The organism is Deltaproteobacteria bacterium PRO3 (genome assembly GCA_030263375.1).
Classification (GTDB): Bacteria; UBA10199; UBA10199; order DSSB01; family DSSB01; genus DSSB01.
On record SZOV01000010.1, the window covers coordinates 1 to 54,546 of the forward strand.

Below are 54,546 nucleotides of genomic sequence, written 5' to 3' on the forward strand. Positions count from 1 at the left end.
CTTGCTCGCCGAGGAAGGCAATCTCCCCGCCGCGGCCGCGGCGAAGGCGGCCCCGCTCTACCCGATCCTCGAGACCCTGCGCTACTTCGAGGGAATGACCCCCGAGGCGGCGGCCTTGTTTTTTAAGCTGGTTCAAACGGAGAACGCCGCGGCCCTGGACGCCCTGGAGCGCCTGGAGCGGGGCGAGGAGCCCCTGCTCGCCGCGGCCATCCCGCGGCTGCTCGGCGATCCCGATCCCTGGCGCGAGACGGTGAAGCGGGAGTTCTGGCCCTATTTGAACGACATGAGCCCCGACTTCCTGCGCCGCGCGCTGCTCGCGCGCTCGACGGCCCCGAACGCCCGCCACTACCTGAAAGACCTGGAGGCCGCGCCGGAGGCCCTGCCCGAGCCGCTGCTCGTGGCGGAATCGGAGATCTGGGCCAAATACTTGGGCTGGCTGCGGGACGGCAACGTGGAAGATTTGAATTTCCTCGGCGACTATTCGCCGGCCGTCGCGCTGCGCCTCGCGCGCGAGTCGGAGTCTCGTCCCGCCGCCCACGCGGCGCTCTTGGCCTTGGCCGCCGCGGGCCAGCCCCAGGCCCTCGCCGCGTTGCCGGAGGCGCCGTGGAGCGGGGTGTTGGAGGACGTCGGCGACGCCTATCTCTATCCGGCGTCGAAGCCTATCGACGGCTTGATCCGGCTGCGCCTGGTCGAGGTCCGAGGCCGGCGCATGGGTTTCGAGGTGGTCTCCTCGCGCAGCGAGGCGGCGCCGGAGCTCCTGTCTTTCCGGCTGGAGGCGGGCACCCTCGATTCGCTGCGACTCGGCAAGGAGTTCTACGTCCTGGAGCGGCGCCGCGCGAGGGAAAGCGAGGACGAGGGGATCGATCCCTCCTCCTTCTCGATGCCCTTCATGATCTTCGGCCCCGACGCGCCCCTGACGCGCGGCCTGCGTTGGCTGCGGCGCAAGATTTTCCTGGAGACAGACGAGGGCGCGCCCAAGGCCTTGCCCGAATCGAAGTCCTTGGCTCCGCGCGAAGAGACTATCGGCCGCTGGCGCGGCTTGGGTGAGGGGCTCGCGGTCCTGCTCGGCCCGAAACAGGCGCCCGCCCGCGCCTGGCGGGGCGCGCTCTACGCCTTGACGCGGGGCTTGACGCACTACCCGCGCGATCAGGCGGAGGATCTTTTCGGCCTCGCGGAGCTGGCCGAGGGCTTGCGGCCCAAGATCCTGGCCGACCACCTGCGCGAGCTCGGCGAGGCGCGCGGGATTCCGGCGCTCGATGCCGCGGATGTCGCGGCGCTGCGGGTCCGCGCCGAGGCCGCCGGCCTGGATTTTTTGACGCAGGTCTGCCGCGGCCTGCTGCGCGGGGCGCCGCCGGAACGCCTCGAGGCCTGGTTCGACCATCTCGACTTGGCGCCCATGGACCAGGTGCGCCTGATCCGCGAACACCGCCTGGCCGGCGGCGCGCGTCGCCTTTGGGACCTCTTGGCCCATCCGGAGCTGCGACTGGAAGAGCGCTTCGAGGTCTCCATGGCCCTTGTCGCCTTGGGCGAGGTCCAGGTTCGCGACGAGTTGCTCGCCTTGGGCCTGCGGCCCGAGATCTGCGCCCACGACGCGGCCCGCGTCGAGCTGCTCGATGCTTTGGAAACCCTCGCCGCTTGGGACCGCATCGCGCGCCTGCAGGAGGCCTGGGGCGAAATGGGGCTTCGGCCGATCCAGTCGGGTTATCGCGAGCTGCGGCTGGGCGGTCCCCTGGCCGGGCGCGGGGCGAGCCTGACCGGCAGCCTGCGCGACGCGGCGGACCGTCCGATCTTTCCGTCCGAGCTTCCGATGCATCTCGTCACCGAGGCGGGGCCCCAGGCCCGCGCCCGTTTTGGCGAGTGGCGGGTGACCGGTTACGGGAAGCAGCAAGGCCGCAGTTATTTGGTCCTTGAGCGCCTGACCGCGCCCAGCGCGCCCCGAACGGGCGATCCCGCCTTGCCGCCGCGGCTGTTCTTTTTCAGCTCCGCTCCCCTGCGCTTGCGCCGCGAGGCGGAGCCGCTGAGCTTCGAGGCGGAGGGCGAGTCCATCGCGCTGGGCGCGCGCGTCGGCTTCCTGCCCGGCGTCTCCGGCGGCAGCGGGGCTTCCGAGTCCACCTCTTCATTAACGCTGAGGGACCTGGGACGAGGACTGGACTACCGACTGAGACCCCATTCGGATCGTGAGGCCATGGTGGATGACATGTTGGCCCGACTGATCCGGACGGAATGGGTGAGCGGGGATCTGCGCCGCGCCGAGGAGCTGCGCTTGACCTTCGAGGTCCATGCGACGCTCGCCGATTGGGTTCGGGCCAAATCGGGGCATGGGCCCCAGGCCCGCCGGCTGATCTTTTCTCTCAGCCTCGCCGAGGCGCGGGCCTTGGGTTTCGATGTCCGGGAGGGCGGCCGCTATGTCTGGGTGCCGCAGTGGGATTGGCGGCTCAAGCCGGTGTCGCGTCCGGAATCGCCGAGCGGGCCTGACCCCTTGCCGGCGCCTCGGTGGGTGACGCTCGCTCCGAGGGACTACCTCTTGGATTTTCAAGGGCTGCGGGGCGAATGGCTCTTGGGTCGAGCCCCCGAGGCGCTGGGCAGCGAGCGCCTGCAGGAGGATCGCGCGATGTCCCGCCGTCACGCAAGGATCGGGCGGGACGCCGCGGGTCGGATGTGGGTGGAAAATATTTCGAGCGGCAACACCCTGACCAGAGTCTCGGCGCGGGGCGCCCTGCAGGATGTGCCGGCCGGGGAGCGCCGGGAGCTTCGGCCAGGAGACAAACTGATGCTGGGGCAGAGCGTCTTTCGCCTCTTGGAGGGGGGCGAGAAAACGAGCGAGCTGCCGCGAGCAGCGGAGCCGGAGGCCGAGGTGAAGGAAACCGCCGTCGATCGTCCCGACGCGATCGCGGGAGAGATCCTGGCCTCGGAAGCAGGCGAGACGATTTCTTCGCCCCCCGCACCGCTGAGCGGTCCGATCCCCCTCTTTACTCCCGAGGCCCCGGAGGGGCAGGTCCGCGTCCTGGGCCGTGGCCCGGCGCCGGCCGGAATGGAGGCGGAATTTCTCTCTCTTGCCGATCCGGTCGTCCGGCGTCGCCACCTCATCTTGAGGAAGCGCGCCGGCGGTAGGCTGGAGGTGGAGGCCCTGCCTCCCTCCGCCCCGAGGACCCCCTCCGAGGCGAGGCACGGCTTCTATGTGGAACATCAGGGGCGTTGGATGAAGCTGCCCCCCGAGCTTCCCTTCCTCCTCCACCCCGGGCAAAGGATCGCCCTGGGGGCCTTGGCCTTCCAACCCCTGGACCTGAGTCAGGCCCTCGTCCTCCGGCTTGGGGAGGCGGGGGACGCCCTGTGGGTGGAGCCCTAAGTCCACTCGAGGCACTTCATAAAATTTCCGATTTTCGCCCCCCGCTGCGGCTGCCCTCCGGGATTGAAAAATAAAAACAAATAAATTCAATAATTTGCAATTTTACCTCCTGCGTTAGGGTCTGGCAAGAAACTGGCAATCTAGAAAAGACGCCATTGCGGCTTTTAAGGAGGGTCGGCACATGACGTCTATTTCTCAAAATTCGAAAAATTTCGGAGTTCAGTCCAAGAACCATCCGTTCGGGAATTATTATTCCCAACTTAATACAAAAAATCAGGCCGTGGGCGCGGGGAACGCTGAGCTCGTCGCTTGGTACGAGGAGGCCACGGCCTACTATAATGCCGTGCTCTCCGGTCAAGAGACCCAGCCCGACCCGGCAGCCTGGCAGAGTTTTGTGGACCAGATGCAATGGGCCGCCGGCCAGCTTGGCTACGGCGCCCCCCAGGCCTGGGATCCGATGGCCGCCGGTCAAGGTTCGTTACCCGCGGCCGAGACTGCCGCCGACCCCTTCGGCGGCCAGCCCGGGGCCATGGACAACCTGGTCTACACCCAGGAGACGACCCAGATCGGCTTCATCGGCGAGGAGCGCCCGATGGACATCTGGAGCACCGACATCACCTTGGACGTCGCCTCGACCTCGGTCGACGTCACCGTGGAAGAGACCCAGGACACCCGCTTCCAGCCGCCCGAGACCGTCCTCAAGGTCGTCATGACCGATCAGGCCACCGGCAAGACCAGCGTCTATTTCCTTCACGACCCGGAGGAGATCGAGAGTTTGAAAATCAACACCCCGGGCGCCAAGCACGTCAACGACCTGAGCGGTCGCGCGGAGGTCGGCGAGTTCGTCGAGGGCGCGACGGGCCAGGGCGGCGGCATCCCCGAGGGCGCCGAGATCGACGGCGACACCGCGACCTACGACGGCGTCGCGGGGCAGACGCTGGACTTCGAGCCTCCCTTCGGCGGCATCAGGAACCACGTCGTCTATTCCAACGCGAATATCTCCGTGAAGAATTCGGACGAGGTCCTGGTCGAGCGCCTGAGCGACGGAGGCTACCGCGTGACCGTCACCGACTTGGACGGCGAGAAGACGGTGTTCACCGTCCCCGAGGGCTTCTACCTCAACATCAACGCCCACGCGCCGAACGTGACCTTCAAGGACGGCGGCCGCGGGACGATCGGCGGCCTCGCCGCGCCGGGCGGCGGCGCCCCGAAGCGCACGAGCGGCTCCAATTCCGGCAGCGACGGCGTGCCCGCGGGCTGGGAGAACATCGGCCTGAACGGGACCACCGCGGAGGACACCGAGGCGGTGGACAGCGCCGACTGGCCCCCGCAGTTGATCGACCTGCTCGATGCGATGGGTGTCGCTCCGGAGGACTACGGTTCCCTGAATATTCCCGATTCGCTCTTGAGCGAGATCAAGTCTGGCGTGAAGCCGCCCTCGCAGGCCCTCTTGGACGCGCTGAAGAATTCCGACGAGACCTTGAAGCAGGCCTGGGACAGGGCGAAGTCGAATCCCGAGGACGCGCACGCCTGGCAGCAGGTGAAGCAGCGCCTCGCGACCTTGCTGGGCGCCCTCTACGGTTCGGGCGTCGATGCCGAAGGGACCTTCCCCGAGGGCATGGAGGCCGACGAGGCCTTGACGGCGCGGACCCTCTTCCTCGACGGCTTCGCCTACGAGATCGGCGAAGGCTTCCGCTTGAAGCCGGTCGAAGGCGAAGAGATTCCCGTGGCGCCGGAAGATCAAGATTCCTATGACAACGCCGAGCGTTTGGCCGATCTCCTGGATAAATCGAACGACGAAAAGATGACGGCCGAGGAGATCGTGACGTGGGCGGAAGAAAAGGGGGTTGATTTGTCCAATCTCGCATTCCCGCCCTCCCCGGAGATTTGGGAACTGCTCTACGAAAGAGACGGAGACCTCTCGGAAAAACTGCAAAACTGGAAAAACAACCCCAGTTGGGAAACCACCGCCGCTTTGCGCGATTACATGGTGGAAGTTTTCAAACGCTTGTATCCGGAATTGAATGTCAGCGGCGATGATAGGACCGGAGGCGGCGATAATAACCGGAAATACGCCAACGACATCACCGTCAACGGCCAAACCTTTCACATCTTCCCCGACGACTGGATCAGCCATGGGCCTCAGGAAATTTACACCGAGTTGTGGTCCATCCTGTCGGAGAAGTGGGATAACCTTGAAGACTGAGGCCCTTTTGTCCCACTGAGATTCTTACGGGAGCAGCGTCATGACCCCTCTTCGGTTTAAAGACAGCGCGAGACGATCCGAACCGGATCGCGAGGATCTCTCCAAGTGCGCCGCCTTCTTCGAGAGTTTTCCCGTCAAGGATCTCGAGGCCTATCCAAAAAAATTGCGCCGGGACTGCGGCGACGCCTACTTCAATGTGGACGACCTGAAGCGCTTCGAGCTGCGCATCGCCAACGGCGTCGGCAGCGCCAGGGTCCGGCGCGGCGCGCAGCTGATGGGACGGCAGGCGACTTACCAGCTCGCCTCGTTTTTCCTCCCCTACCTGCGGGATCCGCCGCCGGGTTTGAATTTCCTGCTGGATACCCTGCGCGAATTAGGGGGGGACGAGAAGGTCCGGGTCGTTTTCGAAAAGCGCGTCGGCGACGATCATGCCGGATTTTTCCGGCGGGGCCGCCGCCCGGAAATCCACGTCGTGGACACCCTTTCGCCCATGAATACCGACTCGACCGGCATCCGAGGCATGGACCTCGGGACGCTCTACCACGAGCTGGGCCACTCCCTGATGTACCAGCTCTACGGCGGGAAACTCCCGCCCTACCGCGGGCACGAAGGGCACGACGATCGGGCCCGGAGACACTGGGAGTCCGAGACCAATCCCGGCGCCGCCTGGTCGGAGGGCTTTGCGGGGGCCGTCTCCAACTTGGATTTTCGTTCCTCGCACCAGTTGGGCTCGTCCGCCGACTTGCCCGATGCCTGGTTCGAAAAGAGTTTCGCGGCGCGACTCTCCAACGAGTACGTCATCGCCGCGGTCCTCACCGATTACGTCAAAAGCGAGGTCCCCTACAAAGACACGAAGATGACGACGGTGGTCCTGAACGACGCCTCTTACTGCCGACTGAACAAGATCTTCGCGGCGATGCGCGCCTCGGGGTTGCAGGAGGATTTCGGCGTCTTCGTGGGGGATTTTTTAAGGCGTTATCCCGAGGAGGGATCTCGCTTGAATCGGCTTCTTCGGAAGTATGGCCTGGAAGAGCTTGCCGGCGATGTCTAGACCGACACCCAGACCCCGTTATGGGGTTCATCCGAGGCGGTTAGAAAACCGCGGCTACCGTAGACGACAGGAAGCGATGCTCGATTAGAGTTCGGTGTTGTTTTCTTCCTTGGTTTTCGCAGCCGAGGCCGCGGCGTCGTCGATGGCGCGCAGCGCGTCCGCCATGCCCAGCGTCATCTCGGCGAAGGGCAAATTAACGTCGCTCCAATCGTTGGTATACCAATGAGTATCCGTGTCGTAACGCGCGTATCCCGATCCGGTGAAGCGAGTTCCCTTGGTCTCTAAACCGCCCGATTCAATCTGGGTCTTTCCGTAATTGATTTCTTCCTTCAGATAACTAAGGACTTCGGGCATGTACTCGCCGAGAAAATCAAGCTTTTGCGGATCCTGGGCCTGGATTTCCTTCACCACGCGGCCCAAGACCCAGGCCTGCGAGGCCTTGGGCAAGGAACCAATCGCCGTTTTGATGGCGTTGATCTGGTCCTCCGCGCTGAGGTTAGTGTCATAAAGAATCTCCACGACTTGTCCGGGGACCTGGCTGTTTTCGAGGCCGGTTTTACCCTGCATTGCCAGATCCAAGTTTTGAATTTCACGGCCGCCGTTGATCATTCCTGTGGTGGGGGCGCCTTCCTCGCTGAAGATATTTACGGCATTGCCGATCACGGGGAAGGCATGGAGGAGACCCCGCTGATCGCCACTCCAATAGTTTTTATCGGTGCTGACCTCGCCGTTGACGATGAAAGCGATGTCCGACGCCTTGGCCGCCCCACGGGCGCTTTCGGCTGCAATGGCCTCGGCCTTATCCACATGTTCCTTGACCAGCTTGGTAACGGTCTCGAGCTCGACTTCAACATTCAGGGTCGGATCTTCTTCAAGTTCTTTACGAACCGACGCGATCTTTTGCTTGGCTTTGTCGCGTTGCGCGTCACTTAAAAAGGCGTCCTTGGCGAGATCCTGTTCCAATTGTTTGAGGAAGGCTTCCGCCTTTTCTCGAGCCTCCTGGGCAGCCTTGGCCTCGGCGATCCCTTCCTGGCCTCCCACGGCCTCCAAAACTTGCATGAATTCCTCGGCCGCACGGGTTTCTTGTTTGGCGTTCTCATTCTGGAGGGCTTGCTTGAGTATGGCAACGCATTGCTCCGAGGATAGCTCGCTGTCGACGGGCTTCACCTTACCGCTCTCGATGTCTTGCATGAGATCGGAGATCTGCTGGCTGGTGACGTCGGCGGCGTCGGCGAAGGCGTCGCCCGTGGGAATCTCGGTCGAACCGATCGAAAATTCCTCCTCCATGCCGAATTCGTATTCTCCTTCAAATTCTGAATAGGGGGACTCCGTATGGGGAGATTCGGCCGGGGCGCTGTTGCCATACCTGTCCGCGTATGGAGAATTTTCATCGTACCTGCGGGGATCGCTCCCGGGAGCGGGAGGGGGGCTGCTTTGCGTGTCTTTAATGGAAGCCATAGGTTTTCCTTAATAATTAGAATTTTATCCGAAGTGAGGGCAATCCGGGAACCTGGAAATTAATTCAACGAGGCCGCGCGTTTGCGAGCTTGCTGCCATACCGGGCCGCGGGTGTAGGCGACCACGCGACGGATATGCTCCTCGTTCACCTCCGGATCTTTAAGAATCAGGCACTCGATCTTACCCATAACCTCTTCCGCCTTCCTCAGGGCCAGCTTCGCAGCCTGGGTATTTTGGCTTTGGATGGTTAGGTTCAATTGTTGTTGGACTTTAGTAAAGAGTTCTTGGATCGATTCGGGTCTTGATTCCATAGCGTCCTCCCTTCGGACTTTAGATAAAGCAAGGGGAGTGCCAGTGGGACCGGCTCAGGATTTTACATTATAACCTAATGTTTTTATTTATATTTTCTTGGAAGTTTGTTTTAAGTCGGCACCAAATAAAAATGACAATTATGTTTAATAATTAAAAAATATTTACATTTTTATTATAAACATTTGAAATTCCTTAAATAAAATGTTCTATAATTTGTGGAATATTATTAATTTTTTATGACATAAATTACTTCTCATTATTTTGCGGCTATTCTAAAAGAAGCTGGTCGCTGATCCTTCCCACAGTCCAGGTCTTTGGCCCCATTGATTTTGAAAAATAGATATTTTTTTGAATTTTACATGAGAGTTTTTCGTTCAAAAACAGGTTTCTAGACGGCTAACCACTTAATAAAACTTATATTTTCCGGTTGGCCGACCTTTTGCTTTACCCATGGGGAATCAACCTTAGGAGGCCCCATGAAACTTCGCCAAGCCCGCCTTACTTCCTTCTTAAATGCGCTCATCCTGCTGGGAGTCGTCGCCTGCGGCGGCGCCGGAGGCAGCGGCGACCCGGGCGCCCCCCTGGACCTAGAGTCCCTCGCCATCGCCAACTGTCCGCAGCAAGCCTTGCAACCCGGAGACAAGATCGCCCTCGCGGTGGAGGGAAACCCGGCCGCCGGCAAGGCCGTCGCCGTGAACCCCGACGCCTTCCAAAGCGATCGCCCGCGCCTCGCCTCGGTGGACGCCCAGGGGAACTTGGTCGCCCTCTATCCCGGCGAGGCCCGGGTGACCGCGACGGCCGGGGGTCTGACCAGCGAGGCCTGTCTCGTGAAAATCCTGCCGCCGGAACATCAAGGCTCGGTCCGGCGCCTGACCGACAACGCCGACGAGGATCATTGGGGAATGAATAATTCTTGGCCGATGACCTCCCGGGGCAAGGTCCTGTGGCAGCGCATCGACGGCAATCTTGACACTGAGGTCCTCCTGCACGACCGTCGCGACCCGGCCGGCGACGACACGAGCGTCGACCTGGTCGATTTCCTCTCGGGGGACGTCGACTTCATGGCCCTCGGCTCCGCGGCGGCGGAGGGCGAGGTGCTGCTCAGCTACCGGGTCGGCCTCCAGGACACCCACGTCAGCGCGAACGGCCGCGCGCCGCAGGACCTCGGCGACCGCCAGCAGGAGGAGGGGAGCATCGCCGACGGCTGCTACTTCTTCCGCGAGGGCGGCGGCGCCAACGACATCCAACGATTCACCGCCGCGGGCCTGACCGAGATCCTGAGCGCGGGCGAGACCTACACGCCGATCGGCAGCGGCTGCGAGGCGGTCTACGAGCGGCGCGGCGCCGCGGACAGCGAGCTGGTCCACTTCGACGGGCAGACCCACTTGCCGATCGCCGCCGGGCTGCCCGCCTTCCCCGACTTCGACTTCCGCCGCCAGCGCGCGGTCTACGCCTCGGGCGGCGACGTCACACTGGTCGACCTGACACAGGATCCGCCGGCGGTCATCCCGCTGACCTCCGACGGTCCGGCGCGGCTCGACCGCAACCCGCGCACCGACGGCGAGAGCGTCGTTTGGCACCAGATCGATGGCGCCGAGCACCACGTCTGGATGTACGACATCGCGAGCGGGACGCGCCGCAAGCTTAGCGCGACCGTCGCCCCCAAGAAGTTCGATTCGCTCCAAATCGACCTGAGGCAGGTCCTGTGGGTGGAAGGCACCGAGCTCTGGTTTCACGCCGGAAGCGGCGACGCCGCGGACAGCGCGGTGGTGGACCTGAAGGGCGTTCCGCTCGACCCCGGTTATCACCCTTACCTGAAAGACGGCCTCGTCGCCTACGTCGGCAACGACGGCGACACCGAGGTCTTGATCGTGGAATAAAGCGCGCTCAAGTTAGGTAATGTAGGAAGAGGGTCGCGAGGCCGAGGAAACAGAAGAAGCCGGTGACATCGGTGAAGGTGGTCACGATGACCCCGCTCGCAAGGGCGGGGTCGACCCGCGCCCACTTGAGGAGGAGCGGGATCGAGGTCCCCGCCAGGGCGGCCATGAACATGTTGCAGATCATCGCCAAGCCCAGCACCACCCCGAGCATGGGATTGCCCTTGTAGAGATAGGCGAGCAGCGCCATCAGCCCGCCGAGCACGATGCCGTTGGTCAGCCCCCCGATCAGCTCCTTGAGCAGGACGCGTTTGGCGTTGGAGAAGGTCAGCTCGCCCAAGGCGATGCCGCGGGTGATGACGGTGAGCGATTGGGTGCCGGCGTTGCCGCCCATCCCGGCGACGATGGGCATGAAGACGGCCAGGGCGACGACCTTCTGGATGGTGCCCTGGAAGAAGCTCACCACCGTCGCGGCCGCGATCGCGGTGACCAGGTTGAAGCTGAGCCAGGGCAGGCGCAGGCGGATCGAGCGCAGCGGGGTGTCGTCGACGTGCTCTTCCTTGTCGACGCCGGCCAGGCGGTACATGTCCTCGCTGGCTTCTTCCTGGATGACGTCGACGATGTCGTCGACCAGGATGCGACCGAGCAGCTTGCCCTGCTGGTCGACGACCGGCAGGCTGATGAAATCGTACTTGCGGAACAGCTCGGCGACCTGCTCTTGGTCCATGTCGACCAAGGCGCTGATCACGTCGCGCGCCATCACCTCCGAGACCTTCTTGCCGGCCTCCTCCAAGATCAGGGTGCGCAGCGGGACCATGCCGATCAAGAGCCCCTGCTCGTTGACGACGTAGAGGTTGATGATGTCGCCGACCTTCGAATATTTCTCGCGGATCAGGTGGATCGCCTGGCCCAGCGTCGCGTCGGGGCTGACCGCGACCAGCTCGGTCTGCATCAGGCCGCCCGCCGTGTCGGGCGGGTAGCTCATCAGCTGGCGGACCTCGTCGGATTCCTTCTGAGGCAGCGAGTCGAGGATCTCCTCGGCCTCCTCCTTGGGCAGGTCCTCGAGGATGTCGGTGACGTCGTCGCTGTCCATGTGCAGGACGATCTTGGTCAGCGTGGTCTCGGGGATGGCGTCGAGGACCTCGGGCTTGTGGTATTCCTCGATCAGCGGTAGGACTTCCGCCGCCCGCTCCTCGCTGAGCAGGGCCATGATGCGGCCGCGGTCCTGCTCGTCGAGGCGCTCGACGATGTCGGCGATGTCGGCGGGGTGCAGCTCGCCCAAGAACTGGCGGATCTCGTCGTCGGTCGACTGCTTGAGGAATTCTTCGAATTCGCCGAATTCCTTGTCGATCAGTTGTAGAAAAAACGAACGTGGGATCATGGCGACTTCAATGCCTTTAGTTGAACGACGTCCATCTTGTCTTTTTCGCGTAAAGAATCCGCTTTCAGCGCGATGAGGGCCTCTCGGGACAGGTAGGGAATTAGGCGGCCTTCCAATTCGATGGTTTTGATTTGGGACTCGAAGTCTTCGAAACGCCTGCCGGACATCAACACGAAGATGTCGATCGGAAATTCTTCGATAACCCGGACGGCGCCTTCTTCTTCGGAAAAGTCGGCATCTTGCAGCTCCGCACCGTAGCCTTCGCCGTAGCTCGAAAGGAATTGCAGCAGTTTGCGAATGTTCTCCGGATTGCGTTTCACCAGGACGTCGACATCCTCGGTGGCCCGCACATACCCGTTGAAAGCGCAGGCGATACCGCCGACGGTGACGAACGTTACGCCTGCGTCAACGAGCCCGACCAACAATTCTTCGAATGGGTTTGAGGTTTTTTTCACGCGGCACGGGATTTGAAATTTTTTTCATCAATTCATTCAAGGCCGTCAACCGCCGCAGCACTTGGGAAGGGTTGGATTTGCCGACCTGTTTTCGGACTTCTGGTTTCATGACGCAGCTAGGATACCGCCAAGCATCGAACGAATTCAACGGTGCTAGTCAGATTTTATTTCTTCAGCCGCAGCCGCACGCTCTGCGCGTGGCCGCTCAGGCCTTCCATCTCCGCCAGGCGGACGATCGCGTCGCCGTACTTGTTGAGGGCCTTTGCGTCGAAGCTGATCACGCTGCTGGTCTTGAGGAAGTCCTGCACGCCCAGGGGCGAGCTGAAACGCGCGCTGCCCGCGGTCGGAAGCACGTGGCTGGGGCCGGCGATGTAGTCGCCGCAGGCCTCGGGGGTATGATAGCCCAGGAAGATGGCGCCCGCGTTGCGGATGGCGCTCAGGCCGGGCTTGGGGTCCTTGATCGCGAGCTGGAGGTGCTCGGGGGCGATCTCGTTGGCGAGCTCGGCCGCTTCGGCGAAATTTTTGGCGACGATGATGAAGGCCTTGTTCTTGATCGAGGCCTCGGCGATCTTGCGGCGGTTGAGCGCGCGCAGCTGGCGCCGGATCTCGCCTTCGACGCGGTGGGCGTAGTTGGAATTGAAGGTGATGAGGATGGCCGAGGCGTTCTCGTCGTGCTCGGCCTGGCTGAGCAGGTCGGCCGCGATCCAGGCGGGGTCGGCGTTCTCGTCGGCGATGATCAGGATCTCGGAGGGACCCGCGATCATGTCGATGTCGACCAGGCCGTAGACCTGGCGCTTGGCCTGGGCGACGTAGGCGTTGCCGGGGCCGACGATCTTGTCGACCCGCTTGATCATCCCCGTGCCGTAGGCCATGGCGGCGACGGCCTGGGCCCCGCCGATCTTGTAGACCGTGTCGACGCCGGCCAAGTCGGCCGCGACCAGGACGGCCGGGTGGCCGTTGCCCTCGACGAAGGGTGTGACCATGATGACGGTCTCGACCCCCGCGACCTTGGCGGGGATGGCGTTCATCAAGACGGAAGAGGGGTAGGCGGCCTTGCCGCCCGGGACGTAGACCCCGACGCGGGAGAGAGGCGAGACGCGTTGCCCGACCGAGATGCCCTCGGCGTTGATCTCGAAACCGGTGAACTTTTGCTTTTCGTGATAGGCCTTGATGCGCTGGGCGGCCAGCTGCAGGGCCTCGAGGTCGGCCTTGGGCACGGCCTTGTAGGCCTTTTTGATGTCGGCCTTCGGGACGGCGAACTTGGTCGGCTCGAGGTCGAAGCGGTCGTGCTTCAGCGTATATTTTTGTACAGCTTTATCGCCCCGGAGCTTGACCTCTTCGAGGATGGAATCGACCTCGCGCTCGACCTCCTTGGTCAAGTCCTCGCCGCGTTTCAGGATTTTTTCGAATTCGTAGCGGAAATTCCGGTCCGAAGAGCGAAGGGTTTTCATACGAGGTCAGTACTTTACCTTGACTCGCTTGACTCTTGCACCCAATTTCCGAAATTTTTTTTCAATTTTCTCGTAGCCTCTATCAATATGATAAACCCGAGTGATCTCGGTGATCCCCTGGGCCGCAAGCCCGGCGATGACCAGGGAGGCGCTGGCCCGGAGGTCGGTGGCCATGATGGGGGCGCCGGAGAGGTTTTTCACCCCGCGGACCACGGCGGAGTTTCCTTCCAATTTGATCTCGGCCCCCATGCGGATCAGCTCGCCGACGTGCATGAAGCGGTTCTCGAAGATGTTCTCGCGGATGACGCTGGAGCCCTCGGCGATGGTCATGAGCGCCATGAACTGGGCCTGCAGGTCGGTGGCGAAGCCGGGGTAGGGCGCCGTCGAGATGTCGACGGGCTTGAGTTTTTTGGGGGCGCTGATCGCGATGCCGTCTTTCTTCACTTCGACCTTGGCCCCGGTCTCCTGCAGCTTGAGCGAGAGGGCCTCGACGTACTCGTAAGGGATGCCTTGCAGTAGGACTTGGCTGCCTGGCAGGCAGGCTGCGATCAGGAAGGTGCCGGCCTCGATGCGGTCGGGCATGACGGAATAGACCCCGCCCTGCAGCTGCTCGACGCCCTCGACGGTGATGGTGGAGGTGCCGGCGCCGTGGACCTTGGCGCCCATGGCGTTGAGGAAGTTGGCTAAATCGATGACTTCGGGCTCGCGGGCGGCGTTTTCTAAGACCGTCGTCCCCTCGGCGAGGGTGGCGGCCATCATGAGATTTTCGGTGCCGGTGACGGTGACGGTGTCGAAGTGGATGGTGGCGCCATGCAGGCGCTTGGCCTCGGCCTCGACGTAGCCGTGCTCGACCTTGATCTTGGCGCCCATCGCCTCGAGGCCCTTGAGGTGCAGGTGGATGGGGCGCGCCCCGATGGCGCAGCCGCCGGGGAGGCTGACCTTGGCCCTGCCCAGCCGCGCGACCAGGGGCCCCAGGACGAGGACGCTGGCGCGCATGGTCTTGACCAGCTCGTAGGCGGCGACGTGGCGGCTGTAGCCGTTGGCATGGACCTTCATCTTCGAGCCCCAGAGCTGGATCTTGAGGCCCAGGTCCTTCAGCAGCTTGCCCATGGTCTGGACGTCGGCCAGCCGCGGCAGGTTGCGGATCTCGCTCTTGCCCTTGGTCAGCAGGGTGGCGGCGAGGATGGGCAGCGCGGCGTTTTTTGAGCCGGAGACCTTGATCTTGCCGCGCAAGGGGCGGCCGCCTTCGATGACGATTTTGTCCATATTTTATTGGGGCGAACCTTGTGTTTCCCCCGAAGCAAGCTTGACAACAAAATATCCGCGTTTTGCGGAGGCCGTAGGGGCCGTTCGCGAACGGCCCCTACGGATTCCGCATCCATCACGAATTTGGAATTTTTCCCGGCGGGCGAACACGCCGCCCCTACAATTTTGCGGTCGTTGTATAGACTCTTGCCTTGGATTGCAAGGGGCCCGGCCCCATTTACCGGGGTTTCTCCGCCAGCACGATCGCTGCCTGAAAGCTGTCCTCCAGGGGAAAGACCGCCTTCCCGACTTCCCGGTACAGGCTTAGGTTTTCCTGGCTCATGTATTTGAGGAAGATCGGGTCGGCCAGCCAGCCGGAATGCATCGCGAAGTGGTAGAAATGGTCGAAATCCTCGAAGCGGACCTGCTTCTGAAAGACCTCCCCGCGCGCGACCGCGAAGCCGGCCTCCCGCAGGTCCGCCTCCAGCTCGCTCAAGTCCTCGGGGATGAAGAACTGGGCCTTGATCTCCTCGGCCGAGAGGAACTGCTTGCCCAGCTCGTGGAGCGCCGCGAAGCAGTCGTGGGTGCTGCTGGCCACCGAGAGCAGCCCGCCGGGCTTGAGGCAGCGGAAGGCCTCGGCCATGACGCGCTTGCGGTCGATGTAGTTGAGGACGAAGTGCACCGTGACGAGGTCCATGGTCGCCGCCGCGACGTGCTTGCCGAAGTGATTGGCGTCCTCGTGAATGATCTTCACCTCGCGCCCGCGCTCGGCGAACTTGCGGCGGGCGACGCCGATCATCTTCTCGGAGAGCTCGACGCCGTGGCAGGTCGCCTGCGGAAAGGCGCCGACCAGCTTGAGCAGCCACTCGCCGGTCCCCATGCCTAAATCTAGGATGCTCGGGGCCGCCGCCGGCGCCTTGGCACGAATCTGCCCCAAGGCCTGCTCGCGGGCGTCTTGGTAGATTTGGAAGAGGTCCTCGTCGAAGTGATCGGCGACGAGCTGGTCGTAGATTTGGGCGATGTCCATGCAGGGCCTTTTCCGGGAAGGCCGCAATCTAGCACCAGGCCTCGCTTCAGGGCAAATGTCTTCCGATCTCGAGGAAGCGCTCGCGGCCCGAGAGGTCGGGGAGGATGCGGGCCTCGAGGTCGGTACAGAAACGGCGCGCCATTTCCAACAAGGCCGGCCCCTGTGTCATGCCGATCTCCAAGAGGGCCAGGCCCTCCGCCGCGAGGCGGGCGGGGAGCTGGGGCAGGATCGCCGCGTAGGCCTCGGTTCCGGCTGGGCCAGGGACCAGGGCGAGCTTGGGCTCGCGCTCGCGGACCTCGGGCTCGAGGGTCGCCCATTCGGACTCGGCGACGTAAGGGGGGTTGGCGGTGATCAGGTCGAAGGGACCTGCGAGGGCCTCGGGCCAGGGCTGAAACAAGTCGTGCCGCAGCCACGCGGCGCGCTCGGCGACGCCCAGCGAGGCGGCGTTGCGCTGCGCCAGAGCGAGGGCCTCTTCGGAGAGGTCGAAGGCTAGGGCGCGGGCCCCGGGGAGATTTTTCAAGAGGGCCACGGGGATACAGCCCGAGCCGGTGGCGACGTCGAGGATTTTGGGCTCGGCGGGATGGGTGCGTCGCAGGTGATCGAGGCCGCGCTCGACCAATTCCTCGGTCTCGGGGCGCGGGATCAGGACGACCGGCGAGACCTCGAAGCGCAGGGAGTAAAATTCACGCTCCCCCAGGATGTAGGCGAGCGGCTCGCGGGCGGCGCGGCGTTGGACCAGCTCTTTGAAGGCGGCGAGCTCGGCCTCGGTCAGGGGCCGGTCGAATTGGACGTAGAGCTGGACACGGGAGAGCCCCAGGGCGCGGCCGAGCAGGAGCTCGGCGTTGAGTCGGGGGGCGTCGACGGATTTTTTTTGGAAGTAGTCCGTCGACCAGGCAAGAATTTTTGCAATGGACCAGTCCATGTAGGGGCGAACCTCGTGTTCGCCCCGGGGGTCGGCGAGGATCGCGACGCCGGCGATTCTACAAACGCTGTAGGGGCCGTTCGCGAACGGCCCCTACAGGGTTTGCAAGAATCAAGACGCGTCAAAATCGCCGGCAAGTTCGGACGAACACCAGGTCCGCCCCTATCACATCAAAATCTCGCACAATACTTATTTGTCAAGTCGACGACGTAGCCCGTCTCTTGGTCGGAGTAAACCCGCGTCTGCTCCGCCATCGCCGTCTGCGCCTCGGTACAGGCCTTCTTCCCTTCGGCCTTCTGCGAGCCGCTGGGCTCGGCCTTGATGCGCCAGCCCGCGTAGGGTCGCGTCCCGGGCAGCGAGGTCTTCTCCAACAGGCCGGCGAAGGCCATCAAGAGGCGCGCCTTGGCGACGTTCTCCTGCCCGGCCGTGCGCAGCGAGGCCGCCGAGGCGCTGAAGTTCTCGACTTTCGCCGCGCCGCTGATCGGATCGCTGTACTCGATCTGCAGGCCGTAGCTCTCCTCGGCGCCGCCCTGGCCGAGCAGGTCCAAGAGGAAGAGCTGCGAGGTGTTCGCGAAGTAGTGGATCGGCTGCACCTTCGCCTTCTCGGTGGAGACCTCTTCGCCGTAGAAGACGTCCAGCTTCACGTTTTTCGGAAAGCTCGCCTTGAAATGCACGTCGCGCGCCACCGTATCGAGCAGGCTGACGAAGTCGGTGCCGAAGACCCGCGGCAGGGCCTCGCGCAGGCCGATGAAGAGGTAGGCGCCCTTGCCCTTGTCGGTGAGCGTGTCGAGCAGCTCGTCGTTGAAATCGAGGCCGACGCCGATGCCGGAGAGGGCGATGCGCTTGGTGTCGTAGTACTTCCCGATCGAGGCCATCAGGTCCGCCGAGAGCTCGCCGGTATTGGCGATGGCGTCGGTGATCAGGATGACGCGGTTGATCTTCTCGGGGTCGTGGAAGCGCTCGGCGAGCTTGTAGCCCTCGACCAGGCCGTCGTGCAGGTTGGTCGAGCCGCGCGGCTGGAGCTCGGCGACCGTGCGGTCGTAGCCTTCCATCCCGTCGCGCCCCACCACGAAGCCCTCGACCGCGTTGCAGACCTGGTGATCGAACTCCACCACGTTGAGCACATCGCCGTTCTTCAGCTGGGCCTTGAGCAGCGCCATGCCTTCTTTCAGGTATTCCATCTTGCCGTCGGAGGCCATCGAGCCGCTCTTGTCGAGGATCAACGTGAGAACCGCCGGGCGGCGCTCTTCTTTGGTCAGCTTGCGGCCCTGCACCGCCAGGGCGAGGGTCTCGCCCTTCTCGCGCGGCGCCAGCTGGGCCTTGACGCTGAAGGTCTGGCCGGGGACCATGGGGTAGGTCTGGAAGTGGAAGTAGTTGAGAAACTCGTGGGGCCGGATCTCGTTGCGGTAGATCGGCAGGAAGTTATTGATGGCGTAGAGCAGGCGCTGGGCGCTGGCCAGGCTCATCGAGTCGTCGTTGCTCAAGTAGACCTCGCTGGCGCGGCGGATCTCTTTGTCGACCTTCTTCCCGGCCTGATGGACGTCGAGGCCGTCCTTGGCGGGCTTCGCCTCGGAGAGGATGTTGGCTGAGCGCTCGGCCTTGGCGGCATCGCCTGCGGGCGGCGGGGGAGCGGCCTTCATCAAAGGCTGCTGGGCCATCGAGGTCGCCGGCGCGGAACCGGAGACGCCGCCCATCGGGGCGGGGGCGGGGCGGTGCTTGGCCCGGGCGCTTTCGTATTCCACTGGAGTCGCGCAGCTGCGGATCACCGCCGGGGGCTGAGGCGCCGCCCAGGCGGGGCGAAGGGGAATCGGCAAGGGGAGAAAGGAGAGCAGCAAGAGCGGGGTGAGGGCTGTAGGTTTGCGAAAATTTTTCAGCGACATGGGGCCTCCGTGGCAACAAATGTGCGAGAAGGGACGGCGCATGCTCCGATTAGGTTTTAAATTTGTCGAGCTTGTTTTCGGGGTGTCGGCGCGATTCGGAGCAAGGAGAGCCTCGCCGACCGAGCTTTCACGCTTCCTGGTCCTGTCTTGCGGGCCCCGAGAAGGGGCTGTTGGAAAATAAAGTCGCGCCATCCTCGGGACAGCAAGGGAGAGCAGCAGATGAAAGGTAATAACAATTTAACTTCTAAATTAAATTTAAAAATATCAATAGGTTATTAGTTTAATATCATTATGTATTTTTGTTGATATATTTATACATATAAAGCGTTTTAAATGCACAATCAAGTCCCAGCCCTTTTGGGCTATATATTAAATTTATTTAATATCATATAGTTATATAAATTAATCTTATTTGGGCCATTTGGCATTACAATTGAATCCCTAAATAATCGGCACTCCTTCCCAAGCACCCTCCGCCGAAGGGTAGCGCCGAGTTCTATCCTCGGCATCGCGTTGAGCCTAGGCTCAAGCCCCAAAGGCCGCGGCGGAATTAGCGGTGGTAAGCCCCTCGCTCCTTGGTGAGAATAGAACGGCCGATTTAAGGAAGGATTTGTGGCCATGGCCAACGGCATACCCGAACAACGCGGACTCTACGGAGCCTTCCAACAGTGGTACCGCGACGCCAAGATCCCCGCCCAAGAGGTCGACCTCGACCGCGACGGCCAGGCCAAGCCCCGGGAAGTGGTCGCCTACGTCCTCTCCCATCTCGATAAATTTTCCCCCAAGGTTCAAAAGCAAGTCGACGCCCTCCGCCAGGCCTTCCGCGGCCTGGGCTTCGCCGACGCCGAGGCCGTGCAGCTCCTGACCGGGGAATTGAAGGACGGCGCCCATCGACTGGTGGGGAAGGGAAAGGACTTTGAAAAAAAGGCCGCCGCGGCCGCGGCCGAGAACAAAGCCGAGGAGGCCGCGCGCCTCCTCGACCTGGCGGAAAAATCCTACCGCTTGGCCCTGGACCTGCGCCCGCACACGCGTCTCGCCCACCAGGCCCTCGCCGACTTGCTGTATCGCGGGGGAAAAAACGAAGCGGCCCGCGGGCACGTCGCTCAAGTCATCCTCCGCAGCGGGGAAAAAATCCCCGAACTCATGACCTGGTTACAGGGCCTCAAGGATCCCGAGATCCAGAGACAGGGCGCCGTCGCCTTTGCCGGCGAGGTCCTGCTCAAGGAATCGGAGCATAAAACTCTGGCCTCGCTCTACGAATGGGCCGGCCTGGATGCCGCCCGGCGCGGCGATTCGGACCAGGCCAAGCGCTACGAGGAAAAATGCCTGCTCGCCGACGAGCTGGCGCGGCCCTATCGCTTGGATTTCGCGCAAAAAGACAATCCGCGACTTTTTGCCCTCTACGAGGCCCTGCGTCGGGCGGGCATCCCCTCGGGGCTCATTTCGGGAAATCGCCTCGATAACCGCGTTTACCACACGATCACCGCTGCGCAGCTGTTGAACTATGTCGACCGGCACGCCGCAGACCCCAAGGTGCGGGAGGCCCTGAAGTCTCTGGGACTTATGCCTCCGCCCTGGGAGTCGTCGCCCTTTTCCGCCGATACCTTTTTTGCGGGCAAGGCCGGTTTCACCGAAAAACTCGGCGCCTATCACGCCAAGATGGCGACCTTGGCCGTGACCCCGGAGGCCCGTTTTCAGCACCTCGAGGCCGCCGTCCACTACCGTCCCGAGGCCGCCGAGACCCAGCTGGGGATGGCCCACTATTATTTGGGAAAAAATCAGCTGAAGGAGGCCGAGCCCTATCTCTTGAATGCCCTGCGCTTGGCCCCCCAGACCCCGGGCCTGCAGGACACCCTGAAGGCCACCCAGCTCAACCATATGAACCATCTGGGCGAGCGCATCCAAGCGGACCTGCGCGAGGCGGACGCCTTGCTCGCCCAAGGCGAGATCGCGGCGGCCGAAAAACTCGTGAAGCGCGCCGCCCAGACCTCGGAGGCGCGCTTCGACCACCACGCGAAGATGCTCTGGGAGGAACCGAATCACCAGCTCCGCACCTCCCGCCTTGACGCCCAGCTGAAATTCCAGCAGGCCCGCCTCCTGGAGGCCAAGGCCAAGACCGCCGACCAATTCAGCGAGGCCCATTTCCTTTACGTGCTGGCCGAGAGCAGCGCCCAGGTCGCCTTGAGCAAGGACCCCAAGGACGCGGCGGCCTTGGAGGTCGTGGCCCGGGTCGGCAAGATCCAGGTGGGGCAAAAGCAGCAGGGCGCGGCGTTGCAGGAGGAACGGGAGATTCGCCAAGACCTCGACCGTGCGGACGAGCTGCTCCGGGATGGAAAGACGGAGGCCGCCAAGAAACTGTTAAGCAAAGCGGCCAAGGCCCTCCAAGTGCGGCAGGACAACCACGGCAGATTCTTCGAGGAGGGCACTGATTTCCACGCCCGCGGCGCCCGCCTCGAGGCCGAGCTGAAGTTCCACCAGGCCCGGGCCCTGGATGGGAAAAAAGTCGCCCAGGGTCGCGAGGCCCAAGACCTCTATCTCCAGGCGGAGAAGGCCGCGGCCGCACTGCTGAAGCAAGACCCCAAGGATAAGGTCGCCCGTCGCCTGCTGGAGCGCCTCGAGCAGGTCCGCAACCTCTACAAAGACTCCGCCCTCAAGCAGGACCAGGAGATCCACAAAGGCCTGCGCCGGGTGGACGCGCTGCTCGCCCAAGGAAAGACGGAAGAGGCGCAGCGCCTGCTGCAAAAGACCTGGGTCTCGGTGGACGCGCGGTGGAATCACCACTCCAAGCTCCTCGCCGAGAACCCCTATTTCAAGGCCAGCACCGCGGCCATCGACGCCGAGCTTAAGTTTCACCACGCCCGCATCCTCGAGCGCCAGGCCCAGACCCAGGACCAGTGGGTCGAGGCCGCCAAGGTCTACGAGGCGGCGGAGGCCAGCGCCACCGCCTGGATCGAGCGGGCCCCCAAGGACGACAAGGCCCACCTGCTGCGGGCCAGGATTCGGCACGTCCGCGAGAATTACAAGGGCGCCGTGGAGGATTACGGCAGCGCCCTCGCCAAGGCCCCCGACGCCGCCGCGAAGGAACGCATCGCCCTGCAGTGGTCTTTCTATCTGGAGGAGCTGAAGAACCTCAAAACGGAATTAAAGCGGATGCGCGGTCTCTGGAAGGACATGGCCGTGCCGCCGCCGCCCTTCGACCAATACCGCCTGCAGAACCGCGAGCTGGCGGTGACGCGGGCCCTGCAGGCCGTCGCCGGCAGCGGCCTCGACCAGGGCCTGTGGATCCCCGACCCAAAATTGAAAGGGCCCCAGATCGCCGAGGCGAAGATCCAGGCCTTCCAGGAAATCGGCAAGGAAGTGGGAGAGCTCGAGCAAGGGGTGAAAAACCTCGGCTCCGAGGCCGCACTGAAGACCTATCACGAGGGCGTGAACAAGGTCCTCCGCAAGGCCGGGCTCAAGACCTCGGACCTGCCGGCCGACCTGCAAAACTTGGTGGAGATCGGCCCCGAAGGCCAGGTGATCTTCAAGCCGGAGCCGCCCAGCCCCGCGGGCACGATTTCCGTCCACGGAAAATCCGAGGTGGAACGGAAGCTTTCGACCCTGCAGAAGCTCGACAACCTCGCCTTCGTCCGCTGGAACGAGCGGCAGGCCGCCGCCTCCGCCGACCCCGTCCAAAAATTATTCTACGAGACCCAGGCCCTGCTGCGTCAGGACAAGATCCACGCGACCCGTCTCAAGATGGCCGATTTCCACGCGGCGGTGAAGGCCCAGGTGGCCGCTGATCCCGGCTACCTCGAGAAGAATCCCGAGATCGGCGCCATGTACGAGCAGACCAAGCTGGTCCTGAAGGAAATCAGCCTCAAATCCTTAGACCAGCTCGGCGAATTCAACGAACTCAACCTCGCCCAGCGCGCGGCCATGGAGTATGTGCCGAAGACCACCCAGGCCAAGCTCAACAAGGTGATGATTCATGCCCTGCGGGCGGAAATCGAATCCGGCCGCGCCTTGACCCTCGACGAGGCGATGCGGAATCTGAAGGCGGAGTACCAACGCCAGAAGGCCGCGGGCGAGGCCTTCCAGGTCCATTCCCACAATATGATTCATCCGGGGACGAAGTTCGACGCCCTGACTCCCGGCCGGCCCGAGACCCTCGCCTACCTCTTCGACGGGTACCTGGGTTGGGAGAAGGACAAGGGCTTCAAGGCCCTGCTCGAAGCGGAGCTTCGCCCCGGCCTGGAGCAGCGCCTCAGCCCCGACCAAGACCGGCGTTATAGTCTGGAGTTGGCCAAGACCCTGCGCGGCAACAGCGATTATTCCACGGCCGCCGAGTTGTTGGAAAAACTCTTCGGGAAGGATTTGGAGGCCGCGAAGCAGAAGATCAGTCCCGACCGGATCCAAGAGATCAAGACGGAGGTCCAAACCAAGGACCGAGCCAAGCTCGAGAAGGAGATTCGGGAGGCCTTTAAGAAGAACAAAAGCCGGGTGCAGCTTAGCAGGGAGGACACCGATAAGGCCGTGGAGGAGGCCCTGGCGGCCCAGAAGCTTCGCGGGGACGCCGATATCCCCGGCGGGGACGCGATTCTCCAAAAAGACATCCGGGAAAGAATTGAAAAAAGGCGGGCCGAGTTGACGGAGCCGCTGATTCAAAAAGCCTTGGATCAGGCGGTAGCGGCCAAGGTCGATCTGAAGATCCGGTCCGAGGCCTATGGCCACATGCCCAACATGGTCGGCAACCACGACCCCATCGCCCAAGAGGCCTGGAAGATCTTCAACGACATGAAGGATCCCAACGACGAGTGGGACAACCTGGCCGACCACAGTTGGGACGCGCTGAAGACCGAGGCCATCGTCATGGCCGTCACCCTGCCGCTGACCCTGGGGGTGGGGACGGCGGTGCGGGCGGGGATGAGCGGGACCAAGCTCGCCATCCGCATGTTGAATGCCGGCCGCTGGGCCGGCGCCGCCACCAAGGGCGGCATCCTGATCACCGGCGCGGCCGCGGAGGGCCTGGTCCAGACCTTCCTGACCTCCGCGATCCACAACCGGGACTTCCAGTGGAAGGAAGTCGGCTTCAATATCGTGACCAGCCTGGCCTTCCACGGCGGCAACCGGCTGTGGGGCAAATTCGCGGACAAGCTGGGCATCGGCGACCGCGCCATTCAGGCCGCCCTCCAACGCGGCGAATCCGTGGTCGGGATGAAGGTGGGGAACTTCGCCGGCATGATGCTCGTCCAGACCGAGCTCTCCGCGGCCATGAACTACGCCCTGGAAACCATCCAAGGTCACCCGGGCCCGGGCTTCTGGACCCTGGAGCGCCACTTGGGCGAAGGGGTGCGGCAGCTCGCCTATCACGGCGGCACCAAGGTACTGAATATCGCCACCCGCAATTGGGCGGCCAACGCCGAGCTGCGCGCTAAGCTCAAGGCCGAGGTCGCTCAAGACCATTATCAGCAGCTCATGAAGCAGGGGAAACTCAGCGCCCCCGAGGCGAGGAAGTTGGCGGCCGAGCGTGCCCACCAGGAGATACCCTCCGTCCTGGATGGGCAGGATCCGAAACAAATCGGGGCGATGCTGGCTGTTCGCAAGTCCAATCGCCTGGTCGAGAAGCTGGGCATGGACCCGGATTCGGCGGAAGGCAAGACCCTTGCTTACATCCTTCAGCACGCCACCGACCTTCCCGGGGCGGAGAAGGCACTGGGCGAATTCAAGGACCTGGACGGCTTCGTCCGCGAGCGCCTCAACCTCGACCCCACGAGCCAACACGGCAAGGTTGTCATGAAGCAGTTCGCCGAGGCCCTGGCCCACGGCAAGAAGTCGGAGGCCCTGCTCCGAGAATTTCCGGAATTGGGCCGCCTGCTCGAGGCCCAGGAAGTCGCCGCCAAGCAGCTGCTGGCCAAGGCCGGCATGGACCAAGTGAAGGGTCAGGACGCACTGGCGAAGGCCTTGGTCGCCCTCGCCTTGGAGCGCGGCTACGGCGCCGAGGACTTGGGCCGCTTCGGAGAAGTGCTCGCCCAGCAGCCGGAGCTGCTAAAAAACATCGTCGACAAATTCGGCGGCGATGCCAAGGCCCCCTTCAGCAAGACATCAGAGGGAAGGCAACTGGCCGGCATGCTCTTGGTGGACGCGATGCGGGCCTCGCCGGACTTCGATGCCTTCGCCGCCACCCTGAAGAATATGGAGGCCCACGCCAACTATCACTTGAGCGACGTCGACCAGGCCGGCCTGCTGCTCGGCGGCATCCCCCTCTCCGACCGAGTCGCCCTGTTCCGCTGGTCGGCCAAGGAGGGTCGCGGCCAGCACGAGTGGAGTGCCGACCTGCAGGGCATGCTCGAGGGCCGGGTTCAGTTTCGCATCGGGGACGGCCGGGTGGAGCGCGTCGAGCGAAGCGAGGCCGAGGGCGCGGGGGCGCAGCGGGCGACGGCGAAGCAATTCGCCTCCCTGAATGACGGCATCCTCGCCTGGGCCCACACGGAAAATTTCAGCGCGGCCAACCAAAAGCTCGCGATGGAGGGAATGGCCGACCGCGTCCTGCGCAGCGCCGGTTACAAGCCGGGCAGCGCGGAGTACCGGGCCCACCGGGACTTCCTGCTCAAGCACTTCGAGTCCGTGGCCCGGGGCGAGACCAACCCCGAGGACGGGCATTGGCCCAAGGTCGCCGTCGACCTGGAGGCCCATCTCCGCAGCGGCGGCACCATGACCTACCTCAATAAGGACGGCAGCCAGTACAAGCTGGGGCCGGCCCAGCGGGCCAAGCCCAAGGCGGTCGCGGAAAGCCGTGCCGAGGACACCAAGGTCGATAGGCCGAAGGGCAAGGGCGCCAAGCAAAAGGAAGTTGCGCCCCAGCCCGACGAGGAAGCCGACTCACGCGGGAAGGATGCCGCCAAGACCGAGCCCCAGCCGCTCACCGCCGCGGCCCGCGGCCAAGCGGATCGCGTCGGCGCGCCGACCCCCGTTCTGCCCGGAGACAAGACCGTGAAAGCGGGGCGCGACCGGCGCACCCCCACCCCGACCCAACCTGCCGAGGGCTCCAAGACCGAGGCGGCACCGGAGTCGCCGGGGCTCCTGCTTTCGGCCGACGGCCTCGACGGCTACAGCGTGCCATCCAAGGCCGAAAAATCCGTCCACTGGAGCAGCCGGGATAAGAAGCTGCCCGGAGATCCTTGGGCCCTGGACTTGAACCCGCGCGACGGCGGCTTCGACCTCGTTCCGAAGAACGGCAAGATTCAATACGAGGAGGGGGGAAAATGGGTCGACGTCCCCAAGGGCGGGATGGCGCTGAAGGACGGCATGTCGCTGAAGCTCGGCGATCTCGAGTTCCACTGGCGCGCCCCCGGCAAGGGCGGCTCCGGACACTACGCCACCGGCACCCGCCAGGCGGGGGAGCACCTGGTCGGCGAGCTCTTCGACTACTACGGCGGCAAAGACACGCGGACCACCTTGGCGCAATTCGCCGAGCGCCGGGATGCCTGGGGCGAGGAGGCCCGGGCCTTTCAACAGGAATTCGGAAAATTGGAAGGCCTGTGGAACGAATATCGGTCCCTCGAAAAGGACTATCGAAAGCAGCCCAGCCTGGCGAAGCGCGAGGCCCTGAATAAAAAGTGGAAAGAGGTCCAAGACCGGACCGAAGGCCTGCACAATTCGAAATACCATCGGATGGAGCGGGCCCATGCCGCGGCCATGCTGGAGACGAAGGCGAAGCTCGCCCCCCTGGAAATTTTCCTGGGTGTGGAGAGCTTCCCCTCCCTGCAGCAAGCGCGGCAAATTTCCAACGAAAGGCCCGATTTCGCCTACGAGCTGAATTTTTCGCCTCCGGAGAAGATCGGCGTCTATGCCGACGATTGGAGCCGGGTCCCCGCCAAGGAATTCGTCCAGATGAATGTCAGGGTCGCCGGCGCGCAACAAGCCTTGGACCTCGTCCAAAAAATGCGGGCCCGCGGGGAATTCGAGATGTTGGAGGGCTTGAAATGGGCCCCCGATCGGAAGAGCGGCGAGGTGACGGTCTTGGTCAAAAGCAAGGGCGTCGAAAACGGCGCCGTGGTCGAAACCAGCCAACGCATCGTCTTGAAATTCGAGGTCGGGAAGATCGGAACGAGCTCCGAGGCCAGGATCGGCCATCAGATCCGCGAAGAGCGCGAGCAGCTCGACCTGATGCGGGCCGAGATCTCGCGGATGAAGGCCAGGAAGGCCGATCCCGCCGAGATCGCCTCCTACGAGAAGATCCTGACCGAGGCGGAGGCTACCTTCCGGCAGACTCTCGCCCAGCGGCAATACACGGTCGACGGCCTTCCCTATGCCAAGGTGATGCCCGATATCACCCGGCAGATCGCCGGCGAGGTCTTTGACGGGAAGGCAACGCTCGAAAACCGAACGGCTTTGCGGGAACGCATCGTCGCCGACCTGGAACGCCAGGGCATCAAGGTCTCCACCGACAACGTCAAATCGGTGGACAGCATGATCGACCTGGCCCTGACGGCGAAGGCCCACGGCATCGTCGACCAGGCCGGCGGCCTGACCCGGAAGCAATTCTATCAATTGGTGGGCGACCTCTACCTGCACAACAACCCGGCGGTGCGAATCGGGGCGGCGGAGCTGACCCACGTGCCCATGGTGGTGGAAGGGACCTTGGTCCACTTTGAAATGATGGCGGCGGCCAAAGGCGAAAAGCCCACCGTGGCTGAGAAGAAGGCGATGTTCCTCGCCGCCCTCTACCACGACGCCGGCAAATGGGACCCCGACATCCGCACCAAGACCGGCTACACCATCCTGAAGACCTCGCCCTTCAACAAGACGGGCGCCGACATCGTTGTCAAGGCAGGGCAGAGCCTGAAGGAGGCCTTGGCCGAGCAGAAGTTGGATCCGGCCAAAGTCACGCTGCCCTTCGACGGGATGACCGCCATCCTGGTGCACCACGACGCCGAGACCGTCCGCTCCCGCAGCAAGGAATTGGTGAAGCTGGGGATCCTGGATCCGCTGGAGGCGCAGCGGATGTGGGAGGCCATCCAATACCACGGCTTCGTCTCGAGCTGGGTCGTGAAGAATTCCCTGGCGGGCCTTGGCATCAAGTCCCACGTCTTCAACGAGGGTTATGACAAGCAGCTCAAGCCCTATCTCGAGGCCTTCCAAGCCGTCTCGAAAAAGTTGGGTGAAAAGGGGATTCCGGATATCGAGGTCCTGATGCGGGACGCCGATTTCGCCAAGCAGGTGCAGACGATGCGGGAGGCCTTCGGCAAACTCCCGCCCTATGTCCAGGCCCTCATGCTGGGCGACCACCAGGGCCAGATCGACGTCGCGAAGTACATGACGATTCTTTCCAGCTCGCCCGCCAACAAGGACGCCAGCCTCCACGATTTATTTTTCGCGCCCGACATGACGAACAGTGTCCTCGGCGTCCTGCGCACCCACAGCTACGAGCAGATCCTCCTCTCCGAGGCGCAGGGCCGGGCCGCGGCGCCCGCCTTCTCCAAGGCGGAGGCCTGGTTGCGGGAGACCGATCCAAAAAAAACCGGCCTGGCCCAGGCGGTGCTGGCGGATAAAGACCTCGCGGCCGGCTATGAAAAGTGGCGCGCGACGGCGGGACCGACCGCGACGTTCCAAGGTTGGCTCAAATCCCTCAAGGTCAAACAGGACGGAAAAAATTCCCCCGAATTCGTCAAAATCCAAGGTCTGGTCGAGGCGAGCTTCTACCGTTATTACGCCTTGAGCCCGGAGGCCCCGCTGCACTGGGCGATGCCGGAAAAGCAGGCCCCTGTGGTCTCCGATCAGGCCGATCCCTGGGCCGTCTCCACCGTCGACAAGGTCGAAGCCGCTCCGCGCGCGGGCGAGCCCGCCGCCGACCGGCGTCCCGCCGGCGGTTTGCCCGGCCTGGTCGCCGGCCTCGTGACCCTGCTCGCTCCGGACCTCGCCCATGCCGCCGACAAGGCCGCGGAGGCCTCCGGCGGCGGCACCGCGCCCTGGATCGTGGGGGCGACCTTGCTGGTCTTGGGCGGGATCGGCGGTTTGGTTTTCAAGCTGGCCAAGGGCAAGGCGGCGGGCCAGTCCGAGGCGCCCCCACCGCTGCCGCAGCGTCGCGCGGTGGCCTGGGACCAGGCGCCGCCCCAACGGCCTCCGCTGGACGCGCCTCGCCCCGCCGTCGAAACGACCCCGCCTCGGGTGCCCGTGGTGGATCGGGTCCCGGAGGTCTTCTCGACCTTCAAGCTGGGTTTGGAGCATCGGGCGATCGACCTGGGCGTTCTGCCGCCGAAAGTCCAAGAGCTCGACGTCTTCGTCGGCGACCCGGCCAAGCTCTCCGACAAGGCGGGGCTCGCCGTCGTCATCCAAGACAGCGTGTCTTCCGGCGAGCCCGTCCTGCGCGGCAAGCTGCGCCGCGAAGGCGCCGGCTGGATCTTCTATCCGGTCGAGGCGACGGACGTGTTCGGGGGCAACCTCCAGCCCAAGGCCCCGCGTCCGGACGGCTTCATCCCCGTCGAGAACCACGACTACTTCCGGTTCGGCATGGGCTGGTTCCAGGTCGAGGGACAGACCCTGCGGCAGGCCCCCGGGAGTCCCGAAGTAAGCCTGCACTTCCGGGACGGAACGGGCCACGCGCGGGCCCAGGCCGACCGCGTCGCGCCCCTGCCTCATCCGGACCAGGCGCTGCGGGACCAGCCGCCGGCCCCATCCTCCGATCCGCTCTATGGCGCCAAGGCCTTGTTGGCGGAAAACGAACCCGGCCGGCCCCGCCGCGGCACCGTCCTGAAGACCCAGGCGACGGAGGAATACGGGATCTCGGCGGCGAAGACCCACGAGGGGGTCGGCAAGAGTTACAATGAGGACGGCTTCGTCCAAGGCAAGGACTGGGCCGTGGTGATCGACGAGGTCGGCACCGGCGGCTCGCACGGCAAGGCCGGCAAGGTCTTCGGCGAGGCGGTGGCGAAATACATGGCCGAGCACGCGGGCGACGGGCCGCCGGCCCAGGTCTTCCAGCAAGCCCTGCTCGCGGGCGGAGAGGCCATCCATGCCTCGCCCTACGCGCGCTCCAGCGTCGTCGCGGTGGGGCATTTCATCGTCAAGAATCCCGACGGCAGCCGCACGGCCGTTCTCGTCCACGTCGGAGACGCGGTGGGGATGGTGATCGGGAAGGACGGCCGCATCAAGCACCGTACCCAGGATCAGTCCCTGGTGGAAGATCTCGTGGAGAAAAATCTCGCCGCCGAGGGCCTCCCGGCCACCGCCCGAAAATTAGGCCTGCACACCGACGACGTCGAATTGATGAAGCGCGCCCATCCCAGGTCCAATGTGGTCCTGGGCTCCTTGGGCGGCGGCAAGAATACCCTGCCAGTCGTCACCGAGGTCCGTCTGGAGGCGGGAGACCGCATCGTGATGATGTCCGACGGGGTGAGCGACAGCGTGAGCTCGCGGGAAATCGCCGGCCAGGCCCTCGCGGCCAAAAATCCCGGCCAGGCCATGGACGGCATCTTTAATACCGCCTTCGGAAGGATGGGCAGCGCCCACGAGGCGATGGGCGCCAAGCGGGAGTGGAAGCTGCAATGGGGGGAATTAGGCCCCGGCGAACGCATCGAGGTGCTTCGCGACGGGAAGAAGCGCTACATGCGCCGCGACCTCGACGAGGCCACCCACTCCTATGTCTATTCCGTCTACAGCGCCAAGGAGGGCGGAATCCTGATCGAGAGCTTCAGTCGCCCCCTCGGACTGCGCACCCCCATCACGACGCCGGACGGACAGCAGCGCTGGATCGACCAGAACGCCAACATTTGGGATCGCCAGAGCGGCGGCACCCTGCTCGACCACTACAAGCCCTCCGACAACATCACCGTCCACGTCTATTTTCACGAGACGGCGGAGGGCGGCGCCGGAAAAACCGAGGCCAAAAAAGGCGAGCCGCCGGTTCCAGGAGGGACCGAAATACCCGCCGATGCCCGGCGGCTCTTGGAAACTAAGGGCTCCCTCGTCCTGGGTCGCGTGGGTGATTGGGTCTTGGGTTCGCCCCAAGATAAAAAGAGCTTGATCTCCGGGCGCCAGGCGACCCTGAGCTACAAGCGGGAAGGCGACCGAGATGTCTACGAGCTCCGGGACGGCGCCCAAAGCCCCAAGGGATGGGTGGCCAGCTTAAACGGGACCTTCGTCAACGGCCGGCGTCTCCCTTCGGGCGAGGCGGTGACTTTAAAGGACGGCGACATCTTGCAGATGGGCCACGAGAAGATCACCTGGACCGCCCAGAGGAAAGCCGGGGACGGCGATCTCTCCCGCACCATCACCGCGGGGGATTGGGCCATCGTCCATCCCCATCTCTATCAGGCGAAGCAATTCACCCAGGAGAATTTGCTGGAAGGGACCCCGGTCAACGGCCTGGAGGTCCCGGGGCGCAGCGCGGTCTATATGGAGGGCGCGGGTCGCTATGCCGAAGATCCCGCCAACCGCGAGATCATCGTCTGGGATCGGAGCCAGGACGTCGTGGTGCGTGACTTCCTGGCCCAGGCCCAAGAGCAGGTGAGGCGCGCCATCGGTAAGGAATTCTTGGACCCCCAGGATCCGAATTTCGAGCGGGACCTGCAATTGGCGATGAGCATTTACAATTTCATGCTCCGCAAGGAATTTCGCGACCCGGGCGAGGACGCCAAGGGCGCCCTGCGCCGACTGGACGCCTTCATCGCCGACAAGCGGGACCAGAAAATCCTGGTGGGCGAGATGTTGAAGCGGAAGTTCCCTTTCTGCCGCCACCTCGCCCTGCTCACCCAGGCCTTTTTGGCCGACATGGGGGTCCGCAAGGTCCAGATGGTCCGCGGCAGCATCATCGGCGGGGCGCATGTGTGGAATGAGGTCGAGATCGGCGGACAACGCCGCGTGATCGAAATCACCGACGCCTTCTACGCCGGAAGCCATCCCCTTCTGCCCCCGGACATCAACATCATCTATCATCACGAGCCGCGGGCCGGCCGGGTTCAATGAGTCGCGCCTAGCGCAGGGCCCGGGCTTGGTTGGAGGCTCCGAAGTAAGACCGGTCGGCCATCCCCCGCAGGTAGACCGGCAGGGTCTCTCCCAGTCGCCGCGAGATCTCCCAAAAATCCGCGTCGAGGTTGCGCGCCCGCCAGCGGAACTCTTCGAGGTAGGCCATGATCTCCGAAACGTAGCGCTCCTCGCGGCTCGCCTCGGCCAGTTGCAGGGGTCGGGAGCCGCGCTCGGTCCCGAAGTAATTCCCGGTGACGTGGCGCCAGTGCTCGGCCTCGTGGGCCAGGGCCTTGACGCGGTTCATCAGCTCGGCGAAGGCGCGCTTGCGCCCGGCCTCGTTGCCGAGGTCGAGCTCGGGGGCCTTGATCAGGATGAGCGGCCCGCCCCGCTCGCCGCCGTGCGGAAAGAAAATCGACAGGTCGCAGTCCCGCGTCTTGCCCCAGGCTGCGACGCGCCGGTCGAATTCGGCCGCGGGGAGGAGTTCGACGTCGAATTTTCGCGCCATCCAGGCGAGCATCAGGGCCTCGGTGACGGGGCTGGAATTGGTCTCCAAGAGCCTGAAGAGATCCCCGACCGCCAGGTCCCGCGACTCGGCGGCCCAGGTTTCAAAGGCTTTCACGAGTCGGGCCTTGTTCGCCTCCCTCAGCGCAGGATCGTGGAGGTAGGGCGCGACGTCCTCCATGACGGAGAGGACCTTGCGGGCCAGCCGCACGTCGTTGAGGTAGGCGGTGTGGGAAGAGCCGTTGATCTCGAAGGCGAGCGACTCGCGGGTCCGCCCTTGGCGAAGCCGGTGCAAGAGCTGCGAGAGCTTGGGGCTGGAGCCGGGGGCGCGGGAGAGCTCGAAGAGCTTCGCGGGGCTGTCCTGGACGGCGAAGAGGTCGTGGAGGCGCTGCAGGATAAGTTCGCCCTGCGGCATTTCCCGAGCGAGGTCCAGGGCGCGGTCGATCTCCGCGGCGGGGTAGCGCGGGTCTTCGCGGCCGGCGCCGAAGGTTCGGATGATGCGCTCGGCCTGCCGGTTCAGGCCCATGGAATTCCGGTAGGCGAAGTTGAACAAAGCGACGTGGTCCTGGGGGCGATAGTTCGCCCAAGCCGCACCGGCCAAGTCGCCGTAGGCCCGCCAAAATCCCTCGGTGTAGAGCGGCTCCGCGAAGAGATTCGGCTCGGCGTTCTCACCGAGTCCCTCCGCCAGCCGCAGCCAATGCTCGCGGGCGCGGCCGCCTTCCATCCCGCTGAAGATCGCCTGCAGGACCTGGTTTCGGTAGGGGCCGTCCGACTCCGACACCGCGCGGCCGAGCAGCCGCTGCAGCAGCGCGTAGTCGAAGCTGCCGGTGGCGCTGCGGACGGCGTCGGAGGCGAAGACGTCCTCGATCGCCAGCACGAGGTAGAGCTGCTCGCGGCTGCCCGGCCGGGGGGCGCGGATCAGGGCCTCGAGGAGCCGCTCGTGGAAGTCCGGCAGGTCGCAGTGGATGCGCCCCACGGTCTGGACGATCTCCTCCGCGCGGGAGACCCATTCCGCTTTCGGAAATAGCGGAAGGAAGCGCTCGCGCAGCGCCTCGAGGCGGGTCTGAGGCGGCGGGGATTCCGAGCCGTGGCGCCGGGAGAGGCTGTAGTGGCGCAGGGCTGCCGGTGCCCCCGCGATCGGCGGTCCGAGGACGAATCCCTCGGCCACCGCTTGCAGGCGCGGCGCCGCCGGCGGGAGCCCCGCGCCCAGCCGCTCCGCTTGCAGGTCCATGCGCCGCTCCCAAAGCGAAAAATCTTTTCCCAAGATCCGGTGCGCCAGTCGTCCCGCGACTTGAAAATGAAACAGGGTCGTGAAGCTGTCGGCCAAGAGCCCCGCGGCGCCTTGGGCCTCGCGCAGGCCGAGGCTCTGTTCCAAACCGTGTCCCAAGGTGATGCCCGCGAAGGGGACGGCGAAAGGAAGGATCTTTGTGGAGACCGCGGGGAAGGGGCTTGGTCCGGGCGACGAGGCGCCGATCCTGCGAAACAGCGAGCCCCCGGCCCAAGCGCTGAGCCGCAGGCTGCCGAGGACCAGGGCAGCGGAGGCGAGGTCGTGTCCCACGGAAGAAGGGGTCTCCCGCCCTAGCCAGCGCGCCCCGAGGCGTCCGGCCAGGGTGAAGGTCGAGACCTCGGTGCCCCAGGCGAAGACCGCGGCGGCCGCCCGCGGCGCGCCGGAGCTTAGGGCCCCGAGGCGGGCGATGCGATAGGTGGCGCCGCCCAAGGTCATGGTGGCCAGGGCCAGGGGGTCGAGGCTGTGCGCGGCCAGGTGCTCGAGAAAAAATTCGCATTTCTGACCGAGGCCGCCCCGGCCGCTCAAGGCCTCGAGCCGCCGGCGGGCGCGCGCTTGTACTTGGGGATCGCCGCCTGGCTGGATGAGGGATTGGTAGAGGGCCGCGGCGGCGTCCGGGCGGCGGGCCTCGGCCACGCGATCGGCAAGGCGAAGCAGGCCGAGCGCGCGGAGCTCGGCGTCGCCCTCGCGGGACAAGGCGTCCAGCTCGGCCGCCTGCGGCGCGCGCAGGCGCAACGCCGCCGCGAAGGCCGCGGTTTGCGGGTCGGTGAGGTTCCGGATCAAGGTGCCCTCCGAATAGATCCGTGCATCCATCGCCCTTCAGCCCCCCGAGGACTGAAAAATGCGGGCGAAACTTCATTTAAAGGTAGGTAGGTGGGGACTTATCGCCGTCGCCCGAAAAAGTTGTGCGAGAAGGGGAGGTCGCACCCTATAGCCAAGCCGGCGACTTCCGATTATTTCAAAATCTCTCCTAACCGCGGCTTCAATATGAGAATTTTCTCATTTTGATAAGCGGCAAATTATTAAAAAATCAATGATTTCAAGAAAGGTTAGCCCTAGGCCTTTGGCACCCTCTTTGCTAAAATTTATCAATTAGATAGCACCTCAACCACGCCTTTCGGCCGATGATGAAAAGCATCTTGCTGGAAGGGGCCGTCCGCGCGGGCGGTTTAAGGGGCAACGCATGGGCAAGACCGTTCTCGAACCAGGATCACCCTCGAAATTTTTCCTGGACCAACTGCACCAAGCCGGATTGAGCGATCGCGACATCGACGGCAGCGTCGCCGACGACGCCGTCGGCGGGCCGCGGGTCGGGATCTGCCGCGTCGGCGAGCCCAAGGACGGCAAGGTCGAAAAGTCCGAGGTCTTCGCCGTCGCCTTCAACAACCTCGTCAAGCACGGCGAGACGATCAAGCGCTATTTCCAAAAACTCGGTTTGAACGAAGTCGAGCACCTCAGGCCGGACGGCACCTTCGAGCCGGCTTACCACCAGTCGGTGCGCGGCGAGCTGCTCGGCACCGACCCGCAGCGCTCGCTGGGCGCCTGGCCCAACCCCAAGAAGCTCAGCAAGCAAGACCCCGGTTACGCCGCGGCCCTGGTGCAATGGGCCGGCCGCCACACGCGCCTGCCCCTGCTGCCTTACAAAGAACAGGTCGCGGTGCTGAAAGAGCTCGGCCTGGAAGAGGGCCAGGTCAAGGGCGAGCTGGGCAAGCTCTGGAAGGGCCAGACCCTCCCCAAGATGATGGCGCATGCCTCCGTGCTGCGCGGCGAGGAGCTGCTCGCCCAAGCCCGCGCGAAGCGCGGCGTCGGTGACGCCAAAGAGGCCGTGGCGCTCGAGCAGGCCGCCCAGCGCCTGTTTCGCACCGCCGTCGAGATGGACGGCGAAAACCCCGCGGCGCGACTCCGCCTGGCGGAGGGCCTCGCGGCGCAGGGGCGCTTCCGCGACGCCGGCCTGCATTACGCCCAGGCCCTGCGCACCGAGCCCGACTTCGACGTCGTCCTGAAAATTCTCGACCGGCTCTCCGGCCCCGACGGCAAGGAGATGATCGGAAAATCCCCGGACGCCTTCAGCTTCGTCGGCTTCGCCCTGAAGGACGCGGGACGCCATCCCGAGGCCGCGCTGATTTTCCATCGCGCCGCGCAGGCGGCGACCGAGGCGGGCCAGCATAAAAAATCCCTCGCCTTCACCGAGCAGGAACTCCTCGCCCAAGAGGCGACCGCGCCCTATGTGGCCGCCTTCTCCGGTGAGAGCAACCCGGTGGCGAAGGCCCTCTACGGGGCCTTGCGCGACGCGGGCATCCCTTCGGCCCTGATGGACGGAGTCTCGGGCCGCGAAGGAGACGCCCCGGACCGCAAGATCACGGCCGCCGAGGTCTTCGGCTATCTCGACGCGCACCAAGGCGACGCCCGGGTGCAGAAGGCCCTCAAGAAGATCCGCTTCGAGATCCCCTGGCAGGACGCCAAGGGCGGCCTGAAGAAGGAATTCGACACGCCTGAGTTCGCGTCCTTAAGCCTGGCGGGCCGCATGGCGCATTGGCACGCCGGCGAGGCATCGCGCCTGCAGAAGGCCGGCCCGGAGGGCGACGCCGTCCTCCTCGAGAAGCACCTGCGCATGGCGAGCTACTACGAGCCCGAAAACGCCGCGCGCCAGACGGCCCTGGGCGAATTTTACACCGCCCGCCAAGACGCGCCCCGCGCCAAGGAGGCCTACCTGGCGGCGGTGGCCGCCGACCCGGCGAATGTCGAGCTGCAAAAGCCCTTGGCCCAAGCCTTGGCCGCCGCCGGGGATTTCAAATCCGCCTTGACCGCCTACGACGCCTTCCTCAAGGCCCATCCCGGCGATGCGGCGACGCAAAAGCTGCGCGCCGATGCCGAGCACGGCTACCAAGGGACCTTGCGCCAGGACTTCGACGCCGAGCTGCAGCGCTTTCATTCGCTGGCGCAGGTAAACCCCGGCGAGGCCTTGAAGAGCCTGAAGACCCTCGAGACCATGGCCGGGCAGTTGGAATCCTTCCGCGGCGCGGAGCCCCTCGACCGCTACCAAAACTTGAAGCGTGTGGAGACCTTTTACCAGGCCGTTGTCAACCTGGAGGCCGCTCACGATTCCTACGATAGAGAGACGGTTTGGAAGGCCAAATTCGGCCTTTACATACAAGTCAATGAGGCGGCCAAAACCGTGCGCGACAGCTTGCAAGTCGCCGAGGGTGAGCGGTCGACCCGTGTCCAGGTCGAGAGGGCCCAGGCCTTCATCGCCCTGCAATTCTCCGGCAAAGGCGAAAACTTAAGCTCGGAGACCGCGAAGGACCTGGAGACCCTGGACAGGCTGATCCAGATCGTGCCTTCCCGCGAGATGGATGACGCGGAGCGGGAAGCGGCCTTAGACGGGTTGCTTCAGAATTTCGGCAGGTTGCGCCAGTACTATGGACGGTCCTTCAACGACCGGGATGGCACCACCTCCGAGACGATGCACGGTGTCGCCGGCCAGGTCCTCGACGCCGCCTTCGGCCACAAGGACTCCGCCGACAAGGAGATCGCCCAAGAGCTGGTCTACCGGATCCTCGACGACGGCGAGATGAAGCTTTTGCCCTTCCTCTCCGCGGCGGGGCTCAAGGACTACGTGGGAAAGAGCCACGCCGCCGACCAGGCCTTCGCCGAGGCGCAAAAAATCGGAGACGTCCGCGAGAAGCGGGGCGCGCTGCTGACGGCGATGGGCGATTTCGCCAAGCTGGGGGACGAGAAGCGCGTCGAGGCGGCGCTGACCGAGCTGCGCGCGACCGTCGACGACAAGATGAGCGACGCCGACAAGCTGCAGATCGAGACCGCCGCCTACCTGGCGCTGCGCGGCAGCGGCCTGCCCCAGGAAAAGACCCTGCTTGATGCCAGCAAGCTGCGCGCCCTCAAGATGTCGGTCCTGCACGACACCAGCTCCCCGAAGGCCGACGTGCAACGGCTGTTGCTGCTCAAGTCCTATTACGACACGGTAGAAGATGCGACGGGCTCGCGGGTGATCAACGCCGAGCTGCAGAAATCCCGCGACGACCTGCTCAACTTCCTGAATTTCGGCAAGCCCGCCGACGGCCTCAAGGCACCGACCGACGCGAAGGAGCGCCTCGAGCTCGCCGGTCTCTCCGTCCAGATCGACCAGGCCCTCCTGGCCGACGACATCTCGGGCCGGCTGAGCCAGCTCCCCGTCGAGTCGCGCACCGCGCTCTACACGAGCCGTCTCGAGATCTGGCGCAAAGAGCTCGCCAAGGCCACAGACCTGCCCTACGCCGAGCGCCTCGAGCAGGCCCGCATGCTGGCGCAGAGCGCGGCGGTCTACCGGGGTCTGAGCGAAGGGGAGGGCGCCTTCCTCGATAAAGGCAAGGTCGACGCCGAACTGAAGGCGCTCGAGGAGACGGTCGCCCCGATCCTCGCCGAGTATTTCGCCCAGGACGCCGAGGCCCCCGAGGCCCAAAAACGGCTGGCCGAAAAAATCACCCAGGATTTGAAGTCCCGCTTCCACGCGGCCCTCGAAAAGGGCGACTCCGCCTGGCTGGCCGGCGCCCTCACCTCCGAATCCCTCCTCCGCTTCGGCGAGTTGGCGCAAAACGGCCACTTCCTCTTGGCCGAGGCGGCGACCGCGCGCGGCCCGCAGGCGGTCGAACTGCGCCTCAAGGCCTCGGCCCTCTTCATCGAATTGGGCCTCTCCGAGCGCGTCAAAGAATCCTTGGGCCCGGTCGAGGACTTCGCCCTCAAGATGGGCAACCCGCGGCAAAAGATCGGCCTGCTGCTGACGGTGACGCAGGGCTACCAGCAGGTCGGCCTCAAGAAAGAGGCGAACGCGGCCCTCCAGAGGGTCGTCGACATGGATTCGCCCCAGGCCCCCGCGGAGGTCCGCGAGCTGGCGACGCTCGCCCGCGGCATGCTGCAGCTCAATAACGGCGAGCTGGCCAAGGCCCAGGAGACCCTCGCGGCGATCCCCAAAAATCCCACCGCCCAGCTGATGCTGGCCAAGCTGGCCCAAGGCACCGAGCAGCGGCGGATGCGGATGGTCTTCGACGCGCTGGCGCCGGTCCTGTTCAGCGAATTTCAAGGCAAGCGCACCGAGCTGAGCGAGAAAGAGACCGCCGAGATCCGCGACAAGGTCCAGGCCACCCTGCAGAAGTGGCAGCAGCAGCTCGCCTCCGGCGAGCTCCGCTCGCTGGACGACGCCTTCCGCCGGGACATGGGCGGCTTCTACTTCGAGTCCTTCGAGGGCGCGGTGGCGAAATCCTTCGTGAGCCGCATCTCCAATCCGGACATGACGGACGAGGAATTTTCCCAAGCCCTGCTCGGCTTCTCTCGCGGGATGCTGCGCGCCGAGAAGTACGGCGCCGCCATGGGCATCGCCCAGCTCCTCGAGAAAGATCCTTACGTCGCCGCCGGCGCCAAGGCCGTGCTGGAAGACATCCCCGGCCAGGCGCGCTGGGACGGCATCCTCAAATCGCTCAAGAACATGACCATCATCTTCGCCGAATCCGACGAGGAGGCGCTGAAGAGCGCGGCGATCATGCTGGTCAGTTTCGGCGTCGGGCGCGTCCTCGCCGTGGGTGCCGAGGCCGCCTGGGTGGCGCGCGCCGCCACCTTCATCCGCTCGCCGATCGCGCTGCGCGCCAGCACCTTCGCGGTCAAGACGACCGCCGAGGCGGCGGGCTTCACCCTGGGCTCCATGACCATGGAGACGATCTGGAGCGGCAAGACCAGCCATTGGAACCTCAAGCACTTCGGCACCGAGTTCGGCAGCATGCTCGTCACTTTCGTCCTGCTCCACGGCGTCGGCATGGGCATGCAGGGCCTCTCCGGCGCCAGCGCGCGCTACGTCGGCCGCGCCGAGGCGGGCATGGCCCGCGCCCTCGAGGGCGGCGGGGGCTTGGGCGCCGCGGCCTTCGAGCTGCGCCTCGCCAAGGGCATGGACGCGGTCGCCAAATCGGGGATCACCGCCTGGGGCACCCGGGTGACGGCCTTCACCGGCAGCGAATACGTCAACGAGGCGATCGGCCTGCGCCCGAAAGAGAACGTCCCCTTCTGGGTGCGCCTCGCGGGCAGCGCGGTGATGGACGCGCAGATGATGATGGCGGGCAAGACGGTCAACGCGATCTCCGGCGGCCGCATCGCCAAGATCGAAAAGGCCAGCCAGATGAAGCTGGCCCAACACAAGATGGATTATCAGGCGAAGGAGCTGCTGCCGATCGTCCAGCGCATGGGTTTCGACGCGAAGACCCCGGCCGGCCGCGCGGTTTGGGAATCCCTGATGCGCTCCCGCGCCCAGGGCGAGAGCCTCAAGGCTATCGAGTCCCGCACCGGCGCCGAGGAGATGGCGCGCTACGACAAGATCGTCGCCGAGCAGTTCGGTCTGGATCCCAAGAGCCCGCGGGGCCGCAATGCCAAGGCCGCCCTGCTGGGCTACGCGCAGATCCATCCCTTCGCCGAGCCGGGCAAGCCCCTGGGCGCCGCCGAGCTGGCGGGGATCGCCGGCCGGCTGCACGGCGAGGCGACCAAGCTGCTGACCGAGGCCGGCATCGAGCGCGGCGGGAGCTTCGACGCCCTGCGCGACGGCCTGCTGGGCTTCGCGCTGCAGACCGGGCTTGAGCCCGCCCACTTGAGCGAGTACGCGACCCAAGCCAAGTCCTTGAAGGCGCCGCTCCATTCCCTGGCCAACCAGATCCTCGGACCCGACGCCGCGCGCACCCCCGAGGGCCAGGCCCTGATGGGCGAGCTCGCGGTCTACGCGATGTTCCGCGCTGCCTCGCCCGAGAAGCTCGCCGCGCCGCTCGAATCGCTGGGCGCCGGCCAGTGGGGCCCCGAGGCCCAGTCCGTGCTGCGGGGCCGCGCCGAGGCCCTGCTGGGCAAGGTGGGCGTCGAGACGCCCGCCGGCCGCGCTTGGATGGCCAAGCTCTTCCTGCGCGCCCTCCACGAGAGCGCCCAGCCGGGCGACATCTTGCCGGGCCTCAAGGCCCAAGAGGCGGGGGGCGAGTTCCTTCCTATGTTGGCCGACGTCGCGGGCTTCACCAAGCCCAAGCAGCGCCTCGCCCTGGCGAGCTGGGTCCTGGAGACCGGCGTCACCTCCGAGGCGGTGAAGGGTTTGGTGAACCTGGTGCTCAAGGGCCAGATCGAGCTCCGCTTCGAGGGCGAGCGCTTGGCCGCGACGCGGATTCCCGAGGGCGAGCAGGCCGCGAAGTCCAAGGAAGTTTTGGATCGGCTTCCCGAGCTGCCCTCCGAATGGCTGCGCGAGGACCTCGTCGCCACCCGCCGCGCCGAGGAGGAGATCCTGCCGGTCACCGAGGACATGGTCGTCTCGGTCGAGCCGCTCGGCGCCGAGGCCAAGCTGGGCGACCGCGATCTCGGCGTCGCGAGCTTCGTCCCGATTACCGCGGTCGAGGCCAAGGCGGACAAGATCGCCAAGGCCAAGCCTGACGCCGCCCGCCTGGCCCGCTACGCCGAGTACATCAAGAAGAAAGAGGGCCTCACTCAGCAGGAGGCCGAGGCCAAGGCCTTGGAATGGGCCGAGCAGGTGATCCTCGACGCGCGTACCAAGCAGCTCAAACAGACTCACATCTACGACACCAGTCTGCCGACGCGTCCCGAGACCCAGCACCTGGACAAGGCGACGATCGACCACCACGGCCGTTTCGGCAACCCGAAAAACGCCACCGAGCAACTGCTCGAGCGCCTCGAGGGGACGCTCGAGACGGTGAAGGCGGATCCGAAGGCGCTTAAGGCGGCGAAGGCCGACGCCGGGGCCATGAAGGCCGCCGGCGGCGATCCCGTCGTCGCGGCGGCGCTGCGCGAGCTGAATCTGCGGCAGGTGACCACCGACAACCTGGCCGACGGCGGCTGGTGCGTCTGGATCGCAAAGAATCAGGCGCGGGTCCTGGCCGACCCCGCGCTGCGCAAGCTGATCGGCGAGGCGACGCACTTCGAGGATTTCACGGCCTTCGGCACCGAGTACAACCCCAAGGACCCGGGCGTGCGCCTGCAGGCGGCGCTCTTCCAGCGCTACGGCGAGATCCTCAAGCAGCACGGCATCGTCGGCGCGGACCGCTTCCCGCCGGCGAAGGCCGAGCAGGTCATGGGCGAGGCGGTCGCGGCGATCGAGAAGATGCTGGCCGATCCCGCCGCGCGGGAGGCCGCCGCGAGCGAATTCTTCGCCAAGGTCGAGGCCGGCCGCGAAAAGGCCGCGGCGGAGGCCTTGATCCCCGAGGCCTCGGTGCACGAGGGCGAGACGAACTTGAGTTTCTTCGACCTGAGCAAGCTGGGGGATTTCACCGTCTACCAGCGATGGCTCTCCCTGCCGCGCGTCGAGCCCAAGGCCGGCAGCCCCGACACCCTCCAGGTTTCGGTGGTGCCGCTGGAGGCGGCGACCGCCGCGGACGGCGCCTCGGTGCCGCGCACCCTGCAGATCGTCGCGATCCCCAACGGCCGCGAGCTGCCTTCGGGCAAGGGCCTGCTTAGCGTCCTCGAGCGGATCAACGCCGCCGAGAAGGCCAAGGCCGAGAAGCTCGGGGTCGAGCCGAACCTGTGGTTCGGCAAGGACAACGTGATCTTGCCCTCTGACGCCAAGCGCGGCACCGTGCTGACGACGCGCGAGGTCTCCGAGATCCTGACCTCGCCCGAGCTAGGCCTGTTCCGGGCCGAGACCAACGTCCTGCCGATGAAAAAACCGGCGGGGGGCGAGAAGACCGTCGTGGAAAAGAAATCCCCGCAGGTCGCCGAGGAAGAGGTCACCAAGCCAGGCAAGAAGCTTCCGGCGCCCGAAAAGTCCGAGGCCTCGGAGGAAGCGACCGTCCCCGGCATCAAGGGGCCGCTCGCGGCGCGCAAGGGCGCCACCGCAAAACCGCTCGATGGAGCGCCCAAGCTGGATCGCGGCGAGGGTCCCGCCCCGCTTTCGCCGAAGGATGGCGTCGCGATCCCCGAGGTGGAGATCCGCAGCGACGGGGAGAGCAACGTCCTTTCCTTCGAGGCGGGCAAGGTGCTGCCGCTCGGAGTCCAGGGCGGCAAGCTTGTCGTGGGCGAGAAGGCCAAGAGTCCCTTGGCCGAGGTCGAGGTGATGTGGACGCCCGAGGGGGAGATCGGATTCTACCTGCGCCGCAGCGGAAAGTCCGAACGACAAAGGCTGCGGCCCGGCGACAAGGTCTCATTGGGCGACGCGTCCTTCGTCTGGGAAGGGGAGCGCTCCGACGGCCGTCCCAAGCTGAAGCTGGTTCCCAGGGAGCCCACGGAAAAATTGGCCGGACCGGGCGCCAAGCCGGCGAAAGGAGAGGCGAAGGGCGCGGTTGCGGCGCAGACCGAGGCGGCGTTCAACGCCTTCGTCGAATCCGGGAGGTCCGAGGCCATCGACCTGTTGAAGGTCGTCGAGCAGGCCGGCGCCGAGGCCTCGGGCGAGGGCGTCCAATGGCTCAGCAGTTTCGCCAATCTGAGCACGCCCACCCAGGCCCATGTGCCCATCGTGGGGCGATGGAGCCATTTGGATATCCATAAATTCGGATCGGCATATCAACACAACGAGCTCAAGGACACGCCCGCTTCCACCTATGAGGTGACCGTCCACGGAAAACAGCGCCTGGCCGACGTCGAGGCCCGGCTCCAAGAGACTTACGGGTCGCGCCTGACGCCCCTCACTCCCGGCAAGGGCTCGAAATCCGAGTGGATGCTTCGCGGCGAGGACGGTCAGGCCCAAATCCTGATCAAGCTGCAGCCGGGGGCTTTGGAGATCCCCACGCTGCAACAGGCCCGCGAGACCTTCAAGGGCTTCGAGGCAGAGCACCTCGGCACCTTAAGCGAGTGGGCGAAGGAGCCGAACACCCTGCGCAGCGTCTATGCCCTGCGCATGTTGACCATGATCGGTTACGAGGCGGACGGCAAGGGGGGGACCCGCTTCGGCACCAAATTCGAGGCGACCCTCGCCCGCTATGAAAAATCCTCGGACCCGGCCGAAAAGGCGCGCGCGGGTGAAGAGCTGGCGACCATGGTCGCCCACCTCAAGGACGCCGTCGCCCTGGTGCCGGAGCATCAGGTGGTGCAGGACGCCTATCAATTGCAGGCCACCTCGCGGCCGGTCAAGGCCGTCGCCTGGGCCTCGGAGCAGCCGGGCTCGCTCGGCGAGCGCGGCAAGGAGGCCGTCGCGGCCCTTTTGTCCCTTTCCGAAAAGACCCAGCGAGTCCGCATGCTCGGCGATTCGATGCGGCGAACGGACCTCGAGGGAGAGCAGAGGGTCGAAACCGCCCAGGAGTATCGCCAGGCCGTCACGGAGCTGGAGACCGCCGTCCGGACGATTCGGGATGTCGAGGCCAAGGCCCTCGAGCAAAAGGTCGATTTGGACAAGGTCGACGCCAAAATAAAAATACCCGAGCCGAAGTTGCCCGCCGGGGAGGAAACCGGCAAGACCGAAGTCACCGAGGTCACGGAAGCCACCAAGAAAGTCGGCGCGCCGCAGGCGGCCGAGGGACAGGCCCCGCTGGGAAAAATCGCCTGGTCTCCCACCGAATTTTCCGCCAACGCCTTTTTGGACTTCTATTTCGGCGAACACAACGCCTTCGCGACGGTCGAGGCCCTGGCCAATCGGAGCCCGGGCTCCGCCCGCGACCATTACGCGGACATGGCCTTCGACTTCCGCATGCCGCTGCAGAGCCTCCGCGCCAAGATGGAGCGCTACAACGAGTTGGAGAGGGTCTTCCACGGCCATCGCCAGGAAATGCTCAAGTTCGAGACCCAGGCGGAGGAAGCCAAGTCGGCGTCTAAGACGGAAGAGGCCACAACGGCGAGGTCCAAGGCGGCGGAAGCCAGGCGCCAAGCCGATGCCGCCATCCAGGAACGCGCCGCGCTGGAAAGCGAGATCCGCTTGTCCTTGGCCGAGCTAAAGGCCAGTCCCTACAACCAATTGGCGCTTCGCTACAACGAGCGCATCGAGAAAACCGAGAAGGAGTTGATCCCCCTCGAGTTCGCCCTCACGGCCGCCGAGGTCGAAGCGACGATCGCGGCGCGCGGCACCGGGGAGAAGCCCGCTCTCTTTTACGAGATGCACTTCAAGCCGATGGCGGAGATCGCCGATCGGCATTTCGACAGTGAATTCAAAAACCTATCGGCGAGTGAATTCGTGCGCGCCGAGGTGCACGTCACTCGCTGGGAGACGGCCGAGCGCGCCATGGACCAGATGGTCGAGGAGGGGGTGCTGCGTCCCGAGCAGAAGCCGGACTTCGCTGCTCTCGCGGCGGAAGGCGCTAGGGAAGTCACGGTGCGGGCCGAGATCCCCGGGGTCGGCGAGATACCCGTGGTCTTCCGCTTCGAGGGAGAAGCGGCCGCGGCGCCCAAGGCCGAAAAGTCCGCGAGCCCCGTCGGCAAGACCGGAACCACGGCCGCGGCGTTTTTCCTCGGCATCACCACCCTGCTGACGCCCGAGCTCGCCCACGCGGCGGATAAATCCGTCGCCGACGGTTCGGCGATCCCCTTGATGTTGGGCGTGGGAGCGGCGGCGGCCTTGGTGGTCGGCGGCGTGAGCGCCTTAGCCCTTTGGGCGAGGGGGCGTTCGACTGCAAAGGCAGAGGCGCCGATCCGGCAACGCCGCAGCTCGACCGCGGATAAAATTCCTCCAGGCAAGCCCTTGGTGGATACGGCCCCGCCGGTCGCCAAGCAGGGCCCGGTGCCGGCCTCTCAACCCATCCTCAAACCCGTTCCGCCGCCCGTCTCTCAACCCGTCGCTCCGCCCGCGCCGCGAATCGCGCCCGTCCCGGGGTCGATCAAGGCGGCGCTGGGAGACAACGTCAAGGGCAGGGCCCGCCAAGGGACCTTCGGCAATGCCACGCCCACTTTCGAATACGGTTCCTTTTCGGTGCGAACCGGCGAGGGCATCGGCTACAAGAAGCATCACAACGAGGACGGCTTCGTCCAGGGCCGCAACTGGGGCCTGGTGCTCGACGGCATGGGCGGGATGGGCTCGGGCGACAAGGCCAGCGAGGTCGCCGGCAAAAAGTTCGCCGAGGAGATGGCCCTGCACGGGGATATGGCGCGGGCGATGGTGGCCGCCGGCGATGCGGTCAACGCCAGCCCCTATGCTAGCGGCGGCGCCGTGGCGGTGGCGCACCAGATCCTGCCGTTGCCCGGCGGGGGTCATGTCGCGCGCATCGTCCATGTCGGCGACGCCGGGGCGATCGTGTTCCGGAAAAACGCTCAGGGAGAATTTGAGTTGGTCTATCGCACCGAGGAGCAATCGGTGGCCGCTGAGGCACGGCGAACGGGCCATCTCCGCGACACCTTGGCGATGCGCGCCTCGGATTTCGCCAACATCGTGTCCGGGGGCTTGGGCACCGGGAAAAAGGCCGACCCCGTCGTGAAGGATGTCCCCATTCAAGAAGGGGACGTGATTCTCTCCTTCTCGGACGGCGTGGGCGACAACGTGAGCCGCGCGGAATTGAGCCAAATCCTCAAATCTTCCCGCAGCGCCGAGGAGGTGCAGGCCAAGGTCTGGGAGTTGGTGCATTGGAAAATGAAACGCTTGGCCCTGGTGAAGGATATCTTTTACGGCGACACCAAAGAGGGTGGGGTGATCCGGGACTTCATCGACGCCGAGGGCCACGCCCGGAAGGGCGTCGAGCTGAACGAGAGCCCCGGTTATTTCATCGACAAAAAGGGCCACGTCTACGATTCGAACGGCGCCTTGGTCGACCACTACAAGGCCGACAACGTGACGATCCACGCCTACGTCCACGACGTAGCCAAGGCGCCGCCTCCGCCGGCAGTGGAAAAGACCCTCGTCATGCCCGCCTTCCGGCCCGCCGCCGTCGACCCCGCGGAGGCCAAGACCCAGATTTATCAGGTTCCCCAACCCCTTGCCTTCTCGACGGGGGAGTGGGTCCTGCCCAAGCGCTTCGGCTCGGCCCTGGTCGGCCGTGACGGCAGCAAGGGGGCCAAGATCCGGCTGGACTATCAGGATATTTCCTCGCGCCAGGCGGAGCTCTTCGAAGCGGAAGGGGAGGTCTGGATTCGGGATCTGGGCTCGCTCAACGGGACCTGGGTCAACGGCCGCCGACTCCAGGGCGACGAGGCCTGCGCCCTGAGCCAGGGCGACGTCGTGACCTTCGGCACTCGCAGCTACCATGTCGAGGCCGAGACGAGCGCCGGCGCGGAGATGCTCTCCTTGACCCCCGCCCTAATCGTCTCCTCGCAGCAGCCCGGTTTCCAATGGGGACCTGTGACGGTTTATCAAGCAGAAACAGGGGCTTACGCCATTCGCAACGATGGTTCTCCCAAGCTCTTGGTGGGCGGCAAGCCGCTCCCCGCCGACGGCAATGCCTATCGCATCCGGGATGGGGAGACCGTTCAGATCGACGGGAAAAACTACGTCTTCCGCGAATTTCATTAAGCCGTCTTTTTTTCGAAAAATTACCCCTTAAATCCCTAAGTCGGGGCATGGAACTTGCTGTGCTCCTAGATACCTATTCTGGGGGCCCGGATAGGGGTCTGTGGTCCCCAGGCATTGAGCTTTTTCCGTTTTTTTGACCGGAAATTGGCGACGGGGGACACCAGATGGAAAAGGCCTTCGGGAAGACCGAGACCAACGCCCAATTTTTTTACGAGCTCCTCCACGGCGAAGACGGGGGCTTAAGCGACGACAAGATCGACGGCGCCCTGCCGGAGGCCCTGGCCGGCGGTCCCGCCGTTCCGCCGAGCGCCTCCAGAAGCAATCCCGTCGATCAGCAGATCCAGGGCCACGAGGTCGTGGCCGCCGCCTTCAACCGCCTCACCAAGTACTACCCGAAGATCACCGAGCACTTCCAAAAGTTGGGCCTGGACCTGACCGCCCTGTTGGCCGCCGACGGGACCCTCAAGCCTGCCTTCGTCGCCCAGGTTCGCGACCGGCTCGCGGGCAAGGACGCCGCGGCCCCGAAGAGCGCCCTCAGCTACCAATCCGCCCAGCTTTACATCGCCGAGCGCGAGGGGATCTCGACCCGCGACCCGCTCTTCGCGGAAAAATTTAAGGCGCTGATGGACAAGCCCCAGGCCGACCGCGACGCGGAGCTGAAGAAATTTTTCGCCGAGCCCAAGAACGTCGGGAAGCTCGTCCGCTGGGCCTTCCGCTATTCCGAGTTTTCCCTTTTGCCCTTCAAGGACCAAGTCGAGGTCTTCCAGGCCGCGGGCTTCGACGAGGCGGTGGTCAAGGCCGAACTCGCGCCGCTCTGGCAGGGCCGCAGCCTGCCGAAGTTGGTCGCCCAGGCGGCCCTGCTCAAGGGCCTGGAGCTGGAAGAGGCCGCCAAGGGCCTCGAGGGCGACGCGGCGCAGAAGAAGCTGCAAGAGGCGCGCTACCTGTTCCGCGCCGCGGTCGAGCTGGACAACCGAAATCCCCTGGCCCGCCGGCGCCTCTCCACGCACCTGATGCGCGAGGGCAAGATGGAGGGCGCGAGCTTCCACCTGGCCGAGGCGGTCAAGCACGAGACGGAAGTGCGTTACATGGTCGAGATCGCCCAGGGCCTGGCGATCGGCGACAAGCGGCTTTTGGCCGGCCACGCCGACCCCTGGGCCTTCGTCGCGGACAACCTGGTCTCGGTCCAGCGCTTCGCCGAGGCGGCCGGCGTCTACCACGAAGCCGCCAAGGCCGCGACGGCGCGGGGGGACCATCCGGCTTCCCTGGCCTTCACCGAAAAAGAGTTGAAGATCGACGAGACCGCCAAGCCCCTGGCCCTGCAGTTCTCCGAGAAGCAGAACCCCATCGCGACGGCCTTTTACAAGGCGCTCCGCGCGCAGGGGGTCCCCGGCCAGCTCATCGACGGTTCTAACTCCGACGCGGCGAAGGCCGCCGACCGCAAGGTCGAGGCGGGCGAGGTCTTCGCCTACCTCAACGCGCATTGGAAGGACGAGCGCGTCCAGCGGGCCTTGCAGTCGATCAACTTTCCGGCCCTGCCCTGGGAGGCCCCGGGCGCCAAGCCGCCCTACGCCGACGCCGCCTTCGAAAAGCTTCCCTTCGCCGACAAGATGGCCGCCTGGCACGACTACGAGATCGGCCTGCTGAAGAAAGAGCAGCCGCTGGACGAGGGCCTGCTCGAGAAGCGGCTCCGCCTCGCGAGCTACTACCAGCCCGCCAAGCCCGAGCGCCATAAGGCCTTGGGCGAGCTGCTGCTGAAGAAGCAGCGCTACGCGGAGGCCGTGGCGGCCTACCGGGCCGCCGACGCCGCGGCCGGCTCCGCGGATCTTGAGCTTAAAACCTCCCTGGGCCATGCCCTGTTCGGCGCGGGCGACTTCAAGGCCGCGCGCGACATGTACACGCTGGGCCTCGAGAAGAACCCCAAGGACGTCAAGCTGCTCAAGCTGCGCTTCGAGGCCAACGAATATTACATCGCCACGCTGGACCCGGCCAAAGACGCCGACGCGCTGAAGGCGGCCCGGGCCGAGCACGGTGCGGACGGCGCCATGGCCCTCGCGCTGGGCGCGAAGGACGAAAAAGCCAAGCTGGCCGACCTGGAGAAGCTGCTGGGCGAGCTGCACGGCGGGGACGGCGACAAGGCGCGGACGGTCGCAGCTCTGGCGGGGCTCAAGCCCGAGGAGTTGGGCGGCATTACCAAGAAGGACGCCATCGCCGCGGTCGAGGGACTGGCGCAGAACTACCTGAGCCTGGCCGAGCAGGCCTACGCCGACCCCAAGGACACCGAGCTGGTGCGCGCCGAGCTCAACGGCCTGGCCGCCGAGTGCTTCCAAGTCCTCTCGCGCTTCGCCACCGCGGACGGCGATCCCGAGGTCCAGCGCATGGCCAAGGTCTACGAGGGCTACGCGCTGATCGCCGAAGGCAAGATCGACGAGGGCGTCGCGGTGCTCACGCCGCTGCGCAAGATTCCGCAGGCCGACCGCATCCTCACCCACATCGAAAAGGGGAAGATGCGCCTGGTCAACCTCTCGGCCGCCGAGGCCTGGGAGCTCTACAACAAGGACATGGAGCGCGCCGAGACCGACTCCGCCAAGGGTTGGATGTCCGGGACCAGCGTCTCCAGCGTGACGGAGAAGTGGGCGAAGGAGCGCGCGATCGCCGCCGCGGTGAAGGAGAAGTTGACGGCGGGCGAGGCCGACTCGATGGAGGCCGCACTCAAGCTGATCGCCGAGTCCGGCGAGGAGTCGCTGAAGGAGCGCGCCAAATATTACTTGAGCACCGAGAGCCGCGCCAACGGCACCGGGCCGATCGGCGACCTGATCGCCTATGCCTCCGGCAACCCTCCCGGCATGGCCGAGGCCCAGCACATCCTGGCCAAGTGCTTCGACATCGAGGCCAAGAAGGGGGCCGTCGAGGCCGCCTTCGGGATGTACGCCCTGATCCAATCCGCCTCCCCCGAGCCGGAGATAAAACAGAAGGCCCAGGGCAATTTGGATGCCCTGCAGGGCAAGGCGACCTTCGGGCGCTCGGTCGAGAAGTTCTTCAAGATGCACAGCAGCGAGGGTCTCGCCGTCGACATCGGGTTGATGTTCGTCGCGGCGGGCTTGGGCAATCTCGCCAAACTGCGCATGCTGGCCAAGCTCGAGCAGGCGGGCGTCAACGGCTACAAGGCCGTGGCGATCGCCAGCGCCGTCGGCATCGGCACCGAGGCGACGGTCTTCTGGGCGGGCGGCACGGTCAAAGAGGCGATGCTGACCGACCCCAGCAAGGTTTTCACCCCCGGCCACTTGCTGAAAGGTTGGGGTTCCTCGCTGATCATGATCGGCGGCCTGAAGGGCGGCGGCAAGCTGGCCGAGGGCCTGGGGCCGCGGGCCGCGAAGAGCCTGGGCCTGGTGAAAGAGGGCGGCCAACAGTTGACCTTCGGCGGCAAGGCCCTGACCTGGACCATCGGACACTCCGCCGGTTTAGGCGGCATGATCGCCTCCAGCCATGTCAACCAGGGTCTGGGCCTCACGCCGAAACCGCTGGGCGGCTGGAAGGAGGGCCTGGTCAACGAGGTCTTCGGCTACGTCCAATTCGCCGTCGCCCACAAGGTCGCCGACGGGGTGGTGAAGGGCAAGATGACCGAGGTCTCCAAGATCCAGCACACGGAGATCGCCTACAAAGAGGCGCTGCTGCTGGCCCGCGGCCACGCGGAGACGCTCGGCTTCAAGGCGGAGCGCTTCGAGATCAAGGTCGATTCGGACGGGACGCTCAGCGCCAACGGCAAGCCGATGAAAGATCTCGATCCCGACGTCAAGAAGTCCGTCGAGGCCCAGCTGAAGAAGGGCAAGGACGGCAAGGTCGAGGCCCAGACCGTGTTTTTGGAGAGCGCCGACCGCAAGCTCTTGGTGGGCCTCTTCCTCGAGGCCTCGCTCAACCGGCCCGGCTTCTCCGGCGGCAAGCTGACGAAGCTGCTCGAGGCCAAGGACTACGCCAAGGCGAATGCCTACCTGAAGGAATTTAATCTGCCGCTGCATTTCCAAAAGGACGGTTCCCTCGCCGCCGGAAGCGCGGGCGAGCCCTCGCCGCACGAAGCCGTCGGCGTTCCCCCGCCGGTGGCCTCGCAGCCCAAGGTACCGGCCGCCGAGGCGAAGCCCGAGGGTGGCAAGCCGGCGAAGCCCGCTAAGGATGCCAAGACTGAAAGGACGCAAGAGCCGGAGGAGCTCTCCGACTCGCACCTCGTGCCGCTGGAAGACGGCATGACACCCGAGCCCCAGAAGTTGGCGGCGCGCAAGGTCACCCCACCGGCCAAGCCGCCGGCGAAGGCGAAGGAAGTCCCGGCCGCGGTCCAGGCCCTGGCGCCCAAGCAGCCGATGCCCGAGGCGCTGCGGCGCGGCCTGGTGATTCCGGGCGACGGCAAACCGATGCGGGTGGATTTCAACGAGTACGGCGTCGCCTTCCTGGACGCCTCCGGCCGCTCGCTCACCGAGGCCGAGAGCCGCAAGGTCCCCCATCTCGAGATCCAGATGACCCTGACCGAGGACGGCCGGATCCTCCACCACGCGCGCGCGGTGGGCGGTGGGAAGATGCGGATCGTCGACGCCGACGGAAACGCCCGCGAGGTCACCGCCACCTACAAGCCCCTGCACGACGGGGATCGCCTCCGGCTCGGCGGCGTCGAGTACACCTGGTTCGGGCCGCACGGCGCGGAAGGGATCGAATACCAGACCAAGAAGGTCACGATCTTCGAGGGTCGAGTTCACCTCGAGGATACCTTCGTCATCCAGGAGCGCCGCGAGTGGGCCGAGGCCTTCGCGAAGACGCTCGAGCGGGAGTTCCGCGGCCACGAGAGCATGTTCGGCGACCCGGGCCGCGCCCTGGCCGACCGCGTGGCGAAGGACCCGCGCATGAGCGACGACGCCTTCCGTCAGGCCTTCGTCGACCGCTGCCGCGAGACCTTGAAGGCCTTGAAGCCCGTCTTGGACAAGCTCCCCGAGGAGCCGCGCTCCGCCTTGGCTCACAATTTTCTGAGGCAGGTCCTGGAGGGCCGCCTTCTGATCGGCGACGCGCAGGCACTGGCGGCCGGCGTGGAGGCCGGGCACCTGGTGGTCGAGCCGATTACGCCCGAGCAGGGCAAGGCTTATGATTATTTGTTGGTCCCCGCCTTCCACGGCGTGCGCCTCCCCGCGGGAGCTGGGATGCTCGAAGGGATCTCCGGGGTCCGCACCCTCGATTTCGGCAAGACCGTCTATCAGGTCGTCCAGTTCGGCGAGGCCACCTTGAATTTCCGCGGCGGGACGCCTCGCGAGGGAAAGCCGACGACGTATTTTGTCTCCAGCCGGGGCGGCAAGGCTGTCGTTCAAATTTACGACGCTGCGGCCGGCGTGTTTCGCCCCTTGCCGCCGCGCGTGGAGACGCCGATCCCGGAGGGCGCCATCCTCCGCGTCGGCAATAGCTCCTACGTCTTCCGCAGCCCCGAGTGGGTCCGGGCGGAGACCCAGGCCCGCAACCGGATTTTGGCGGAGCGCGACCTGTTGATCAACCAGCGCGCCGCCGTCCAATTGCTGCCGGACGGCGCCGCGGAGAAAGCCTCGAAAGTCGAACGCCTGGCGAAGCTGGAGCAGGATTTCCTCGACCTGATGGCCAAGGAAGGCCGGGATCGCGAAGGCTTGCACGGCCTGCAGGCGGAACTGGCGCATTTGGCCCTCAGCGAGACGGATTTTGCCGTCGCCGCGCGCCAGGCCCTGGCCGGCAAGCTGAGCCCCGAGGCCTACCGCGCCGCTCAGAAAGAGATTGGAAAAAAACTGGTCGCGGAGCATCGGAAGCCTCTGGCCGACGTCTCCGCCTTCCTCATCGGTCTGACCAAGGACAATATTTTGACCCACCGCTTTGCCAAGCTGAGCGACGAGAACGGCGCGGTGGCGCCCAACCCCCACGCCCGTCTGAAGGATCCCGCCGACATCGCTCCCAAGCTGATGCGCCGGGGCTGGACGGACCTGGGGCCCTTGACCGACGTCGGCGGCGCCCGCGTCGTGGTGAAGACCACCAACGACGTCCTGCCCATCGTCGAGGCGATCGAGGCCAAATACAAGGTTCGGCCTCAGGTCACCCGCGACGGCGCCTTCGAGCTGGACATCATCGGCGAGGAAAAGTCCGCCGGCGGTGCGGTGGTGAGCGAGGTGACGCTGAGGCCCGACAAGGACCACCCCGACCGGCTGACGGTGGGCAGCTCCTCCGGCTATCGCGCGATGCACGTTGTCGTCGAGGTCGACGGCAAGCCCATCGAGATCCAGATCCAGACCGAGGCCATCTATCAGTGGGGCAAGATCCAGCACAGCCTCATCTATAAAAACAAAAATCTCCCGGTCGAGACCGTGACCGAGCTCAATGAATTTTGTCGGGACGTGGCCAAATACCTCACCGACTTGGAGAGCGGCCCTGCCGGAGCCACCCGTCCGGCGCTGCCCTTGCTCGCCAAAAATCTTACCGCCGAGGCGCGGGCCGGCCTGAACGCCGAACTCCGCAAGATGGAAGCCTTGATGGACCGCTACGAGCGGGTGGCCGAGGATCCCGGCGAGCACAAGACGCAGATCTTCAAGCGTCCTTCGGGGACCCCGGAGAGCACCCCCCCGCCGGGAGAAAGGACGGACGCCGCCATCCCCAGCGCCAAGGTCGAGGCGAACGGGGAAGGAAACGGACATCTCCCGCAGCGCCGCGCCCTAGCCGAGGAGTTGGCCAAGCCCGCGGGTCTGCCGAAGGCCAAGCCGGCGCCCAAAGCGGCCCCCGTCAAGGGAGGGAGCGCCGTCGCCGCGCAAGCGCCGAAGCCGCCGCCGCTGCCCTCCGCCAAGGGGTACCAGCAGGTGATGGACCGGGCGGACAAGCTAGGCCGCGAGCTGGTCTCCGTGGTCGAGGTGAGCGACGCAACGCTGAGCGGGGAGGCGAAGCATTGGGAAAGCAGCTTCGCCAATTCCTTCAATCCCGACTCGACGCACGTGACGATTCGCGGCGGATGGCGGCACCTGAGCAAGGCGGAGTTCGAGGCGGCCCGGCAGGCGGGGACGCTGCGCGATACGCCCGCCAGCAGCTACGAGGTGCGGATCCTCGGCGAGGAGCGGCACGCCCAGGTCGAGGCCCGCTTGCAAAAGCAATACGGCTCGCGCCTCGAAAAACGCGACCCCCTTTATCCTTCCGAGTCCCGCTGGATGCTGCGCAACGAAAAGGGCGAGGCCCAGGTCGAGATCGTCCTGCGGGCGAAGCCCTTGGCCGTCCCGACCGTCGCGGAGGCGCGCGAGGCCTACACCGCCTTCGCCAAAGATCGCCTCCCCGTCCTCGCGAGGTGGCTCGAGGAATCCTCGACGCCGCGCAGTTTCTACGCCTTCCGGATGAGCCAGATGCTGGGCGTCGAGGGCGACGGCCGGGGCGGCTATCGCTTCGGTGGGCGCTTCGTCGCGGCGCTGCGCCGCTTCGAGACGGCCACGGATCCGGTCGCCAAGGCCCGGGCGGGCGAGGAGCTGGCGGTCATGCTGGCCTACCTGCGCGACGCGCGCCTGCTGATGCCGGAGCACCGCATCTTGCACGCGGCCAATATCCTGCGCAACGGCTCGGGTCCCGCCAAGGCGGTCGCCTACGCGATGCGCGCGGGGAGCGAATGGAAGGCCCGCGGCGAGCCGGCCTACCGCGCCTACAACGCCCTTCGCGAGCTGGGCGACCGGGTGCGAAGGCTGGGCGAGGAGCTGCGCCGCGATGTTTCCGCCGAGAACCAGAAGCCGGGCAACCCGGTCTACGACGAGTATCTCCAGGCCCTGCGCGAGCTGCGCCGCGCCATCAAGACCGTCCACGACCTCGAGATGGAT

The 54,546-nt window shown here is 65.1% G+C and carries 16 protein-coding genes; 6 read left to right on the forward strand and 10 right to left on the reverse strand.

Features of this window, described 5'->3' with window-relative positions; genetic code table 11:
• Window positions 1-3,626 precede the first annotated feature (3,626 nt).
• Together FBR05_03300 and FBR05_03305 are read left to right on the forward strand one after the other, a co-directional pair.
• Window positions 3,627-5,552 carry a hypothetical protein gene (locus FBR05_03300; GenBank protein MDL1871211.1) on the forward strand — a complete coding sequence of 642 codons (1,926 nt, stop codon included), beginning with the start codon at window positions 3,627-3,629 and terminating at the stop codon, window positions 5,550-5,552.
• A 40-nt stretch (window positions 5,553-5,592) separates the two neighbouring features.
• Complete coding sequence (locus FBR05_03305) at window positions 5,593-6,603, forward strand: hypothetical protein (GenBank protein MDL1871212.1); 1,011 nt, start codon at window positions 5,593-5,595, stop codon at window positions 6,601-6,603.
• An 84-nt stretch (window positions 6,604-6,687) separates the two neighbouring features.
• On the opposite strand, the gene FBR05_03310 is transcribed toward FBR05_03305, so the two are convergent.
• Both FBR05_03310 and FBR05_03315 read right to left on the reverse strand, forming a co-directional pair.
• Window positions 6,688-8,061 (reverse strand): hypothetical protein, encoded by a 1,374-nt coding sequence (locus tag FBR05_03310; GenBank protein MDL1871213.1) that lies wholly within the window; start codon window positions 8,059-8,061, stop codon window positions 6,688-6,690.
• A gap of 59 nt (window positions 8,062-8,120) precedes the next feature.
• A complete protein-coding gene (locus FBR05_03315) occupies window positions 8,121-8,372 on the reverse strand; it encodes a hypothetical protein (GenBank protein MDL1871214.1) in 252 nt (83 codons plus the stop codon).
• A gap of 477 nt (window positions 8,373-8,849) precedes the next feature.
• Between FBR05_03315 and FBR05_03320 the strand changes: the two genes are divergently transcribed.
• On the forward strand, window positions 8,850-10,253 hold the full coding sequence (locus FBR05_03320; protein ID MDL1871215.1) for a hypothetical protein: 1,404 nt from the start codon (window positions 8,850-8,852) through the stop codon (window positions 10,251-10,253).
• A gap of 7 nt (window positions 10,254-10,260) precedes the next feature.
• On the opposite strand, the gene mgtE is transcribed toward FBR05_03320, so the two are convergent.
• The 7 genes from mgtE to FBR05_03355 all read right to left on the reverse strand — a co-directional run bounded on the left by mgtE (window position 10,261) and on the right by FBR05_03355 (window position 18,803).
• Window positions 10,261-11,631 carry a magnesium transporter gene (gene mgtE / locus FBR05_03325; GenBank protein MDL1871216.1) on the reverse strand — a complete coding sequence of 457 codons (1,371 nt, stop codon included), beginning with the start codon at window positions 11,629-11,631 and terminating at the stop codon, window positions 10,261-10,263.
• The gene (locus tag FBR05_03330) at window positions 11,628-12,086 is read right to left on the reverse strand and encodes a hypothetical protein (GenBank protein ID MDL1871217.1); all 459 of its coding nucleotides are present in this window, start codon (window positions 12,084-12,086) and stop codon (window positions 11,628-11,630) included. The genes mgtE and FBR05_03330 overlap by 4 nt, the downstream gene beginning before the upstream one ends.
• Before the next feature lie 164 nt (window positions 12,087-12,250).
• Window positions 12,251-13,537, reverse strand: coding sequence for a histidinol dehydrogenase (gene hisD, locus FBR05_03335; protein ID MDL1871218.1), 1,287 nt, complete (start codon window positions 13,535-13,537; stop codon window positions 12,251-12,253).
• Window positions 13,538-13,543: 6 nt separating this feature from the next.
• Window positions 13,544-14,803 (reverse strand): UDP-N-acetylglucosamine 1-carboxyvinyltransferase, encoded by a 1,260-nt coding sequence (gene murA, locus FBR05_03340; protein ID MDL1871219.1) that lies wholly within the window; start codon window positions 14,801-14,803, stop codon window positions 13,544-13,546.
• Between the two features lie 217 nt (window positions 14,804-15,020).
• Window positions 15,021-15,809: a methyltransferase domain-containing protein gene (locus FBR05_03345; protein ID MDL1871220.1), complete on the reverse strand. Its 789-nt coding sequence runs from the start codon at window positions 15,807-15,809 to the stop codon at window positions 15,021-15,023.
• Window positions 15,810-15,855: 46 nt separating this feature from the next.
• Window positions 15,856-16,731, reverse strand: a complete 876-nt coding sequence (gene prmC / locus FBR05_03350) for a peptide chain release factor N(5)-glutamine methyltransferase (protein ID MDL1871221.1) — start codon at window positions 16,729-16,731, stop codon at window positions 15,856-15,858.
• A gap of 170 nt (window positions 16,732-16,901) precedes the next feature.
• Complete coding sequence (locus FBR05_03355) at window positions 16,902-18,803, reverse strand: VWA domain-containing protein (GenBank protein MDL1871222.1); 1,902 nt, start codon at window positions 18,801-18,803, stop codon at window positions 16,902-16,904.
• 426 nt (window positions 18,804-19,229) lie between these two features.
• Here FBR05_03355 and FBR05_03360 point away from each other — a divergent pair, with 426 nt between their 5' ends.
• Window positions 19,230-31,556 (forward strand): FHA domain-containing protein, encoded by a 12,327-nt coding sequence (locus FBR05_03360; protein MDL1871223.1) that lies wholly within the window; start codon window positions 19,230-19,232, stop codon window positions 31,554-31,556.
• A 7-nt stretch (window positions 31,557-31,563) separates the two neighbouring features.
• Here the strand turns inward: FBR05_03360 and FBR05_03365 are convergent, their stop codons facing one another.
• Window positions 31,564-34,155 (reverse strand): hypothetical protein, encoded by a 2,592-nt coding sequence (locus tag FBR05_03365; GenBank protein ID MDL1871224.1) that lies wholly within the window; start codon window positions 34,153-34,155, stop codon window positions 31,564-31,566.
• Window positions 34,156-34,525: 370 nt separating this feature from the next.
• On the opposite strand from FBR05_03365, the gene FBR05_03370 reads away from it, so the two are divergent.
• Together FBR05_03370 and FBR05_03375 are read left to right on the forward strand one after the other, a co-directional pair.
• Window positions 34,526-46,717, forward strand: coding sequence for an FHA domain-containing protein (locus FBR05_03370; GenBank protein ID MDL1871225.1), 12,192 nt, complete (start codon window positions 34,526-34,528; stop codon window positions 46,715-46,717).
• A gap of 164 nt (window positions 46,718-46,881) precedes the next feature.
• The coding region (locus FBR05_03375; protein ID MDL1871226.1) for a hypothetical protein at window positions 46,882-54,546 on the forward strand (7,665 nt) is incomplete at its 3' end.

What these genes read in the sequence shown, in the direction of transcription:
- FBR05_03305 (MDL1871212.1), top strand. Translation starts at nt 5,593, where the DNA reads ATGACCCCTCTTCGGTTTAAAGACAGCGCGAGACGATCCGAACCGGAT.
- FBR05_03310 (MDL1871213.1), bottom strand. Translation starts at nt 8,061, where the DNA reads ATGGCTTCCATTAAAGACACGCAAAGCAGCCCCCCTCCCGCTCCCGGG.
- FBR05_03315 (MDL1871214.1), bottom strand. Translation starts at nt 8,372, where the DNA reads ATGGAATCAAGACCCGAATCGATCCAAGAACTCTTTACTAAAGTCCAA.
- FBR05_03320 (MDL1871215.1), top strand. Translation starts at nt 8,850, where the DNA reads ATGAAACTTCGCCAAGCCCGCCTTACTTCCTTCTTAAATGCGCTCATC.
- mgtE (MDL1871216.1), bottom strand. Translation starts at nt 11,631, where the DNA reads ATGATCCCACGTTCGTTTTTTCTACAACTGATCGACAAGGAATTCGGC.
- hisD (MDL1871218.1), bottom strand. Translation starts at nt 13,537, where the DNA reads ATGAAAACCCTTCGCTCTTCGGACCGGAATTTCCGCTACGAATTCGAA.
- murA (MDL1871219.1), bottom strand. Translation starts at nt 14,803, where the DNA reads ATGGACAAAATCGTCATCGAAGGCGGCCGCCCCTTGCGCGGCAAGATC.
- FBR05_03345 (MDL1871220.1), bottom strand. Translation starts at nt 15,809, where the DNA reads ATGGACATCGCCCAAATCTACGACCAGCTCGTCGCCGATCACTTCGAC.
- prmC (MDL1871221.1), bottom strand. Translation starts at nt 16,731, where the DNA reads ATGGACTGGTCCATTGCAAAAATTCTTGCCTGGTCGACGGACTACTTC.
- FBR05_03355 (MDL1871222.1), bottom strand. Translation starts at nt 18,803, where the DNA reads ATGGCGCGACTTTATTTTCCAACAGCCCCTTCTCGGGGCCCGCAAGAC.
- FBR05_03360 (MDL1871223.1), top strand. Translation starts at nt 19,230, where the DNA reads ATGGCCAACGGCATACCCGAACAACGCGGACTCTACGGAGCCTTCCAA.
- FBR05_03365 (MDL1871224.1), bottom strand. Translation starts at nt 34,155, where the DNA reads ATGGATGCACGGATCTATTCGGAGGGCACCTTGATCCGGAACCTCACC.
- FBR05_03370 (MDL1871225.1), top strand. Translation starts at nt 34,526, where the DNA reads ATGGGCAAGACCGTTCTCGAACCAGGATCACCCTCGAAATTTTTCCTG.